The organism is Paracoccus angustae, assembly GCF_042648745.1.
GTDB classification, from domain to species: Bacteria; Pseudomonadota; Alphaproteobacteria; order Rhodobacterales; family Rhodobacteraceae; genus Paracoccus; species Paracoccus angustae.
Genome location: NZ_JBHRXY010000019.1, coordinates 1 through 53589, shown reverse-complemented (window position 1 = coordinate 53589; position 53589 = coordinate 1). Strand labels below are relative to the sequence as shown.

54 protein-coding genes are annotated in these 53589 nt (G+C 62.9%); 21 read left to right on the top strand and 33 right to left on the bottom strand.

Going from position 1 to position 53589, the window contains the following annotated elements:
* On the bottom strand, window positions 1–562 hold a 562-nt coding region (locus ACFOM8_RS16875), incomplete at its 3' end, for a recombinase family protein (protein WP_377763252.1).
* A gap of 246 nt (window positions 563–808) precedes the next feature.
* On the opposite strand from ACFOM8_RS16875, the gene ACFOM8_RS16870 reads away from it, so the two are divergent.
* Window positions 809–988, top strand: a complete 180-nt coding sequence (locus ACFOM8_RS16870; RefSeq protein ID WP_167624263.1) for an AI-2E family transporter — start codon at window positions 809–811, stop codon at window positions 986–988.
* A gap of 73 nt (window positions 989–1061) precedes the next feature.
* Here ACFOM8_RS16870 and ACFOM8_RS16865 read toward each other — a convergent pair whose 3' ends face one another.
* The 17 genes from ACFOM8_RS16865 to ACFOM8_RS16785 form a co-directional block, all read right to left on the bottom strand.
* A complete protein-coding gene (locus tag ACFOM8_RS16865; protein ID WP_377763250.1) occupies window positions 1062–2033 on the bottom strand; it encodes a DUF481 domain-containing protein in 972 nt (323 codons plus the stop codon).
* 369 nt (window positions 2034–2402) lie between these two features.
* A complete protein-coding gene (locus tag ACFOM8_RS16860) occupies window positions 2403–3470 on the bottom strand; it encodes an FUSC family protein (RefSeq protein WP_377763249.1) in 1068 nt (355 codons plus the stop codon).
* A 96-nt stretch (window positions 3471–3566) separates the two neighbouring features.
* Window positions 3567–4529 (bottom strand): HlyD family secretion protein, encoded by a 963-nt coding sequence (locus ACFOM8_RS16855; RefSeq protein WP_377763248.1) that lies wholly within the window; start codon window positions 4527–4529, stop codon window positions 3567–3569.
* A gap of 347 nt (window positions 4530–4876) precedes the next feature.
* Window positions 4877–5839, bottom strand: a complete 963-nt coding sequence (locus ACFOM8_RS16850; protein ID WP_377763246.1) for an Lnb N-terminal periplasmic domain-containing protein — start codon at window positions 5837–5839, stop codon at window positions 4877–4879.
* A 1-nt stretch (window position 5840) separates the two neighbouring features.
* Window positions 5841–6932, bottom strand: coding sequence for an alpha/beta hydrolase (locus ACFOM8_RS16845; RefSeq protein ID WP_377763245.1), 1092 nt, complete (start codon window positions 6930–6932; stop codon window positions 5841–5843).
* A gap of 222 nt (window positions 6933–7154) precedes the next feature.
* The gene (locus ACFOM8_RS16840) at window positions 7155–7727 is read right to left on the bottom strand and encodes an HdeD family acid-resistance protein (protein WP_136651377.1); all 573 of its coding nucleotides are present in this window, start codon (window positions 7725–7727) and stop codon (window positions 7155–7157) included.
* Between the two features lie 41 nt (window positions 7728–7768).
* Entirely contained in the window at window positions 7769–8812 is a 1044-nt protein-coding gene (locus ACFOM8_RS16835; RefSeq protein ID WP_136651378.1) for an HlyD family secretion protein, read from the bottom strand.
* Window positions 8809–10443 carry an MFS transporter gene (locus ACFOM8_RS16830; protein WP_136651379.1) on the bottom strand — a complete coding sequence of 545 codons (1635 nt, stop codon included), beginning with the start codon at window positions 10441–10443 and terminating at the stop codon, window positions 8809–8811. Before ACFOM8_RS16830 ends, ACFOM8_RS16835 begins: the two co-directional genes overlap by 4 nt.
* Window positions 10440–10868, bottom strand: coding sequence for a MarR family winged helix-turn-helix transcriptional regulator (locus ACFOM8_RS16825; protein WP_377763242.1), 429 nt, complete (start codon window positions 10866–10868; stop codon window positions 10440–10442). The genes ACFOM8_RS16830 and ACFOM8_RS16825 overlap by 4 nt, the downstream gene beginning before the upstream one ends.
* Window positions 10869–11308: 440 nt before the next feature.
* Window positions 11309–11947: a hypothetical protein gene (locus tag ACFOM8_RS16820; RefSeq protein ID WP_377763241.1), complete on the bottom strand. Its 639-nt coding sequence runs from the start codon at window positions 11945–11947 to the stop codon at window positions 11309–11311.
* A 338-nt stretch (window positions 11948–12285) separates the two neighbouring features.
* Entirely contained in the window at window positions 12286–13674 is a 1389-nt protein-coding gene (locus tag ACFOM8_RS16815) for an efflux transporter outer membrane subunit (RefSeq protein WP_167624009.1), read from the bottom strand.
* A gap of 91 nt (window positions 13675–13765) precedes the next feature.
* Entirely contained in the window at window positions 13766–16876 is a 3111-nt protein-coding gene (locus ACFOM8_RS16810) for an efflux RND transporter permease subunit (RefSeq protein ID WP_167624010.1), read from the bottom strand.
* A 9-nt stretch (window positions 16877–16885) separates the two neighbouring features.
* Window positions 16886–18070, bottom strand: coding sequence for an efflux RND transporter periplasmic adaptor subunit (locus ACFOM8_RS16805; protein WP_167624011.1), 1185 nt, complete (start codon window positions 18068–18070; stop codon window positions 16886–16888).
* Window positions 18071–18093: 23 nt separating this feature from the next.
* A complete protein-coding gene (locus ACFOM8_RS16800) occupies window positions 18094–18645 on the bottom strand; it encodes a TetR/AcrR family transcriptional regulator (RefSeq protein WP_240544835.1) in 552 nt (183 codons plus the stop codon).
* Between the two features lie 131 nt (window positions 18646–18776).
* Window positions 18777–19370: a TetR/AcrR family transcriptional regulator gene (locus ACFOM8_RS16795; protein ID WP_167624013.1), complete on the bottom strand. Its 594-nt coding sequence runs from the start codon at window positions 19368–19370 to the stop codon at window positions 18777–18779.
* Between the two features lie 95 nt (window positions 19371–19465).
* The gene (locus tag ACFOM8_RS16790; RefSeq protein ID WP_377763238.1) at window positions 19466–19795 is read right to left on the bottom strand and encodes a helix-turn-helix domain-containing protein; all 330 of its coding nucleotides are present in this window, start codon (window positions 19793–19795) and stop codon (window positions 19466–19468) included.
* Entirely contained in the window at window positions 19792–20799 is a 1008-nt protein-coding gene (locus ACFOM8_RS16785; protein ID WP_377763237.1) for an IS30 family transposase, read from the bottom strand. The genes ACFOM8_RS16790 and ACFOM8_RS16785 overlap by 4 nt, the downstream gene beginning before the upstream one ends.
* A gap of 253 nt (window positions 20800–21052) precedes the next feature.
* Here ACFOM8_RS16785 and ACFOM8_RS16780 point away from each other — a divergent pair, with 253 nt between their 5' ends.
* Entirely contained in the window at window positions 21053–22216 is a 1164-nt protein-coding gene (locus ACFOM8_RS16780; RefSeq protein WP_377763235.1) for an OmpP1/FadL family transporter, read from the top strand.
* A 269-nt stretch (window positions 22217–22485) separates the two neighbouring features.
* Here the strand turns inward: ACFOM8_RS16780 and ACFOM8_RS16775 are convergent, their stop codons facing one another.
* Together ACFOM8_RS16775 and ACFOM8_RS16770 are read right to left on the bottom strand one after the other, a co-directional pair.
* Window positions 22486–22707, bottom strand: a complete 222-nt coding sequence (locus ACFOM8_RS16775; RefSeq protein ID WP_377763234.1) for a DUF3072 domain-containing protein — start codon at window positions 22705–22707, stop codon at window positions 22486–22488.
* Window positions 22708–23209: 502 nt separating this feature from the next.
* Window positions 23210–23434 (bottom strand): DUF1127 domain-containing protein, encoded by a 225-nt coding sequence (locus ACFOM8_RS16770; protein ID WP_377763232.1) that lies wholly within the window; start codon window positions 23432–23434, stop codon window positions 23210–23212.
* Between the two features lie 676 nt (window positions 23435–24110).
* Between ACFOM8_RS16770 and recD2 the strand changes: the two genes are divergently transcribed.
* The gene (gene recD2, locus ACFOM8_RS16765) at window positions 24111–26309 is read left to right on the top strand and encodes an SF1B family DNA helicase RecD2 (RefSeq protein ID WP_377763231.1); all 2199 of its coding nucleotides are present in this window, start codon (window positions 24111–24113) and stop codon (window positions 26307–26309) included.
* Between the two features lie 121 nt (window positions 26310–26430).
* Here recD2 and ACFOM8_RS16760 read toward each other — a convergent pair whose 3' ends face one another.
* From ACFOM8_RS16760 to ACFOM8_RS16735, 6 genes are all read right to left on the bottom strand, one after another.
* Window positions 26431–26664, bottom strand: coding sequence for a hypothetical protein (locus ACFOM8_RS16760; RefSeq protein ID WP_377763229.1), 234 nt, complete (start codon window positions 26662–26664; stop codon window positions 26431–26433).
* Between the two features lie 357 nt (window positions 26665–27021).
* Window positions 27022–28239 (bottom strand): DUF1173 family protein, encoded by a 1218-nt coding sequence (locus ACFOM8_RS16755; RefSeq protein ID WP_377763228.1) that lies wholly within the window; start codon window positions 28237–28239, stop codon window positions 27022–27024.
* Entirely contained in the window at window positions 28229–28759 is a 531-nt protein-coding gene (locus ACFOM8_RS16750) for a thermonuclease family protein (protein WP_377763226.1), read from the bottom strand. The genes ACFOM8_RS16755 and ACFOM8_RS16750 overlap by 11 nt, the downstream gene beginning before the upstream one ends.
* On the bottom strand, window positions 28756–29103 hold the full coding sequence (locus tag ACFOM8_RS16745) for a hypothetical protein (protein WP_306609280.1): 348 nt from the start codon (window positions 29101–29103) through the stop codon (window positions 28756–28758). Before ACFOM8_RS16745 ends, ACFOM8_RS16750 begins: the two co-directional genes overlap by 4 nt.
* The gene (repC, locus tag ACFOM8_RS16740) at window positions 29100–30347 is read right to left on the bottom strand and encodes a replication initiation protein RepC (protein WP_377763225.1); all 1248 of its coding nucleotides are present in this window, start codon (window positions 30345–30347) and stop codon (window positions 29100–29102) included. The genes ACFOM8_RS16745 and repC overlap by 4 nt, the downstream gene beginning before the upstream one ends.
* 261 nt (window positions 30348–30608) lie before the next feature.
* The gene (locus tag ACFOM8_RS16735) at window positions 30609–31178 is read right to left on the bottom strand and encodes a hypothetical protein (protein ID WP_377763224.1); all 570 of its coding nucleotides are present in this window, start codon (window positions 31176–31178) and stop codon (window positions 30609–30611) included.
* 412 nt (window positions 31179–31590) lie between these two features.
* Here ACFOM8_RS16735 and ACFOM8_RS16730 point away from each other — a divergent pair, with 412 nt between their 5' ends.
* The 17 genes from ACFOM8_RS16730 to ACFOM8_RS16650 all read left to right on the top strand — a co-directional run bounded on the left by ACFOM8_RS16730 (window position 31591) and on the right by ACFOM8_RS16650 (window position 48283).
* Window positions 31591–33255 (top strand): RcgA family putative transporter, encoded by a 1665-nt coding sequence (locus tag ACFOM8_RS16730; protein WP_377763223.1) that lies wholly within the window; start codon window positions 31591–31593, stop codon window positions 33253–33255.
* Complete coding sequence (locus ACFOM8_RS16725; protein ID WP_377763222.1) at window positions 33252–34280, top strand: alpha/beta hydrolase family protein; 1029 nt, start codon at window positions 33252–33254, stop codon at window positions 34278–34280. The genes ACFOM8_RS16730 and ACFOM8_RS16725 overlap by 4 nt, the downstream gene beginning before the upstream one ends.
* Before the next feature lie 495 nt (window positions 34281–34775).
* Complete coding sequence (locus ACFOM8_RS16720) at window positions 34776–35147, top strand: hypothetical protein (protein ID WP_377763221.1); 372 nt, start codon at window positions 34776–34778, stop codon at window positions 35145–35147.
* A 280-nt stretch (window positions 35148–35427) separates the two neighbouring features.
* A complete protein-coding gene (locus tag ACFOM8_RS16715) occupies window positions 35428–35958 on the top strand; it encodes a lytic transglycosylase domain-containing protein (protein WP_449301501.1) in 531 nt (176 codons plus the stop codon).
* A gap of 14 nt (window positions 35959–35972) precedes the next feature.
* Window positions 35973–36278 carry a TrbC/VirB2 family protein gene (locus tag ACFOM8_RS16710; protein ID WP_377763219.1) on the top strand — a complete coding sequence of 102 codons (306 nt, stop codon included), beginning with the start codon at window positions 35973–35975 and terminating at the stop codon, window positions 36276–36278.
* Complete coding sequence (locus ACFOM8_RS16705) at window positions 36278–36553, top strand: VirB3 family type IV secretion system protein (protein ID WP_377763218.1); 276 nt, start codon at window positions 36278–36280, stop codon at window positions 36551–36553. Before ACFOM8_RS16710 ends, ACFOM8_RS16705 begins: the two co-directional genes overlap by 1 nt.
* A 70-nt stretch (window positions 36554–36623) precedes the next feature.
* Window positions 36624–38897, top strand: coding sequence for a VirB4 family type IV secretion/conjugal transfer ATPase (locus ACFOM8_RS16700; RefSeq protein ID WP_377763217.1), 2274 nt, complete (start codon window positions 36624–36626; stop codon window positions 38895–38897).
* The gene (locus ACFOM8_RS16695; RefSeq protein WP_377763215.1) at window positions 38890–39012 is read left to right on the top strand and encodes a lipoprotein; all 123 of its coding nucleotides are present in this window, start codon (window positions 38890–38892) and stop codon (window positions 39010–39012) included. The genes ACFOM8_RS16700 and ACFOM8_RS16695 overlap by 8 nt, the downstream gene beginning before the upstream one ends.
* A gap of 11 nt (window positions 39013–39023) precedes the next feature.
* Window positions 39024–40175, top strand: a complete 1152-nt coding sequence (locus tag ACFOM8_RS16690; protein WP_377763214.1) for a transglycosylase SLT domain-containing protein — start codon at window positions 39024–39026, stop codon at window positions 40173–40175.
* Window positions 40172–40963 carry a type IV secretion system protein gene (locus tag ACFOM8_RS16685; RefSeq protein WP_377763212.1) on the top strand — a complete coding sequence of 264 codons (792 nt, stop codon included), beginning with the start codon at window positions 40172–40174 and terminating at the stop codon, window positions 40961–40963. The genes ACFOM8_RS16690 and ACFOM8_RS16685 overlap by 4 nt, the downstream gene beginning before the upstream one ends.
* A gap of 2 nt (window positions 40964–40965) precedes the next feature.
* Entirely contained in the window at window positions 40966–41502 is a 537-nt protein-coding gene (locus ACFOM8_RS16680) for a hypothetical protein (RefSeq protein WP_377763211.1), read from the top strand.
* Complete coding sequence (locus tag ACFOM8_RS16675) at window positions 41502–42542, top strand: type IV secretion system protein (RefSeq protein ID WP_265501430.1); 1041 nt, start codon at window positions 41502–41504, stop codon at window positions 42540–42542. The genes ACFOM8_RS16680 and ACFOM8_RS16675 overlap by 1 nt, the downstream gene beginning before the upstream one ends.
* Before the next feature lie 24 nt (window positions 42543–42566).
* Window positions 42567–43253 (top strand): virB8 family protein, encoded by a 687-nt coding sequence (locus tag ACFOM8_RS16670; RefSeq protein WP_265501429.1) that lies wholly within the window; start codon window positions 42567–42569, stop codon window positions 43251–43253.
* The gene (locus tag ACFOM8_RS16665) at window positions 43250–43981 is read left to right on the top strand and encodes a TrbG/VirB9 family P-type conjugative transfer protein (RefSeq protein WP_265501428.1); all 732 of its coding nucleotides are present in this window, start codon (window positions 43250–43252) and stop codon (window positions 43979–43981) included. Before ACFOM8_RS16670 ends, ACFOM8_RS16665 begins: the two co-directional genes overlap by 4 nt.
* The gene (locus ACFOM8_RS16660) at window positions 43981–45360 is read left to right on the top strand and encodes a TrbI/VirB10 family protein (protein WP_377763209.1); all 1380 of its coding nucleotides are present in this window, start codon (window positions 43981–43983) and stop codon (window positions 45358–45360) included. Before ACFOM8_RS16665 ends, ACFOM8_RS16660 begins: the two co-directional genes overlap by 1 nt.
* Entirely contained in the window at window positions 45357–46355 is a 999-nt protein-coding gene (locus ACFOM8_RS16655; protein WP_377763207.1) for an ATPase, T2SS/T4P/T4SS family, read from the top strand. Before ACFOM8_RS16660 ends, ACFOM8_RS16655 begins: the two co-directional genes overlap by 4 nt.
* The gene (locus ACFOM8_RS16650; protein ID WP_377763205.1) at window positions 46352–48283 is read left to right on the top strand and encodes a type IV secretory system conjugative DNA transfer family protein; all 1932 of its coding nucleotides are present in this window, start codon (window positions 46352–46354) and stop codon (window positions 48281–48283) included. The genes ACFOM8_RS16655 and ACFOM8_RS16650 overlap by 4 nt, the downstream gene beginning before the upstream one ends.
* A 63-nt stretch (window positions 48284–48346) precedes the next feature.
* On the opposite strand, the gene ACFOM8_RS16645 is transcribed toward ACFOM8_RS16650, so the two are convergent.
* The 6 genes from ACFOM8_RS16645 to ACFOM8_RS16620 form a co-directional block, all read right to left on the bottom strand.
* Window positions 48347–48664: a type II toxin-antitoxin system RelE/ParE family toxin gene (locus ACFOM8_RS16645; protein WP_265501426.1), complete on the bottom strand. Its 318-nt coding sequence runs from the start codon at window positions 48662–48664 to the stop codon at window positions 48347–48349.
* Complete coding sequence (locus ACFOM8_RS16640; protein ID WP_377763203.1) at window positions 48643–48936, bottom strand: type II toxin-antitoxin system ParD family antitoxin; 294 nt, start codon at window positions 48934–48936, stop codon at window positions 48643–48645. Before ACFOM8_RS16640 ends, ACFOM8_RS16645 begins: the two co-directional genes overlap by 22 nt.
* A 126-nt stretch (window positions 48937–49062) precedes the next feature.
* Window positions 49063–50958 (bottom strand): relaxase/mobilization nuclease domain-containing protein, encoded by a 1896-nt coding sequence (locus tag ACFOM8_RS16635; RefSeq protein WP_377763202.1) that lies wholly within the window; start codon window positions 50956–50958, stop codon window positions 49063–49065.
* Complete coding sequence (locus ACFOM8_RS16630; protein ID WP_377763200.1) at window positions 50939–51325, bottom strand: hypothetical protein; 387 nt, start codon at window positions 51323–51325, stop codon at window positions 50939–50941. Before ACFOM8_RS16630 ends, ACFOM8_RS16635 begins: the two co-directional genes overlap by 20 nt.
* 723 nt (window positions 51326–52048) lie before the next feature.
* Window positions 52049–52330, bottom strand: coding sequence for a hypothetical protein (locus ACFOM8_RS16625; RefSeq protein WP_306609326.1), 282 nt, complete (start codon window positions 52328–52330; stop codon window positions 52049–52051).
* A 140-nt stretch (window positions 52331–52470) separates the two neighbouring features.
* A complete protein-coding gene (locus ACFOM8_RS16620; protein WP_306609328.1) occupies window positions 52471–52677 on the bottom strand; it encodes a cold-shock protein in 207 nt (68 codons plus the stop codon).
* Window positions 52678–52993: 316 nt separating this feature from the next.
* Between ACFOM8_RS16620 and ACFOM8_RS16615 the strand changes: the two genes are divergently transcribed.
* Window positions 52994–53314, top strand: coding sequence for a DUF1330 domain-containing protein (locus ACFOM8_RS16615; RefSeq protein WP_306609330.1), 321 nt, complete (start codon window positions 52994–52996; stop codon window positions 53312–53314).
* A gap of 74 nt (window positions 53315–53388) precedes the next feature.
* Here the strand turns inward: ACFOM8_RS16615 and ACFOM8_RS16610 are convergent.
* On the bottom strand, window positions 53389–53589 hold a 201-nt coding region (locus ACFOM8_RS16610; protein WP_377763198.1), incomplete at its 5' end, for a DUF3768 domain-containing protein.

Here is a 53589-nt window from a genome sequence, read left to right as displayed (position 1 = left end):
GCCTCAGACCGCTACCGCCGACCGGTCGGATGATCGTGGAACAGCTGGTCGGATGTTGCTGGAATAAGCGGTCGGATACGGTGGAATACGCATCCTGATAAAGCCGGACGGCAAGGTCGCGCTTGTCCTTGTCGAGCACCTGAGGACGCCCGCCTTTCCGGCCGCGGGCACGTGCCGCCGTTAGACCGGCTTGGGTGCGCTCGCGGATCAAGTTTCGTTCGAACTCCGCCAAGGCGCCGAACAGGTGGAAGGTGAGCTTGCCGGAAGTGGTGTTGGTGTCGATCGACTCTTGCAGGCTCAGCAATCCAACTTTCTGCTCTTCAAGCCAGGTCATCCAGCCGATGAGGTCGCGCAGCGACCGGCCGAGGCGGTCGAGCCGCCAGACCACCAGGGTGTCACCGGCACGCAGCTGCTCTTTGACCTTTTCAAGACCGGGCCGGGAAGCCACCGCCCCGGAGGCTGTATCGGCAATGACCCTCTCGCAGCCCGCCGCCAACAGCGCATCCCTTTGGAGATCGAGGTTCTGTTCGATGGTGGAGACCCGCGCGTAGCCGATCTTCATGGCCGAGGGCCAAGTTTTGTAAAGAAAGTCGTCATAATGGGAGATAAACTTACTTAGTTTTTCTTACCGAGTAGATTTACTCAGAAATGGCAGGTTCTGCAACCTACGCCACGACCTGGACCCAATGGCAAGTAAACCTCCCTTTTCTTTACTTCGTTCATGACTGAAGACAATGAAGCATCTTCGCATGTTCCAGCCAGGCGATGGAGTTCTTCCACTACACGGCGCTGAGAGGCCAAAAGTACCATCGATAACCTGCTGCGGCCGCAGCTGGTTGGCAAGGACCTGCGCCTGCCGGATTATCTGATCCTGGTCTCGACGGTTGGAGGACTGGCCCTGTTCGGGATGAACGGCTTTGTCATCGGCCCTTTGATTGCAGCCCTGTTCGTGGCGGTATGGCTGCTGTTTGTGGAGGAGCAGAGCTGACAGGGAGCGTCCTTTAACCAAGAAAGGCGATCTTTCGATCGCCTTTCCCAGAGAGACATCTGATTGAGGGAAATCAGAAGCCGTAGACGACCGACACGCCCAGGGTGTTGTCCGTGCGGATGTCACGGTTCTCCTGGTATTCGGTGGTGTAGCTGACACGGGTCGCCAACTGCTCGGACATCTGGAAGTTCACGCCGAACTGGTTGGTGATCACGTCATCCGAGTCTTCCGACGACAGGTAGTCTGTATCGTTGGTGATGAACACCGTGTCGTTGAAGCGGTGGTACAGGCGCGACGAGACGATGTAGCCGACGCCGCTGTCCGAGGAGTCATTCACGTCGACGCGGTCATAGCCGCCTGCGTCATTGCGGACCAAGTCGAAGCCCGCTTTCTGGGCACCCGTCTGGGTGTAGCGATAACCGACACCGGCCTGAACGCGCCATGCGGTCTGCTCGGTGTTGATCACACGATAGCCCGGACCCACGCCGATGAAGCCGTCCCGGGCAAAGTCGCTCAGATCCTCACGAACATCTTCCGGATCATCTTCGCCAAGGCGATCGCCATTGGCCAGGCCGTCGATGCTGAAGCGGCCCAGAACGAAGGCATAGAGGCGATCGTTGAAGTAGTAGGCACCATCATAGATGGTCGACACCTCTTCCTTGTCCTTGTCGCCGTCTTCATCCTCGCCGAATTCGAGCAGCATGCCGATCGACTGCTGCCAGGGGCCGGCGTTGTTCGACAGACGGCCGGCCAGCGAGAAGTCCTGGCTCTCGGAGTTTCCGGTGCTGCCGGCATAGGTCAGGGCCAAGGAGCCGAACAGGCCTTCGCGACGATCCGGGTTGCCAAAGCGTGCATCGTCGTTGTCACGGTCGAAATCGTCCACGACGGCATCCTCGACGTCGATGATGCGGTCGTTGATCGCGCTGATGCCGGTGGCGTCAGCACCTGCCGCAATCTCGGTTTGGGCAAAGGCCGTTGTTACCAGGGTGGCGAAGATAGCAGCGCTGCTCAGCAGTATGTTTTTATTGTTCATCTTTTCACTCATGCAAATCGGAGACAGAAAAATCCCCGATTGTGTTCCGCACCGCCATAACCCACCACTGCCAAAGCAGTTGCGAGCACAACATGTGCTAAGAGAATTTTACTTTGGAATGTCAGATAAGAACAACAGCATGAGGCAAGGTAATGGAAACGATCGGCGATACTCAGCCGATCCACGTCTTTGGCTCTTTGCTCCTGTGATCGGGATGGTCCAAACGGCGAAGAGGCAAGGATGGCCTCTTGGTGAAGGCGCGGAACGACCTGTGGGAGCCAGTTCTTTACGCACTCCCGAGTTCACCGCCGGTTCATCTTTCTTTGCTGAAGACTTCTGAACCAGTGAGCAGAGGCACCTGAATCCAGCTCACCTTGGCTGTCACATCAGCTCCTTGCCCCATTTCCAGCGTTGAATGGCAGGATGCGGGCTGTGGTCGTCGGGGTCTTGGATGGGCGCAAGGAACACACGATCCAGCAGCGCAATAAGAAGCGCGGCTCCAAGCGAGCCGAGGAGCGTCAGCACAATACGCCCGATCACGGCTGTGCTCGGCGAGCCCGAGGTCAGCACTGTTGCCACGACGCCGATCGCGACGGAGGTCGCGAACTGGTAGACCGAGGCCGATCGAGGGCCGTTGATCATCCTCTCTCCGAACAGAAAGGTGACCACGAATACAAGGCAGAGCAGAAGTGCAAAGCTTCCCGAGACGGTCATAACCATAAGGACTGCAACGGCCGCTCCGGCGCCATAGAACGTCGCCAGGCTCCGCTCGACCGCCTCCGCAAAGGCTTCTTGGCGGGTCGGGAAGATGAGCGGGAAAATGGCCGAGATTGCCAGGATGATGTCTGATGGGGGCAACACGGCATAAAACCAAAAGCAAAGCCCGAAGACGACCAAGGCCCTGATCAATGATCCTGCCCCGTGGTGACCTGCGGCCGGTCGCGGCGCGTCCACGTGAACCTCGCGTGTCGCTGAAGGGACGACAAGATAGAGGAGCGGGTTGATCACCAGGGCCACCCCGCAGCCGAGCAGGAGGCCGTCGCGGAAGACGTTGAGCAATGCCGGCGTCTTCATGCCGGCGATCGACATCATCATGGCGGCCACGAGGATCAGCATGCCGACGCCGCTGCCGGTGCGGCGGGTCAGGTAGAAGGCCACGAAGAACAGCAGCAACATGACCAGCATGAGCAATGCCGGAGTGGGCCGCACCACTGCCACCAGAGCGGCCATGACCCAGATCACCAGCCCGAACATGATGGGAGCAGCGATGATCCTGAAGCTGAACGCCTTGCGTTGGCCGGCGAGCAGGCCGAAGGGCAGAACGGCGACCATGGTGCCGAGCGCCGGGTTGAGCCAGGCCATGGCAGCGAAGCTCGCCACCACGCAAAGCCCCAGGCGAAGGGCGAACCAGGGATCATCCTCACGTCGAGGGCGCGGGGGGACATACATCGCACCCTCCTCAGTAGAAGGCGCTGATGTGGCTACCAAGCCGCTGGAAGAAGGCCGCAACGCCCGTCACCCAGTGACTGCCGCCCTCAGGATGGATCAGGATGCCGACCTTGCCTCCCAGCCGCGCCCCCGTGGCCAAGCCTCCATGCCGCCGTCAAGCACGATACGGACGGGCATCTTGCGGGCAGGCTCAAACCACTGCGAGGCTGGCGTGTTGACTGGCAGGCCGCCCGCCTCGGAGCGCCCCGGGTTGATGCCCCAGGCGATGGATTCGACGTGCCCGTCGAACACTCGCCCCGGCACGGCGTCGAAGGTCATCGTCACGCGATCCCCGGAGACCACGTTGACGAGCTGGTTCTCGCGCAGGTCAGCGGTGATCCAGACCGCGTCGGAGTTGATGAATGTGATACCGGCCGCACCCGCATTGATGAACTGCCCGGCAGTCATGTGCAGATTGGTCACCACTCCCCGGGAGGGGGCAACCACCGTGGTGCCCAGAAGGTCATACTCCGCCTGCTCCAAGGCCAGTTCGGCGCTGCGGATCTGGGGATTGCTGGCATCCGAGGAGCCAAGTTGCTGGCGCGCGCCCTCGGCATTGGCTTCTGCGGCGGCCAGAGCAGCCTCTGCCGTGTCGAGGGCTGCCTGCGCTTGATCCCGCGCTGCAGCAGTGGTGATGCCACGCTCAAAAAGCGACGCAGTGCGTGTAGCTGTGGCGCGCGCGTCTTCGGCGGCCACCCGCGCCTGCGCGACCTGTGCCTGGACTGCTTCAAGCTGCGCGGAGGAGGCAGCGACGCCCTGAACAGCCTGCGCGAGACTGGCGCGTGCCGTCTCCACTGCAATCTCGAAAGGTCGGGGATCAATCCTGAAGAGCACCGCTCCGGCCTCAAGGATTGCATTGTCCTCCGTTTCGACAGCGATGACGCGGCCCGACACACGCGGCGAGATCTGCGCCACGTTGGCCGATACAATGCCGCGTGACGAGCCGGGCGCATGGTGATCTGAAGCGACGGTCCAGTAGAGGATGCCGCCGATCAGCATCAGTACGACAAGCAGCACCACGACAGCCGGGCTCCGGCGGCGCGGTTCCGTGGGTGGTACGGTCGCGGGTTCGGCAGGCGAGGGAAGGGGCGGCGGAGAAGACGGCATGGGCTGACCTGACTTGGTATTGGTATTGAGGTTGCGGACACCGAACGGGACCGGTCTTGGTTTTGTTCAACCCAGGGTTCATGCTTGGGCGGCCCTCTGCCCGACGACCGGGTTCCGAGAAGGCATCGCCTTGCGCCTCCGCCCTCCTTGGCCTCTTGAGTGCTGCACGTCATGCTGATGGCGCAACGTTGTCTGGGTGAGCAATGGTTTGGCCGAAAAAGCTGGATCGGGACCACCCGTGACCGAGGGCCTGAGCCTGCTTATCTCCGAATGCCGGTGGAATAGTTGTCGGACGGGCTCAGCAGAACTGCACGGGATGTAATCCGCGCATCTTCAAGGGTCTCGTCGAGAGGCTTCGTCGTGTCGATGGCACCAAGATCGAACAGATAGGCGGGGAGATACCCTGATGCCAGAACCCTCCAGTCGAAAGGAAGACCTGGATCGACGAGCCGTGCCAGACGAAAGATAACGGTCGTGCAGTTTGCCGTGATGGTGTTGTAGAACTCCGGTTCGGCGGCAAGCTGGTTGCCTCGTTCCAGATACGTCACCAGCAGAAGCCTTGCCTGTTCGGGCTTGAGCCGCAACGGGAACAGGGAAACGTCCTCACCCCGGAAGTTCGTGCGCAGCTTCACGATATCACGCTCCTCCGCTGCGATCAGGACCAGCTCGAACGTCTTGAAGAACCCACCGATCGAGGAAAACTCCTCGTCAGCCTCCCGACGGATCTCGGCGGAAAAGGCAAGATGCCGACCATCGGAAAATCCGAAACTGATCAGCACATGGGCGATTGCCGGGCTTGACCAGACCGATGTCAGAAGATCGACGGAGGTTATCGCGTTCAAAGAGTAGGTTTCGGACTTCCACTGCTCTGTCGCGGTGTTTTCATCCTCCCAGATGAAATCCCGGATGTTATGCACGATAACGGTATCGCCCTGGAACTCCGCGGTCACGCCTCGGGCAATATCTGGCGCCCAAGCCAGATCCTGCTGCGGGGGGATGCGGGACCACCAGAGCGTCGCAGTAGCCAGGCAGAGGATGAACGCCATCCAGCCGTGTCGCAAGTTACGTCTGGCAAGAACGCCAAGCATGCCGGTCAGGGCGACGGCGCCAATACAGGCGATCAGGGCGAAACGTTCGAACTGGAACAAGAACGCCGCAAGGGTCCAGGCCAGAAACAAGGTGAGGGCGATGCCGAGAAGCGCGGCGCCGATCTTGCGCTGCATTCTATTGTCCCAAGGCCGCGTCAACGACCCGCAAAGGTGCCGAAAGGATTTGTCCGGTCGAGCTCAGGACAAGGGCACCGGCCTCGGTGAATGTGCTCCCCTGCCGCATCTCCCTGCCCAGTGTAGGGAAAGCCGATGCCAGCTGAATGTATCTGTCGTGATTGAGGCGGCTGCTGGCATCGACAGCCGATATGTCGATCAAGACCACGTTGTTCTGCTGTGCCGCGGCCTGGACGGCAGGATCAGTGATATCCAGTGCGCCCACGCGCGTGCGCTGTCCTGCGATCGCAGACAATCCAAGCGCACGATCGTCCGGCGAAACCATGACAACCATCGGGATTTCCATTTTTCCGATGACAGCCAGCTGTTGGCGGAACACATCCACATCGATATCGGGGGCCGCCAGCACGACCTCCAGATGGGACAACGCCTCATCCTTTCCGGCAATTCTCATCTGGCGCAAAGTCTCCACCACGAGCCAGCCGCCCATGGAATGGCCAAAGACCGTCACAGGCTTCCCACCAGAGGTCTCGCCAAGCCCCGTCAGAAGTTCGGCCAGGGCATCGCGGGAATAGGTCACCGACTCCCGGTCGCTGGCGTAGCCCAGCAGCGATGCACTCGATGGCCAGGAGAAAAGCACCGGCGCTTCGGAGATCTGAGCATCGGCCGCCATCTGCGCCGTGCGGAACAGGGCTTCGGGGAAGTTGTAGTTATAGCCATGGACGAAAACGCCCGTGCCGTTCTCGCTCGCAGCATTCACGCGATGGATGAAGGCCTCCTCATCAAGGCGCGTATGGGATGCGACTGCGAAGTCGGTTTTTGGGTTTGTCTGGCCCTTCGGCCATTCGATCTCGCCGGAAACGTGGTTAGGCGGAATGGAGACGGTGAACTCGGCGAAATGGGGTTGCGGGGAGCGCAGGCTCGTGAAGCCATCTGCCGGAAGTTGTGCCGTGTTCCGAGTGGTCGCCACGAATATCTGCTCGGTTTTACCATGGGGCGCTGATGCGGCAACGGGCCAGATGGTGCGCGCGTCCGGTCGCGCTGCACAGCCGGCCAAGGCGCAGCAGAAAAGAAGAAGCGAAGGTCTGATCATTCTGGTCTCGTAGCTGGGAGGAAGTGGCAGTGTGCGGCGCCAAGCAGGTAGGTATTGGGGCAAGTTTCTGCGGCGGCAACAGAGAGTTGGGGAGTGTCCCGAGCATAACCTGCAGCCGGCGGATGATTGGTTCGAGAACCTCGCTGCCTGGTCGGGTTTGCACCGGGCAGAAGCAGGGCAGCCGTCCAGTGCAAACCCGACCCTGTCCCTGCCAACCGCCGCTTAGGCTCTGGCGCGTAGCGCAATACCGAGCGCGATATAGGACCAGCCCTGCATCACCAGTTCGATGCCCAGGAAGAGGCCGATCAGCCAGAGGCTGTTGACGGGCCAGCCGGTCGCGATGACAAGTCCGAGCAGAAGGGTAACGATGCCTCCTCCAAGCAGCCATCCCCATCCCCGATCCGGGCGCGCCTTGATTCCCATCCAGATTCTTACGATGCCGCTTGCCAGAAGGGATGCCCCGATCAGCAACGTCAGGAAGCTGGAGGCCAATAGCGGATTGGCAATCGTCGCCAAGCCAGCAACCAGGTAAAGAGTCCCACCCGCAAGCCAGAGCAGGAAATGCTTCCAGCCCTGACCTCGAAATGCCGCGATGATATGCGTAAGCGCACCGACGATCATCAGTGCCCCGATCATTATCATCGAGGCCATAGTGAACAGAACCGCCTGTGCCACCGCAAACCCGCCGGCAACCAGCAGCGCCACTCCAAGCGCGACCAGCCATCCCCAGTTCTGTCTCGCTTGAGCGAGGGCTTCGCTCAGACCGCCGGTGGCCTTGCCATTTGTATCGTGCATGCTTTCGTCCTTTCCGTTTCGACCATTTCCCTTGTCAGCCCTCACGACTGACTCGCCTTTGTGTCGACCGTCACGGTGACCGAAAGGCCGGGCGCCAGATATTCGCTCATCTCCTGCCTCGGATCGATCGAGATGCGCACCGGCAGGCGCTGCACGATCTTGGTGAAGTTCCCGGTTGTATTTGATCCCGCCAGCAGGCTGAACTCGGAGGCTGTCGCGGGCGAGAATGCCTCGACCTTGCCGTTGAAATGGCGGCCCTGCAGCGCATCGACGGTGAAATCCACCCGCTGTCCAAGCCGCATTCCATGCATTCCGGTTTCGGGGAAGTTGGCGACGATCCAGACCTCCTGCCCGATAAGCGGAACCAAGGCCGTGCCGGCCGTTACATATTGCCCCAGCCGGGCAGAGACCTGACCCAGCCGTCCCGCCTCGGGTGCGTGAAGTTCGGTATTGGCAAGATCAAGATGCGCCAGTTCCACCGTCGCCTCGGCGCTGGCGATATCGGCGTGGCGGGCGTCCACCTCGGTGCGGGCGCTTTCGATGTTCTGGACCTGGATCTCCAACTGCGCCTCGGCCTGCTGAACAGCGGCGGCGGCTTGCTGGCGGGCGAGTTGCGCCTGTTCGCGGGCCGTGTCGCTTGACACGCCGCGTGACGACAACTCCTCGGCGCGGCGGTCGTCGGCCTCCGCCAGGGCAAGGCCCGCGCGGGCGGATGCCAAGGCTGCTTCGTTCGCGCGTCGGACGGCTTCGGCCGAACGGACATTCTGCTCGCTTACGGCCAGTGCAGCACGCGCGGTTTCCAGACCGGCCTGGGCCTGTGCGAGCTTCTGGCGATAGATGCGGTCGTCGATCCGGGCGATGGGATCGCCCTGCTTCACCTCCTGGAAGTCGTGGACATAGACCTCGCTCACATAACCGGACAGTTGTGGCGCGATTGAGGTGACGCGGCCCCGGATATAGGCATTCTCGGTCGTCGGTTCCGCAGAACGGAATGGCGGCAGGTGCCAGGCAAAAAGCACCAGCAGAACGCCGGAAATGCCGATGGCCATGGCGATGGTGGTGGGAAGGATATGGGTCTTGTTCATGTCTGGGGCCCGGCATCAGAGGAGGAAGGGGAGGAGGTCGCACGGGCGGCCATCCAGTCGCGCGTCACATGGAGGACGAGAAAGAACAGCCCTGCGGACGCAATCAGGAAGATAAGGAAATAAAGGTCGTTGTAGGCCATCACGAAGGCCTGCCTCGATGCTTCTTGTGCAATCTGCGCGACAGCTTGGGCGCGCTGCGATGCCGCATCGGCGATCTGCGGAGCCAGTGCAGCCATACGCTGCGCGATTTCGGCTGCCAGCAAGGGAGCCGCTGTGGTGATCTGTTCGTTAAGAGCCTGCAGATGGAAGGCCTGCCGCCAGTTGACCAGCGTGGTGAAGATCCCGCCGCCGATCACCCCGCCAATGCTCTGGGTGGAAAGGAACACGATCACGAAGGACAGAAGGTAGTTCGGTCCCTTCTTCAAGGCCGCCATCAACCCCGCCATCATCGCGGGCGGCATGAACAGCATCCCGGCAAAGCCGATCATCGCCTGGCTGACGAGCATCTGTTCCGGCCGCGTGTCCAGCGTGGATTGCGAATCCATCCAGGCGCCCGCGGCGATCAGCATCAGCGCAACGAAATGGAACTGCGGCTCGCGTCCGGGCTTGATCCAGGCGACACAGGCCAGGCCCCCGAACATACTGGCCAAGCAGATTACTGCAAAAAGCCCGGTCATCTGTTCGGGCGCTACCCCCAGCACCTGAAACATGCGCGGTGCGCCGGCGCTTTGTTCCGACAAGAGCAGCCGGAACAGCAGCAGCGTCCCGGTCAGGTGCAGCATGGCCGGGGTTGCCAGCCAGCGGATGTCCAGCAGCGGCGCCTTGCGGTGAAGCTCGATAACCACTGCCGCCGCCAAGGCCGCGACCGAGGCTGCCAGCAGGACGCCGATCCAGGGCGTGGCCGTCCACCAGTGAATCGGTCCCATGATGGCGCCCACGGTAATGCCGCCAAAGCCAAAGCTGATCAGCGCGAAGCTGACCAGATCCATTGGCTTGATGACCTTCTCATGGGGCACGGGCGTCAGCCGCAGCCGATAGACCAGCATCAACGAGATCAGGGCGAGGCCCAGGACCAGCAGATGGATCCGCAAAAGACCGCCATCACCGATCAGCGACGGCGAGATGACCCGCGCCAATGAGGGTCCGAGCATCATCAGGCTCAGCGCCAGCGGCAGGCCAAGGCGCATCTTCCATGCGGGCGGCAGCGGTTCGAGAAAATAAAGGAAGGCTAGCGTTGAAAGCGGGGCCGAGGTGACTCCGGCCAGGAACTGCATCACCACGGCCGAACGCATATCCTCGATCCAGACCGAACCAAAGGCCACGACGACATAGCAGACGATGCCCACCTCGGCGAAGCGGCGCAGGCCGAATTGGGTGCGAATCTTGATCAGCATCAGCGGCAGCGATGAGCGCGGGATCAGATAGGCGGCCATCAGCCAGCTTGCATCCGTGGCCGAGATGCCCAGATCGCCGGCGAACTGCTGGACGTTGGCCGAAACAAAACCCTGTCCCAGTCCCTGCGCCATGGCCAGCACCACGCCTGCGAGCATATAGCCCAATACGAGAGCAAGGGGCTTGGCAGGCGGCTGCGCCGGCGGAACAGCCGAGGTCCGATCCTCGGCTGCGCTCATTTGTCGTTCATCCGTGCAGCGTTGTCGGCCAGCCGCTCCAACACGCTGTGAAGCTGCGCCTGCTCCTCGGGGCTGATCCCTTCAAGGAGTTGGTCACGGATCCGGTCCATGTATCGGTTAAGGGGAAGCGCCTTGGCGCGCGGGGTCAGGAACAGCGCCCGCTTGCGGGCGTCGCTGCCAAGGCCGCGCCGCTCGATGAGCCCTTCGGCTTCAAGCAGGTCCAGTTGGCGTTTCAGGCTGGGTGCGGCCATATCCAGTGCAGCGGCAAGCTCGGCCTGGGTAGCGCCATCTTGACGCATCAGGACCGACAGAACCCGGGCGCGTGAGAAGGAGAGGCCCAACTCGCGCACCTCGTCGTCGTAATTGCGCCGCAACTCTTTCAGAAGCCGGAACAAGGTCAGAACGAGGGGGGTGCTGTCGGTCATCAGGAAGAACTTTTATCACGATAATTAGATAGCGCGCTATCTAGCAAGCATAGTAAATACTTGCAAGGGGGAACCGTCTGGTTCGCCTGCGGGTACGGGTTGAAGCGCGAGACAGCATCCCGGTGACGGCACGCCAAGGTTCGGTCGCACGAGCAAATCCTGGCAACGCAATTTTCGACGTCGACTGATCACCGGCGTGATGGCGATAATCTTCGGAAAGCAGGTCGGCTCCCTGCAGAGCAGGGCGCACTCTTGCCCCCAAGCCAGAGCCTGATCGATTCCTCTGGAACCGATCCGCCCAGTGCCGGAACTGAACAGTTTCCATCACAGACTGTAGACGTCACCAAAACTTCACCAAGATCGTTCAGCGTCTGCCTGCACCCGTACAGGATCCAAAACAGGAGATAGGTGAATATCTCGCACCGGGCGTTCGGTTTTCGTTACCGTGGCCTCCAAGTCGGACTGACATGTGGCATTGTTTGGGGCACTTCTACCATTTGCGCCACATAAACCCCTGCCTGTGCCAGCATGATATAGGCTACAAGTTCCAAGACCTCCTCGATCCGGCCTGCCCTCATGGCCGTGACTGGATCCACCGCGATGCCCCAAGGCGCAAGCTTGCGGTCGAGACCATCCATTGCCTTGGCAATCGCGATCAGAGCCGCGCCAGTGGCCACGAGCCAAGCCCAGTTCGCCCCTCGCAGCAATCCGCGCCAGCAGCGAGGTAGGCTGATGCGTGCAAGCCTCCAGGCGCAGACGAGGATCAGCAAGACCACTGCAAGGCCCAAGGCTTTTTCCCACAACGGCGAGGAGCCAGTATAAAGCCGGAGCTGCAGCACGCCTTCTGAGGTGACGCGCTTGTCGACGTCGAGTTCGCGGAGCGCCATCAGGATCAGGATGACGGGCACGTGCCATTCACTTCCGGTCAGGTTCCGATGGCCGTTCCACCAGAAAGCGGCGGCAGCGATAAGGATGACGACTGACATAGCCTCAACCGAGTGGCCTTCCTTGAAGATCTCCGACACGGCATCGTGCATCAGCAGATCGATGCCTAGGCCGGCCAGGGTGATGCCTAGCATAAGCGAAAGGGTACGGGCGGGCCGGACAGGCCTTCCATGTGACATGATAAAACTTTCCTTTATGCACCGGGCGAAGGTCATGTTCTGACACTGCCTGTCGATGCGACACTCCGTGCGATGATGCTTAGGGCTTACTGGCGCACGGCACTGGGACGTTCCTGGTGGTGAGGAAAATCACCCAAAACAGCACGAAAAATAGCCGGCCGTTTCTTACCTCACCACCGTGAACATCGCAGCCCAGTTCGCCCCTTCCCAGGACTCCCTGCCGGGCTACAGCCGGAGTGTCCGGCCACCGCTCCGAGCACAGGGAACGGGAATATCTCCGATTTGGCGAAGGATTACGAACCGTTTGCGATACCAACCCCGCCTGAGGCCGCCACGCTGAGCGCAATGAAGTTCAGCGCCTGCTGCCGCACGGCGTTGGCAAGCTGTTGGCGGGCTTCCAAAAGGGTCCGTTCCGCATCCAGCACCGGGAAGAACGCGGCATCGCCCAACTCATAGGCGGTCCGGGTCAGATCCACCGCTTCGGAGGCATTGGCGACAAGGCGGGATTGCGCATCCACGGCGCGTGCGTCGCGGTTGTATCCCGCCAAGGCGTTCTCGACCTCTTCGACGGCGTTCAGGACCGAGGCGAGCCAGGCAAGCCGCGCCTGTTCGGCCCGCGCCTCGGCGGCCGAGAGGTTGGCCTGGTTGGCGGCGTTGAACAGCGGGACGGAAAGCTGCGGCCCGAAGCTCCAGGTCTTGAGGCTGCCGGCCCGGCCCAGATCGACGGGGGTCACCGTGCCGCTCAGCGTCAGTTGCGGATAGAAGGCCGCCTTGGCCTGTCCGACATCGGCAACTGCCGCGGCAAGCTGGCGTTCGGCCACGCGGACATCGGGACGGGCACGGACCACATCGGCCGGCACCCCGACACTGGCACGATACCGCGCGCGGGGCTGTCTGCCGCCGCGGCGGGTCCGGGCGGCAATGTCGGTGCTGGGCGTTGCCGTAAGCGTGGCCAGGCGATTGACAGACTGATCAAAGCCCAGTTCCAATGTAGGCAGGGCGGCTTCGGCCTGGGTGACAAGCTGCTCGGCCTGCAATACTTCGATCCGCGATACGCTTCCCAGCACATCCTGTTGGCGGGTCATTTCCAGCGTGCGGCGGCGGCTTTCCAGGCTTTGGCGGGTCAGGCTGGTCGCCTGCTGGAAGTATCGCGCATCGACATAGGCCTGGGCGATGGCACTGGCCACGGTCAGGCGCGCGACCTCGGCCGACAGGTAGGCCGCATCAAGGCGAGCGCCGGCCCCGCGCCGCGCCGCACGGTTGGCACCGAAAAGGTCGATCAGCCACGAAACGCCAAGCGTGCCCGAGCTTTGGTCGATGATCGGCCCATTGCCGTCGGTATCCCCGCGCGAGGCTGCGGCCTGCGCGGCGACTTGTGGCAGGTCGTTCGCGCCAACCAGCCGGGCATTGGCCTGCGCTTCTCGGATGACCGACAGGGCGGTCAGGACATCGAGATTGCGCGCCAGCCCGGCGGCGACAAGACTGTCCAGATTGCTGTCCTGGAACGCGGCCCACCAGGCATGGGCACCGGCGCGTCGGGCAGGCGAGTCGGCTGCAAAGCGTTCCGGCAGGTCCGCTTCAAAGGCCTGCTGGGACGGCAGCTGGCCACAGGCGGACAGCGCCAGCGTGGCACCCACGGATCCCAGAAGGGCGCGGCGCGAGAAGGTAAGGGATTTCGACATTGAATCGAACTTTCTGCATAGCCAAAGATGGCCGTCACGAATGAAGACGGGCGGGATCAAGGCCCCTGCCCGCAAAAGACCGGCATCACGCTTAGACCGCGGCAGCCTCGGTGCCTTTCCGGCGCATCCGGCTGAACAGGCCCAGCACGAAGACAAAGAACACCGGGACGAAGAACACCGCCAGGATCGTGGCCGAGATCATGCCGCCGATCACGCCGGTGCCGATGGCGTTCTGGGACGCCGCCGAAGCACCCGTGGCGATGGCCAGCGGCACGACGCCCAAAGTGAAGGCCAGCGAGGTCATCAGGATCGGACGGAAGCGCAGCTTGGCCGCCTTTACGGCCGCATCGATCAGGCTCATGCCTTCCTCGCGCAGATCCTTGGCGAATTCCACGATCAGGATGGCGTTCTTAGAGGAAAGCCCGATGATGGCAATAAGGCCGACCTTGAAATAAACGTCGTTCGGCATATCGCGCAGCATCACCGCCGCAATGCATCCGATGATCCCCAGGGGCACGACCAGCATCACCGACAGCGGGATAGCCCAGCTTTCATACAGCCCGGACAGCAACAGGAAGACAAACAGGATCGACATCGCGAACAGGATTGTCGAGGTGTTGCCTGAATTGATCTCCTCAAGCGTCTGGCCGGTCCATTCATAGGCAAAGCCTTCCGGCAGCGCCGCCGCCAGCCGTTCCATCTCGGCCACGGCCGCGCCCGACGAGAAGCCGGGCAAGGCATTCCCGGCAATCCGCACCGAAGGATAGCCGTTATAGCCCACCACCTGGCTTGGACCCTGGTTCCATTCCACCGTCGCAAAGGACGAGAACGGGACCATTCCGCCGTTCGAATTGCGCACCGTCAGGTTCAGGACGTTCTCGGCCTGCATCCGGCTTTCTTCCTGCGCCTGCACGATCACGCGCTGCATCCGGCCCTGGTTCGGGAAGTCGTTGACATAGGACGAGCCCAGGTTCGCGGACAGGGTCTGGTTGATATCCGCAAAGGCCACACCAAAAGTCTGGGCCTTGTCGCGGTCGATCAGGACGTTCACCTGGGCCGCCGCCGGCATACCTTCCACCCTCAGCCCAGTAACGACACCTCCTGCTTGGGCCTCTGCAATCAGTTGCTGGGCCGCCGCGTTCAAGGCTTGCTGGCCATTGCCGCCACGATCCTGCAGGCGGAAGCTGAACCCGCCCGAGGTGCCAAAGCCGGGAATAGGCGGGGGCGACAGCGAATAGATCTGCGCGTCCTTGGTCGCGAACAAGGCCATGTTGGCCTCATTGGCGATCTGGGTGGCACTCTGGTCGCGCTCGGACCAGTCCGTGAAGGTGATAAAGGCAAGCCCCGCATTCGGCCCCTGACCCGAGAACGAGAAGCCCCGGATGCCGACGACGTTCTCGACCGCGGGGTTCTGGCCGTAATGGTTCTCGATCACCTCGATGGCCGCGTCGGTCCGCTGCGAACTGGCGGTCGGGGGCGTCTGGATGTCCGAGATGATGAAGCCCTGGTCCTCGTCGGGCAGAAAGCCCGTGGGCAGTGAACTGAAGCCAATACCCGTCAGCACGACAATGCCCAGATAGACCAGCATCACCAGGCCGGTCCGCCGTGTCAGCATCGCCACCGCCCGGCCATAGCGTTCGGTGGCCGCATCGAACTTGCGGTTGAACCAGCCGAAGAAGCCCTTCTTCTCGTGATGGCCCTTGATTGGCTTGAGGAAGGTCGCGCAAAGCGCGGGCGTCAGCGTCAGCGCCAGGAAGGCCGAGAACAGAATGGATACCACCATCGTCAGCGCGAACTGGCGATAGATGATGCCGGTCGATCCGGGGAAGAAGGCCATCGGGATGAACACGGCCGCCAGCACCAGCGTGATGCCGATGATCGCGCCCGAGATTTCGCCCATGGCCTTTTGCGTGGCCTCCTTTGGCGGCAGCCCTTCGGTGGCCATGATCCGCTCGACGTTTTCGATGACGACGATGGCGTCGTCCACCAGGATGCCGATAGCCAGCACCATCGCGAACATCGTCAGCACGTTGATCGAGAAGCCCGCCACGAGCATGACCGCAATGGTGCCTGCCAGTGCAATCGGCACGACGATCGTCGGGATGAGCGTATAGCGGAAGTTCTGCAGGAACAGGAACATCACCACGAAGACCAGGATCACGGCCTCGATCAGGGTGTGGATCACCTTCTCGATGGATTTTTCCACGAAAGGCGCCGTGTCATAGGGGATCGCATATTCGATGCCCTCGGGGAAAAAGCCCGACAGTTCCTCCATCGTGTGTCGCACAGCCTCGGACGTGGCAAGCGCGTTGCCGGTAGAGGACAGCTGGATCCCCACCGCAGCCGTCGGCTGGCCGTTCAGGCGCGAGGCGAAGTTGTAGGTGTCGGCGCCGACCTCGATCTCGGCGACGTCGCGAAGCCGCACGGTCGATCCGTCCGGGTTGGCGCGCAGCACGATATTGCCAAATTCCTCGGGTTGGGTCAGCTGGCCCCTGACCAGGACGGTCGCTGTCAGTTGCTGGTTCACCGGGTTCGGGTCCGCGCCGATCTGGCCTGCCGCCACCTGGGCATTCTGGGCGCGGATCGCCGCCGACACGTCAGCCGGCGACAGGTTGAGGCCGGTCAGCTTGTCGGGATCGATCCAGATCCGCAGTGCTTCCTCGGATGCAAAGACCTGGGCGCGACCGACGCCGTCGATGCGGCGGATTTCGCCCACGACGTTGCGGTTGATGTAATCGCCAAGCGCCACATCGTTCATCGACCCATCCGACGAGGTCAAGGAGACCATCATCAGAAAGCCTGCTCCGGCCTCCTCGACGGTAACACCCTGGTCGACGACCGTCTGCGGCAGCACGGGTTCGACCCGGCTGACGGCATTCTGGATATCCACCTGCGCCGTGCCGACATCCGTCCCCGGTTCAAAGGTCGCCGTGATCGAGATCGCGCCTGACACGTCCGAGGTCGATTCAAAGTACTGGATGCCCTGGATGCCGTTCAGCTCCTCCTCGATCGGCTGGGCGACGGACTGGTACATCTCGTTGGGCGAGGCGCCGGTATAGAAGGTCGAGATCTGGATTTGCGGGGGCGCGACCTGGGGATATTGGGCGATCGGCATCTGGGGCAGGGCAATCAGCCCGGCGATGACAATAAAGATCGAGATCACCCAGGCCAGGACCGGGCGAAGAATGAAGAACTGTGCCATGCTGCGTTCTCAGCCCTTGTGATTGGCGGTCTGCGCGGCAGGCCGGGCGGATTGCGTGGCGGCTGCCTCAGGTTTTGCATTGACGGGTTCCGCGACGACCTTCGCATCCGGGTACAGCTTCTGCGCCCCTTCGACGACAACACGATCCCCGGGCTGCAGGCCATCTTCGACCAACCATTCGTTCTTGAAGGTCAGGCCCAGGGACACGTCCCGGCGTTCGACGGTGTCCTCGCCCTTCAGGACGTAAACAAAGGCCTGGCCGTTGGTGTCGCGCTGAACCGCCATCTGCGGGATGCTGAGCGCGTTTTCGCGGACAGCCTGTTCAAGCCGCGCACGGACATAAAGGCCCGGCAACAGCATCCCGTCCGCATTGGGGAACTCGGCCCGCAGCGTGATCTGCCCCGTCGAGCTGTCGACGCTGGCTTCCGAAAAAAGCAACTTGCCCATATGCGGGTATGCCGACCCGTCATCGAAGAACAGCTGGACCTGCGCCTCGTCGGGCGCGGTCATCATCAGCTCTCCGGCTGCCCGTGCGCGTTGCAGGGCGAACAATTGCGCGGATGACTGGGTCACGTCCACATAGACCGGGTCAAGCTGCTGGATCGTGGCCAGGATGTCGGTCTGCGCGGTGACCAGGGCACCTTCGGTCACCAGGGCGCGCCCGACGACGCCGTCGATTGGGGCGGTCACGTCGGTATAGCCCAGGTTCAGCTGCGCTTCCTGGAGGCTGGCATTGGCGATGGCAACGTCCGCATCGGCCTGGGCCAGGGTGGTGGTGGCGTTTTCAAGATCCACTCCTGCGGTTACGCGGCGTTCGCGCAGCGCCTCGGTGCGGGCAAGCTGGTCCTGGGCGTTCTGCCGGGTCGCCTCGGCCCGCGCCAGGGTGGCCTCGGCACTGGCAACGCGCACCGCATAGGGCGCGGGGTCGATCTTGTAGAGAACATCGCCGGCCTTCACGACAGAGCCTTGCGTGAAGATCCGCTCGACGACGATGCCACCGACACGGGGCCGCACCTCGGCGGTGCGGGTCGCAGCAACGCGTCCGGGCAGCTCGTTCACCACGGGCAAGGGTTGCGGTGTCATGGTCAGGACGCTGACGGGCGTGGGCGGCATATCCTGCGCACTTGCGCGCAAAGCCACCGGCTGGGCCAGCAGCGCAACAAGAAGCCCGGTCAGGACTCGAGATCTGTGCATGGTCGGTCTTTCGGAAAGAAGGATTACTTGTTGGAATGGGTAGTGGCCGCAGCGGACGATCCCTTGTCGGCCTCAAGGGACTTCATGAGCCCGTCGAGGAGTTCTTGGCGGGTGATCTCATCGAAACGGTGAAGCCCAAAACATTCGAGAAAGAACAGGCCATGGACCGCAAGCAGAAGCTGCAGCATCTTTCCCTGGTCCTCGGCATCTGCCGCGACGCGGCGGGCATCCTCGGCAAGGGATGCACGCATCAGTTCACGGCATTCAGCGTGCTCACCCATGCTGGCGCTGATCAGCATCGTGATCGCCACGTCGTCATCCGAAGGCCCTTCGCGCCCCATGTCGATCATCGCGCGCAACCAGGCGTTCGGCTGCCCGGCATGAGCCTGCAGGGCATCGCCAAAACGCTCGCGATACTGGCCGATCTTGTGACGAGTGAAGGCCGCCAGCAGCCCGGCCTTGCTTCCGCAGTCATAAACAACACTGGACTTGCTGATGCCGACTTCCTTGGCCAGGGCATCGATGCTGAGACCACTTACCCCCTCGCGGCGCGCAACGCTTTCCACGCCATCCATAAGGGCGTCCCTGTCGATCGTGCGCTTTCGGCCCATGAGTCCCTCGGATGATAGTCGAACGTTCGTATAGAATAAACCGCGGCAGGGTCAAGCGACTTGGTCATGAATCGCATCTGGATTAGAAGGGCTGCCTAAATGAGCGCCAGATTGCCGCGAAGCGCTTGCAGCCTTGACGAGGAAACCTCGATGATGCTGTTGGCGGACATCGCCTGGTCGTTGGCCCACGAACAAATAGTGTTTCCCAAGGCATGCGAGACTACAGTGCCGAGCAGTTCTGCATCTCGGCGCGCCTCCTTTCCCATTCTGGTTACAAGCAGGTCCGCAATCTGGTTGCCGAACTGTTTCAGAACCCCATCAAGGATCCGCTGCAGTTCCGGTGACGTTCCCAGTAGCTCGCCAATCACTTGCGGGGTGCTGTGATCCACGACGATGTTGGCTAGATGCTGGTACAGCGCCTGGAGAAGATCGGCGAGGAGTGAGCCCGACGAGGCCCGAAACCATGCCGCCGCCTGGTCGTCGAAGCCGGTTGAAGGTCCGATGATCGCTGCACCCTTGTTCGGGTAATAGTTAAAGAAGGTCCGCTGGCTGATGCCCGCCGCAGCCGCGATCATTTCGGTTGTCATGTCATCGTAGCCGTAGCGTAGTGCCAGCTTCAGGGCCGCCCACTGGATCTTGCGCGAGGTTTGCAGCCGTCTGCGACTCTCTAGCGTTGACTTGATGGCCATGGAGCACCCCAGAAGCATTTGAGTCCAGCGAACGGCCTACTTCAGCCCAAGCTTTGAACCGCCCCGGGTTTACCGGAGAGTTCGTGGTTCAATGATTAGGCTGCTTTTTCGTCAGCGTTCAAGATCGCCGCCGGGCCGTCAGTCCCGAACCGCTTCAGCAACCGGTGAACCTGTCTGCGGCTCAGCGCCAGAACATCGGCCGCGGTCACAGCTGACATCTGGCCTTGCACCACTTGGCTCAGAACCTCGACGCGGTTCAGTTCTCGTTCGCTCATCATCACCCATCCCATGTCCCGGCTCCCACGGATCGACACGATGTTTATCCAGGGAGTGTGACATTCCTGAATTGCAGAGGTGAGACATTTTAACTTTGCCGTGCAGGCTCCATTCTGAATGCACCAGTCCTGCGGGGCAGGGTTCGTCATGGTGCCTCCAGTCGTATCAGTTCATCTCGAAACGCTTCGATGGGTGTCCGGTAGCCCAGGCACTTCCGGGGCGTGGCGTTCAGGCGCTGACACATCATTCTCATCGAACGAGGCGTCAGCTGCAACACAGCGGTATCCCGGGGCAGGTAGCGACGGAGCCGCCTGTTCATGTTCTCGACCGAGCCTTTTTGCCAAGGCGCCTGCGGATCGCAGAACCACGCCTTCGTGCCCATGCCACTCTCCAGCTCGCGCCAGGCCACGAACTCCAGGCCGCGGTCAAAGGTGATCGAGCGCCGCGCCTCGGCGGGCAGGGGCGACATCTCGTGGATCAGGCGGTTCATGAGGGGCTTGGACTTTCGATCGTTGTTGCGCAGCAGAACGGTGTAGCGGGTCTTCCGCTCGACCAGCGTGGCCACATTGGCATCGCCCTGCGCGCGCTCGAAGATCATCAAATCACCCTCCCAGTTACCGAACTGGCTGCGATCGTTGATCTCGGGCGGCCGCTTGTGAATACTTGTTTCCACAGGAAAAACCCGGTTGCGAGGGGTGCGGGCATAGCGTGGTTTCCGCTTTCGGCGGCGTTCGGGCAGGAGGCGGGCCAGTTGCGCTGACTGGCCTTCGGCAGAGTAGACATACTGGTAGATCGTCTCATGACAGAGCCTGTGCGGAGCCCCAGGTTCGATCCTGAGCCGGCCTGCAATCTGTTCGGGAGACCAGCCTTCCTGAAGGCAGCGGATCACTTCGGCGCGCAAGTCCGGGAGGCGCTCGAGCTTACGGCGGCGGGAACGCCTGCGGTCAGCCTGGGACTGAGCCGTCACATGCCAGTAGCCATCAGCCTGCGGGACATCCTTGTCATGCCACCAGTTGCGCTTGACTTCGCGGGTGATGGTCGAGCGATCACGGCCGAGCATCGCCGCAATCTTCGTCTTTGGCACCTTGGCCTGCAGCAGCCGCGCTATCACGCGGCGTTCGTCCAGCGTCAGGTTGGTGAAAGGGCGCCTCATCACATGCTCCTGAATAGCTTCAGGAAACTATCGAGTGATGCATTCCAGAATGGAATGTGCCCAGGCTATACATCCGGTGGTAATAATCAGGATTATGGAACACATGGCTCGAAGAAGGCTACTTTAGCGTCGATAGCCTGCCGATAGGTCGGGACGTTTCTTACCCATAGGCGCCTCATCCTATGCTATCCTTTTTCAGCAGCAAGTTGCAAACGCTGACGTGATGATACCCGAGCTTTGACGCGAGGCCTTCATGAAGACCGCATGTATCGGCACAGCCGTCTGGCTCCTTTGCGGAACAACCCTTCAAGCTGGCGGTGTCGAGCGGAGCAGCCAGTTCATCGGTCCTCTTTTCGAGGCAGGCAACTATCTCGAGCTGAGTTATGGCCATGTCTCGCCCGCCATCACAGGAACAGACCTGCCGCTTGGCCTCTATTCCGGTGGTGAGCGCACTGGCGATGTTGCGTCTTCCTACGACAACTTCGGCTTTGCCTATAAGCATCAGTTCAATGATCTCTGGTCAGCCGCCATCATCCTGGACCAGCCATTCGGGGCCGATATCGCTTATCCAGCCAGTGGTTCGTTCAATCTCGGCGGAACCGGCGTTGTCATCAACAACACCGATCTGACCGGTATTATTCGCTTTGCTGTTCCGGAAAGCGGCTTCGGAGTTCACGCGGGTCTCCGCGGAGCGCGCACGGATGGACGCGTGACCTTGGCGGGGGCAGCGTTCGGTCCCATCAGCGGCTACCGTGTCGATGTGGACAGAGATATCGCTTATGGGTGGCTGGCCGGGGTGTCGTGGGAAAGACCGGACATCGCCGCTCGTGTGTCCCTGACCTATAATGCGGTGATAGAGCATGACTTCGACATCTCTGAGACCGGTCCTCTTGTGGATCCCGATGGACCCGGCCCCGCGCCGGCCTTGCCGCTTCTGGACGGACGTTCCAGCTTAACGGTCAAGACGCCGAAATCCTGGAACCTCGAGTTCCAGACCGGCATCGATCCTGACACCCTTATCTTCGGCTCCATCCGGTGGGTGGATTGGTCTGACTTCCGCGTGGATCCTGAGAAGCTCTTTCAGGTGACCGGGAGCGGCCTTGTGGATCTTGACGACACCACCACCTTCACCATCGGCGTGGGCCGTACATTCACCAAGACCTGGTCTGGCGTGGCCAGCTTCACCTACGAGAAGTCCGGCAATGACCTTGTCTCGCCGCTGGCTCCGGCCAACGGCCGGAAGGGCGTCAGTCTGGCGGCCATCTACACGCAAGACAGGATCAGGATCACGACCGGCATCAGTTATACCAAGCTGGGGGATACCCGACCCGAGACCGGCACGCCTGACACAGCCCGTGCCGAGATCGACGGCAGCCACGCATGGGGCGTCGGCATACGGGTCGGCTACAGTTTCTGAGGGCAGAGCGTACTGGGCATCTCCGAAATCTTAGTCCTTTGCGCCGTGGCCTGCCGCGCTCTCGTAATGACTGGGCGTTCGCCCAGCGTCAGATTGGCAAAAGCGCACTGCACCAGATCATCCGGAGCCACACCAGAACCGTGTTGCGTGATACATTCGGAAAAAGGGTGCCGCGCCCCAGGAGCATCGGCACCGCATTGCCCTACAAAACCATAGTTGCCGGAACTCATGACCTTTGGGATGTCGCTCCCCTTCTCGACAGCGAAGCCCTACTGGTCCAGGCCCAGCTTGGCTTTCAGCGCATCGATGCGTTTCGAAGCCGCCGCCTTGCTGATGGTGTCGTCAAAGGCGTCGGGATCCTCGGCCTGTTCGCTCAACGTCTTGAGATAGGACGCCTGGGCGCCGGTCATGGGGTCTTCGCCGCTGACCCAGCTGTCGGGATCTTTCTCGGCATTGTCGGTCGGGTGGGATTTCGGGTTTTCATCGGCCATGGGGCACTGCCTTTCTCAGGATGCTGCAAGGAAACACGCGCCTCATGTTCTGGTTCCGTTCTTGTCCATCCAGAAGCCCGAAGGACATGAGCAGCAAGGCGAGGCTGATGAAGGTGTCTCTGGTAAAGCTGACCTCATAATCAGCCAGAGAAGAACCGATCAGGTGATGAGGATAAGACCAACCCTCTTTGTGGACGCCGTGTATGCCGGTCGGTTCGGAGGCATTGCTCCAGCATGGGTGTCCATCATGAAAAAGCGGCAGCACCCAGGGAGGAGGGGGTGCTGCCGCGGAACGCAGGCCCAGGGAGGGGCCGCGTATGGGTGCGGCAAGGCCAGGGAGGAGGAGAGGCCGTTGCCGCCAACGATCGGACCCTTAGGAGGAGGAGAGGTCCGTCGCATCGGGTGCCGCAAATGGAGCGGCTATGTGGAGGCGGCATCCTCTGGCAGAAGAATGCCACTAGTCCCGGCCCGGGGGAGGAGGAGGGGCGGGATGGTCTATATCTTACTTCGAACCCCAGGCGGCTTCGTGAGCCAGGCGGGTGATCATCGCGCGGCTGATGCCCAGGTCCGCCAGGTCGCGGTTGGTCAGGGCGTTCAGTTCACGCACGGTCTGGCGATAGATCACGCGGCGGGCGCGGTTTTCCTGCATGTGCTGGATCGCAGCCATCAAACGGCCAGCGATGCCAGAGGTGGCAGCGGCGTTGTGGGTCTGGGCGATAGCAGCCATGGCGGGTTTCCTTTTCAGCGTCTTTGTTCTTGCAACTGCGCTTGGCCCGGATTGGCCTTGCGCCCTTTCGATGGTCGAAAGATGGCGCTAACGCTGCAGATGCACAACCGATCCTTCGGGGATGCTGCCATGCAGCATCTGCAAGGGAAGGACTGAAGCTGCGGACATCCCTCCCGCGGCCGATGGCGTGGGGCCTGTAGGATACATCCGTTCAGGATCGTTTGTGCTTCAAGAGCAGGCGTTGCTTGCCCATTCTCTTTGCTGGATGCCGATGATCAAAACACGCCCTGCAGCAATCAGCTTTGAAGGGACGACTTGACGTGTTTCAAGAGGAACACGCCTGACGAAACTGTCAGGTGGGCAGCTGCCTTAAGGGAAACACCTGAGGTCTTCATCGGAAAGGGCTCCCGGAAGGCTGACCCTGGTTGTGCCCTCCCCTTTGACAGCGGGAGGATATGGAGGGTGGGGTGCGGATTGCGGATGTCTGATCCGTTCGCCCGCAACAGTTCGGAACTTGGATCAGGACCTGGCTGGCATATATCTGCTGGCACAACATGGTCGAAGATGCGGAAAGATGTCGAATGCGCTGCTCCGGCAAGGCCCGCGATGAAGACCAGACGCAGTGCAACGTCGGGTCAGGCCACGGCGCCGCGCTCTTGTTTGGTGAGGATTGTGGATGGCGCAGGTGATGACCCCGGATACCCACAATCCGACCGAGGTTCTGGCCGGTCCGGTCGAGCGGGTCACCTTCCACAGTCCCGAGAGCGGCTTTTGCGTGCTCAGGGTCAAGGCGCGCGGGCACCGGGACCTGGTCACCGTGGTGGGCCATGCCGCGATGATCTCGGCGGGCGAATGGATCACTGCCTCGGGTGTCTGGCTCAACGACCGCACCCATGGCCTGCAGTTCAAGGCGCAGTTTCTCAAGGCCTCGGCGCCCTCGTCCGTGGAGGGCATCGAGAAGTATCTCGGCTCCGGCATGATCCGGGGGATCGGTCCGGTTTATGCCCGGCGGCTGGTGAAGGCCTTCGGCACCGATGTCTTCGATGTCATCGAGGCCGAGCCCGAGCGCCTGCGCGACGTGGGCGGCATCGGCCCTGTCCGGGCCGCCAGGATCACCGCCGGCTGGGCGGACCAGAAGGTCATCCGCGAGATCATGGTCTTTCTCCATGGGCATGGCGTGGGAACGGCACGCGCGGTACGGATCTTCAAGACCTACGGCACGGATGCCGTGCAGGTGATGAGCGAGAACCCCTATCGCCTGGCTCGCGACATCCGCGGCATCGGCTTTCGCACGGCAGACACCATCGCCGAAAAGCTCGGGATCGAGAAGACCGCCGCCATCCGCATCCGGGCAGGCGTGTCCTTTGCCCTGAGCGAGGCCATGGGCGACGGCCATTGCGGACTGCCGCGCGCCGAGTTGACCGGCCTTGCCGAGACGCTGCTGGACGTGCCCCCTGCCCTTATCGAGAACGCCATCGGCGACGAGCTTGCGGAAGGTTCTGTCACCGCGGACCGAGTGGGCGAGGCGGACTGCATCTTCCTGACCGGGCTTTATGGGGCCGAGCGCGCCATTGCCGGCCACCTCGGGCGCCTCGGCACCGGCCCCCTGCCCTGGCCCGTCATCGATACCGATCGTGCCCTGCCCTGGATCGAGGAGAAGACCGGCCTCATCCTGGCCCCGAGCCAGGCCGAGGCGATCCGCCTGGCGCTCAAATCCAAGGTCACGGTAATCACCGGCGGACCCGGTGTGGGCAAGACCACCATCGTGAACGCCATCCTGCGCATCCTCGCGGCCAAGGGTGTGAAGCTCCTGCTCGCAGCGCCCACCGGCCGCGCTGCCAAGCGGATGACCGAGACCACCGGGCTGGAGGCCCGGACCATCCACCGCCTGCTGGAGTTCGATCCCAAGGCCTTCGCCTTCAAGCGCAACGAGGACAGCCCACTCGACTGCGAGCTGCTGGTGGTCGACGAAAGCTCAATGGTCGACGTGCCGCTCATGCAGTCGCTCATGAAGGCCGTGCCCACAACCGCAGCACTTCTGATGGTAGGCGACATCGACCAGCTGCCCTCGGTCGGCCCCGGCCAGGTGCTGGCCGACATCATCGGCTCGGGCGCTGTGCCGGTGGTGCGCCTGACCGAGGTCTTCCGCCAAGCCGCACAAAGCAAGATCATCACCACCGCGCATGCGATCAATGCCGGTCGGATGCCGGAGCTCGCGCACCCGGACACGGCTTCGGACTTCTACTTCGTGCCGGCTGGCGATCCCGAGGAGGCCGTGGCCCGCATTGTGGAACTGGTCAGCCGGCGCATCCCGCGGCGGTTCGGCCTCGATCCGATCAAGGACATCCAGGTCCTGTGTCCCATGAACCGGGGCGGTGTCGGCGCCCGCTCGCTCAACATCGAGCTGCAGAAGGCATTGAACCCCGCCGGCGACAAGAAGATCGAGCGCTTCGGCTGGACCTTTGCGCCGGGCGACAAGGTCATGCAGGTCGAGAACGACTATGACAAGGACGTCTACAACGGTGATATCGGCACCATCGCCGATGTCGATGCGGATGAAGGCGAACTGGCGGTCCGCTTTGACGATCGCACGGTTGTCTTCGCCTTTGGCGAACTCGACACCCTGGTGCCGGCCTATGCCGCCACCATCCACAAGAGCCAGGGATCAGAGTACCCCGCCGTGGTCATCCCGGTGATGACCCAGCATTACACCATGCTGCAGCGCAACCTCCTTTATACGGGCGTGACCCGTGGCCGGAAGCTGGTGGTACTGGTCGGTCAAAAGCGCGCCGTGGCGATCGCGGTCAAGAATGCCGCGGGACGCCGCCGCTGGTCGAAGCTCGACGAGTGGCTGACTGCTGGTCAGGCGCGCTGACGGTATCCTGGGCCTTCAGCTTGTCAACGAACCGATCCCCTGCACAAGGAGCGTACAAGTTCGCTGCGAGCCGAGAGGGCGGCGTATCTTCATCACAAGGCCGCTAGGCCCTTTGCCACCCTCAGTCCCGCTCGCGTCCATGGGGGTCGATCAGCCAACCGCTCGCGGCAGGAACGATGGCGGCAAGATCGCCATACTGCTCGACGAACTCACGGTCGGCCTCCGCTTGGCGCGCCCTGTGCAGATCGGGCGACAGCTGGCCGCGGGCGCCGCAGCGCCATTCATCAGGTGCCTTGCCGCAAGTGGGGCATCCAACCGCCAGGGCCGGATGTTGATGCGCGGTGAAGTTGGGCATGGACGTGTCCTCCCTATGTCATGGAGATGGCGTGCAGCAATGGTATGAGGCCTGCTGCCGAGGGCTTTGCCGCAACAACGGAGGGCTTCGGCGCAAGGCCACGCCTGGAACCGGTCCCGGTCGTCGCCCGGATTACCGTCCGAGGAAGCGCTGCGGCCTGTTTCTAGCATCATGGCCAAGAGTCTGCGCCTGGGCTCCCGGCAGGTCCAATGACAAATCGGAATCAATCCGCCAGCAGGGATTCGTCTCGCTGATGAGTAACGCAGGCTGCTTGGCCTGCAGGCCGTTCGACACGCGACAGAACTACCCGGCCACCAAGCAGGCGGAGCGTGATCAATGTTTGCCCAAGGGCGTGGATCAGATCCGTGTGCCATGGTCCACGCGCCGCGGGAGCTCCGGCATGTCGAAAACCCCCGCCGGCCAGTGCCAGGCCGGATAAAGACCCTCTGCCGCGATCCGACGCAGATCCTCCTCGCGATCCGCCGACATGTCCGGTGCCGGCACATAGAGCGCGATCGGTCCGTCGCCATCGAGCAGAACGGCGGTGGCAATGGGCGCATCCGCCGGCAGGTTGTAGGGCAGGCAGCGGACAAAATCCCGCTCGGCGAGGGCTTCGAGCAGCGCATGATCCCGCTCGCCCGCAAAGGGGATCCACCGGCCATCGACCGCCATCAGGGCAATCTCCCGGATCTCGGCATAACTGCCTTTCAGGGCAAAGGTCGCGATGGCCATCAGGTGACTGTTTGGCGTGGCCTCGACGAGCCGCACCTTTCGGGCGGCAGCTCTGTCGAACCGCTTGGCCGTGTCGCTGTCGACGAAAACGGAAAAGTCCGGCAGATGCTTGAAGCGGAGCTTGCGGCCGTATTGCGCGGGCTCCTGACCCTTGAGCTCGGCCACCAGCAGGCCAAGCCCCGTGGGCTTGCCCGCCACAGGCTGCAGCCTGTGGAGAAAGCGCCGCCGTTCGCTTGCCAGGCGCTCCTTGTCCTCTAGGACGTAGGGAGGCGGAACAAAGAGGATGTCCGACAGCGGCCCAGACCGGGTTCGGGCGCGGGCCAACACAAGGCAGAGCTCGCGGTGCACGATCCACCAGCTGCGCCGTCCGTAAGCCTTGCGCCATGTCGTCAGTCCCGCAGCGTCCCAAAGATAGTGCAAGAGGGCAAGGAGCCGCAGCCTGCGCGGGCTGGCGGTCACCGACACGGTATCCGCTTCACTCTCTTCGCTCGACGACGACGGCCTGCTGCCGCGCAGGGACAGCGAAAAGCCGAGCCTGAGCATCGTATCGCCTGCCTCGTCCGTGACGATGGCCTGTCCGGAGAGTGGCCCAAGCCCCGAGAGCTCCGGGGGTGGATCGAAGGACGGGCAGGCAAGGTCATGCGTATGTCCGGTGCCGGGCATGCGCTTGAGGTGAAACACACCATTGATCAGGGCCACATACATGGGCGGTTCAGCCTCGCAGCACTGGCACAGCGGCCTGGCATGACCGTCATGCGCCCGGGCGAGGATCCCTTGCAGCTCGGGCGCATCGTCGCAAAAGCGGACATGCCCCAGCCGGTAGCATCTGCCCTCAGCGTTCATCGTCCGCTCCCTCCCGGTGCGGCCGGTCCCCTGCCCTGCGCCAGTCCGCCGGCCGCATGAAGCTGCCGCGCCACATGCCTGCCCCCCTGGCCTCCGCCTCACGCGCGGCCGCCCTGTACCGGCCCTGCTCATCGCCCGCGGGAATGGCCCATCCCTCGCGGACCAGCCACGCGGCCAGATCGGTGCCGCCTGTGGAGCAGCGTGCCAGATCGCGGCCGTAGCGGTCCGGACCCGCGACATGGCAGGATACCGGCTGCCGAGCGATGCGCGCCGCTAGGGCTTGTCTGGCAGCCCCGCCGCAGGGCCATGTCTCCCCGGCGGCGTCATAGCAGGTCTGGTCCCGTTCGGGGGCGTCTATGCCGAGGATGCGGATCCGCCACCCGCCGATAACAAGCGTGTCGCCATCGATCACCCGCGCAGGGCCTGTCACACGAGTCGCAGGGGTCATTTGCTCCTGCCCAGCCAGCACGAGCATTGCCGCCACGAGGACAAGCAGGGCGAGCCAAGCCGCTTTGCTCATTTCGGCCTCCCGTCTGACGGCGGCTGCGGATCGACCCCGAGACGCGCCCGGAGGTCAAGCGCTGTCGCACGCTGCACGAAGGTCTCGCGCGCGGCGGAAACGGCGCGGCCCCGCGCGAGGCTATCCTGCCATGCCTGATCCAGGCACTGGAAATGCTGGGTCAATGCCGAGAAGTACCGCTCGAAATCAGCCGCCACCAGATCGACATAGGCTTCGATATCCGCGTCTCGCTCCGGAACCCAGGGCTCCTCGGGTGGAACGCAGACCGGAGCCTGCGCCTTTGCGGCAGGAGTGATCAAAAGCATCGACAGCAGGGCGGCGGTGATGAAGCGATGATGCGTCACAACGCCTCCTCCCGGCGCCGGCGTTCGCTGAGGCCGATCAGACTGCCCATCATGTTCAGGTGACCCTGCAGCCAGGCCCGCGTCATGCCCCGCAGATAGCCGCCGGGGCTGATGATCGGCGCCACGGGATCGTCTCGGCGCGCGTCAAGGATCAGCATGGCCACCGTTGCGCCGTCCTCGCCCATGGCCGTGCAGGCATCGGACCAGGCGGAGGAGTGAATGCTCAGTTCCAGCACACGCCGCTCCGCCGTCCAGATGAAGTCATGAAACCTCAGGCGCTCGGGATCAGCCCGCCCGGACAGGTAGAACTGCATCTCGGGTGAGGCGAGCCGGAACAGCCGCTCAGGGCCGAGTTTGATAAGCCATTCGCGTCCGGCAGCGTTCGGCCCACCCTTACGCCTGTCCTCGGCGTCTGTTGTGCTGCTCACCCGTCTCGGGCGAGAAGGGTGGCCGAGCGTCGGCTCCACCGCAAACCGTCTGCCCTCGGTGCGGGCATCACAAGACAAGGAAAAATCTTCGCTTGTATCTTGTAAATGGGACCGCTCGTTTTCGAGCGGTTGATCGACTGATTTCCGGAGCGTTGCGAGCAGATCGAGGGCGGCTCGCGTCAGGGTATCCGCTTCCCTTTCGTGCGCGGCAAGCGCATCCAGCGTCATGGCATGCAGCCGGTCGGCGCGAGGCCAGGCAGCCCAGGCATCCTCCATGGCTTGGACGCGGGCATCCTGGGAGGCAACGTCGCGGAGCTGCTCCAGAGCCCGGCGGAGACAGCGCCAATGAGTACTGCGTTGACCCCGAAGATAGATGGCCTTGTGCCGTGCTGTGGTCAGCTGCGCATCGAGAGCAAGCAAATCGGAAAACCGGTCAATGACACCACTGAAGAACAATCCGGTTCCGGCTTGGCGGGATCGGCTGCCATTTGCGGCTGTCCTTCGCTCGAGAAGCCCTGCCTGTTCGAGCCGTGCCGTGTGCGCACGCAGCCGTGCCTCGGAGAGAGCAAGCATCTTTGCCAGTTCGGACGCAGCAGCATAAACGCTTGGCTCTCGGTCGGGCTCTACCCAATCTGTCGGCCGGGTCATGGCAGCCAGCCGGGTCCACGTATGGGCCGCTGCCCGGCCAACGCCGAGATGCGGGGCGACCCGCTCCACAAGGTGAATGAAAGCGTCGCGCTGCCATCCAAATGGTAGGATTGGGTAGGTTGGGAGATCGTGATGGGAATGGGCCTTTGCTGTGAACGTTCGTGCCATTTGCTCCTCGGGAACTGGGAGCACGGGAGCCGCAGCCAAAACGCATTCGTTCGCACGGATGCGTTTTCACGCTTGATTTTTGGGACGGATTCAATCACGATCGCTCCTAACAAGTAGAGCTGATACAGGTCTGCAAACCTGTGTTATTGAACCTCCCCTCGTGCGGACCCCGCGCGGGGGTTTTCTATGTCTCAGTGATCGTTTGTATGACCTCGTTGTCCCTTCTTTTCGTCGTGGACTGCTCAACGGCCGGTACAGGCATCAGTAGCTCACCCACTCCATGGAATATGCACCGGTGTAATCCTGCATGCGCAGCACGACGGCCCGAAAGCTTGGACCGTACTCACTTAACAGCGTGCTCCCGGTTCTGGCCCGAACTGTGGGGTCCAGCCATGCAGGCCAGTCCTCCTCGTCAACGCTTTGCCGCACAAGGCGACCAGACGCATCGTAGGTGCCTCGCACAGTATCCAGATACATGTCCCGCCCTCCACTGCCGCTCGTCACGGACTTGGCAAGATACCAGACCTCGATCGCGTCACGGTATGCCGCGACGTCCGGCGACAAGGTCCCCGCGCCGTCAGCCGGCAGGTCGGGACTGCTCCCCATGGGACATCGCCAGAGTTGCAACGGCGGCTCGATGGGCCAGGGGGTGATGCGACGGATGACCTCGGCTTTGGCGGCCGAGCATTCGGCCGATGCCGGAAAGCCGCCAGCCATGCAGAGCAAGATGGCGCAATCGATAGGATAGGCGAGGGCAGAAGAGGGGGTGAGTGCCGGGACTGCGACAATCAGCCCGGCCGTGACGATGTTGCGTATGTGCCAGCAATCCATATCATTGAACCTATCTGCACTGCAGATCGGTATTATGATTACTCCCCTTGTCCCTACGTGGCAACCGGCGATTGCGAGTACGTCCGCGGGCGGATGGCCCTCGAAGGATCGAAGAAAAAGTTTTCGGGAACAGAAATCTGGGAAAACTCACCCGTGTTCCAGCGATAAAGCGCACGGGTTGTCTGACCCTCGACAACCGTTTTCGTGAGGACCGCTTCCCGTTTTGTCGTCTGATCCTGATGCATCATCTATCCCTCCACCCAGTGGGCAATCTCTCGGCCCGCAAAAGAGGGGCTTGTGTCAGGTCTCGTTCACGCTCGAACTGACAAAACCCTTTCTGCACCCCCGGTAGCTGTGCTTCCATAAGGAAAGAAGTCACGAGAGGATATGAAATCAGGCGAAACGAAACGAAATGGAACCCGCCACTCCTTTCAAAAAGAACAATAAGTTTTTTCTGCCACCCCCAAAAGACGGGAGTGACTTCAAGGAACTCTTCGCCCGAATAGCTGCCGTCGGTGCGGGTCGGCCAGCGGACAACGATGGGTTTCCCGCTGGCCCATGGACGCCCGAGCTTCTTGCAGAAGCAATCTCACAGATCGAGGGAAATCGGGATGGGGTGGATCTGAGAACGGTGCAGCTTTGGTTTCAGGAGAACGACAAGGGCATCAGCCCTAGCAACATCCGATGGCTGGCGAGAATTCTAGGATGTGATGATCCGGTCGCGACCGGCGATTGGCAGGTAGAACTCAGCACGGCGCAATCACGGCTGACAGCCAGGAGACGGAAGCAGACCGGCGGCGATGGGCTCAGTGCCTTGGAGAACACAGATACGGCTCCATCTGCGTCCTCCCGTAACGAGGCAGCCCCGCCGCCAGAGACATCAAGCGAGAACATCCCTGCTGGATCGTTTCGACGCTTCAGCCTGGCAAGTCGATCCGAGGCACTCTTCAGTCGCCGATCCTTGCTGGATTTGCCGGCAACGGTGTTTGCGGGCGCCGTGGCACTGGGCTTCCTGTCGTACGTTGTCGATATTCATAGCGTTATCTATGACCAACCGAACGAAGGGACCAAGCAGGTGGGGTTTCTGTGGGCGCCGAATTGGACAATTCTCTTCCTGGTGATCCTTCCCCTGTATCTCATGTTCGCGGGTGAATTAATCGCCTACTGGAAAGAAGAAGGGCGCGTGAAGTTTACACGGGGACGAAAAGACCAGTGTACCCGTGACTGGATGCGCCGCATTGAAGATTATTCATATCCATACTGGGCAAGTCTTCTTGTTTGTTTGCTCATTGCCTCTGTAGCGCAATGGATCAACGAGTGCTTGGTCCCGCTGCTGACGAGCGATCCGGGCAACTTTGGTGTGGACTGGGGCCGTATAGCAATTCTTCGTCCAGACATTATATCGGTTCCAGAGGCAATCGTCTTCACTGGCGCTGCATACCTCTATATGGGTATATGCTTCTTTATTTTCTTCGCAGGCCTGATTTTACTCTTCACGCTGGCTCATGATTTATCAAAGATCGGACAGACGTCAGAACTCTGGTCAACTGCCGACAATCAGAAAGAACTTCTTGAGGCCTGCACCAGAGTGATGCTTGGCATATACCGATGCACCATTTTAGGGCTTCTCATTGCAATCTGCATGAAGCTTCAAAACATGTTCATGTTGTCGCGGGCAGAGACCATCGTCACGTGGTTTGTTGACGACCTGATGTCGGCCGTGATCGGACAACAAGCAAGCACTGATCGCCTCTCCTACAGTAGACCCACACTTTATAGCAGCCTTCTCGTCGCATTGACGACGTGTGCAGTCTTCCTGCATGGAGCCGCTCGAGTTCGCTCGATTTTTGCCAAGGCAAAAGCGCTCAATAATGCTGACGCTTCACATGAAAAGCGGCAAGGTGATACCTTCGGCCAGCCTGGTGTGCGTTTGGGAATGATGTTTGGGGTTGTGGGGCTGCTTGTAGCTACCTACCTGCTCATCGATGTCTTCACCGGCTTTTCCATCTTGCTAAGCCTCGGCGGGCTTCTCGCGATATACAGTTTGATCAATCCAGCTTTTCGGCTGGGAAGATGAGCGAGAGGACGATCCCCATGTACCACAGCTGGCTTGATCGTTGGGATGAACGCCGAGCGCAGCGCGGAGAGGAAGGAAAGAAGGCAACGGACTTTGTCCTTGCTTCCGAATTGGCCTTCCCAAGGGCCGGCAGCGTCGCCAGTGTTGCAGACTTTTGTGACCTTGCCGATCAAGCCGTTGCAGACCCTTCGTACTTCGATGAACCGATTGGACCTGATATATCCATCGAAGCTCGAAATGGATGGATCAGTTTCCCCTCAGATATCGCCACGGAGACTAACGAGAACAATACGGCGTTCGCTAAGATTACAACCGGCAGGTCTTTGGATCAGGCGTTGGTCGTGTTCCATCATTGGAATGCACGATCCCGGAATGATCTGCTAGCAAGGTTTTTTTCTCGGCAAGGTGTAACGGTTGTTGAGATCGCCCTGCCCTATCACCTCGAACGCAAGCGTCCGGCCTCCTTTCATGCCGACTATATGCTTAGTGCCAATCTCGGCAGAACGATCCGGTCCGTAAAGCAAGCAGTACTGGATGGCAGGAAGCTCATACGATGGCTCAGGGCCGAGGGTTACAAGGGGATATCCGTACTCGGAATAAGTTTAGGCTCTTGGGTAGCAGGACTGATCGCAGCGCACGATATCACCGTCAAGAAAGCTGCGTTGTTTTTGACGGCAGGAAGTCTTGCCGATATGGTTTGGACCGGTCGTGCAACACAATCGATCCGGGAGAGCTTGGAGTCCAAGATCAATTTACGTGATCTAAACAGGGCTTGGGGTCCATTGAACCTGGAGAACTACACCGACAAGCTAGCTCGGCCAGATTTGGACATTTTGATTGTTCTGGCCTTGAGAGACAAGGTTGTGTTACCTGAACTGTCGAAGCGGTTTGTCGACCGGCTGAAAGACGCCGGAGCCACGCTGGATATCCTGGAAGCAAACTGCGGCCATTATTCTTTATCAATCCCCCCTTATGTTATTTTATCCGGATTGAAATTAAGGGCATTACTCCGTCGGTACCCCTGAAGGATTTGGACTTTCGTTTTCTTGCATAGGTCCTCTCCGTCATCGCGAGCCCGGTGAGAGGGTGGCAATGATCACCAGCGCTAAGATGCGCAACGACGCCTGGTTGTTCGTCGATATGTCTGCTGGGGCAGGCTTGGCAGCAGACACCTTCGTCGGGACCGTCATGGTTCGTGGTGGCTAAACTGGCTGGAAGCCGCTGCTGGCAGCATGCGCGGGTAGAGTCACCGGCGGACGCGAAATGGGCAGTCTCAGGTTGCCTCGAACAGTTTCGTTCTGGCGAAATCTCCCCGGCATCAAGCTGCTCAAATATCAGCTAAAGTTGAGCGGAAGACGATCACATCGATCGAGTTGCCATAGCTTGAAGAGTCTTGGCCAACACGGATAACAAAGACTCGGCAGCCGGGGTGGAAACCAATATTTTACCTACTTGCCTTGTGAATACGTATTTTGATAGTCTGACGTGGACGCGTCAGACTGCATTGTGGAGCGCGTCGCATGACCAACCAAGTCCAGGTTAGCAACGAGGTGCTCACCCTTGACATGTGCAGAGAGAAACTTCTGGACGGCTGGGAGCTTCACGTCGTCTGTGCCGAAGATCCTGTCCCAGCACAAAACACGGTTCGGGGCTCGTGGTACCTGGTGGCCTTTGAGCCGGAAACAGGTCGTTTCGGTGTGGTCGTCACGCAGAGGGACCTATACCGCGAACGGCGACGGGCTGAGCAATCTGGTCGTAAGCTTGATCCGTCAGATTACGCGTACAAAGAAATCAAGACCACCACCGGATTGTTCAACGCCCAGATGGATTTGGGCATCACCGCCACAGTCATTCCTGGAGCCAAAGGCATCACCATGGTCGCGCGGCTCTAGCTCAGGCAATCAAGGCGCCTCAAGGGCGTCCGCGTTTCAGAATAGATATCGTCCAGACCGCGGGAATTTTGCTTCTGTTCTCGTCACGGATCCTGCGACCTCCGTCAAACGCGGGCAACACAGGTCTCTCAGGACAGCGATCCTCATCAGTCTGATCGGACTTGTCTCGCCTGCCGCAGCCGACGTCATCCGCTTTGATGCAAGCGGAAGGCAGATCGATATCCCGGGTTCCAGTTCTGTACAGCGCTTCGATGCTGATGGCCGTCGCATCAACCTGCATATGCGAGAAGGGGAAGCCCTCGAAAAGGGAGCGGCCAACTCCGGCAGTACCATGATGCTCTTGGCTCCGCAGGATGCATCGCGATCTGCCCTGCCTGCCTCTGCCAGTCGCTCATCCGGCATTGCTGCCACACGAGCCGTGGCGCTCCGCTACCAGCACCACCCTGCCCTGACGCAGAATGATATTCCGCCCCGGGAGTGGGCCGCTCTGTTTCAGGCCCTGGTCTGGCAGGAGTCGCGCTTCAACCCGCGCGCCCGGAGTTCCAAGGGTGCCATAGGCTACGCCCAACTGATGCCGGGTACGGCCGCCAAGCTCGGCGTGAACCCGCACGATCCCATGCAGAACCTTGATGGCGGCGCCCGCTACCTGCTCCTGCAATTGCAGGTGTTCCGCTCGCCCTTGCTGGCGCTTGCCGCCTACAATGCCGGGCCGGGAGCCGTCGAACGCTATCGCGGCGTCCCGCCCTATCGGGAAACCCGTGACTACGTGATCCGCGTGCTGGCGGAACGCGACCGCCTCCTCCGAAACTAGGAAAGGCCACCCTCATGGTTTCGATGCGTTTCCTGATGTTCTTCCTCCTCGCCGCGCTCCTGGTGACCGCTGTAGCCGGCGACGCCCTGGCGCAATCGGGCGTGGACTTCTCGAAAGCCGACACGGTCGGCAACGACTTCGTCGCCTGGATCCGCGGCAACATCGCCACCGTGTTCTTCACGGTGGCCATTGTTCTGGCCGGCTTCGCGGCCGCCTTCAACAAGATCAGCTGGATGTGGGTACTGATGATTGCCGTCGGTGCCCTCCTGGTCTTCGGTGCCCCAGGCTTTGTCGCGGACCTGAAGGCGGTCTTCAGCTGATGGAACGCCATGCTGTCATTCTCGGGCTGTCGCGTCAGGCCAAGCTTCTGGGCCTGCCGATGCCCTACACGATGGCGGTCGGCGCGCTTGTCATGCTGCCCTTCATCTGGGTCAAGGCCGCTTCCTGGCTGCTGACCGCACCCCTCTGGTACGGCCTTGCCCGCCTGATCACCGCGATCAACCCGAACGGCCACAAGGCCCTGTCGGTGGTGATGAGGAAGACCCCGCCGCCCCTCTCCCGCAGGAAACGGAGGGCGGGCCGCCATTATGTTTAGCGCCCGATCTCTCCCGGTCAGCGAACGCGCGCGGCGCCATGTGCCGAGATCGCCGCAGGTCTATGCGGAGATGCCCTATGCGCTGGAGATCGACGATCACACGGTGCGTACCCGCGAGAACGCGCTGATGATGAGCCTGGAGATCGGCGGCATCGACGGGATCACCGCCTCCGACCGAGACATCCTCGATCTGGCCCGCAGCTTCGCGGCCATCCTCGACGGGCTTGATGACCGGTTCAGCTTCTACATCCACCGGCTGATGCGGCCCGCCGCGCTCAGCCTGAAGCCCCTTTATGGCGAGGGCTTCGCGCAGGACGTGGAGACAGCATGGCGCGACCATCTGTCCGGCCGCGCCTTGCGCGAGTTCATGCTGGTGCTGACGGTGGTGCGCAACAAGCGGGTGCCGCTCAGGGTGCCGCTTTTTGCAAAGGCCGCCGGGCGGCTTCTCGACCGCAACACCGCCGAACGCCTGGGCGAGCTCCGCGAGGTCGTCTCGATCCTGGAAACCAGCCTGCCGCTCAAGGCCCATCGCCTCAGGATCAGCGACGGCACGCTTCTCGGCTTTTACGCGGCCATCAGCACCGGGTTTTACCGGCCCGAGTATCGCGGGCTGCACACGCTGATCGCCGAGGATGTTTCGCTCCTGTCCGTCCGCTTCAAGGGACCGGTGGCCGAGTTCCGCGACGGCTTTGACGGACCCCGCCATGCGGCCGTCCTGTCGGTCTGGCGCAATGCCCAGCAGACCTGGCCGGGCATGCTCGATGCCCTTGATGCCGGCACCGACACGGTGATCTCGCATTCCTATACGCCCGTTGCCATGACCAAGGTCAGCGAACTGGCCAAGCGCCGCATCCAGCAGATGGAAGCCGCGGGCGATCTGGTCGGCTCCGTTGCCGCCGACCTGCACGAGACCTATGACGATGTGGAGTCGGGCCGCTGCGGCTTCGGCGAGCACCAGATGACGATCACGGTCTTTGCCGAGAGCCGCGCCGCGCTGGAGGCGAAGGTATCGCAGGTCCGCAGCGTGGCCGAGCAGGCCAAGGTCAAGCTCGTGCGCTGCAATGACACGATGGCTGCCACCTACTTCGCGGCCCATCCCGGAAACCGGGACTACGAGATCTGGAACCCGCTCACCAAGTCGATCAACTTCGCCGACATGGCGTCCTTCCACATGGCGAGCGCGGGCACCCGGGCCGAGGCCCTGCCTTGGCGCACGCCGGTCACGGTGTTCCAGACGGCAACGGGTGCGGCACATCGCTTCAGCTTCCATGCGCCGGGCGATCCCAAGGCGGAGCCCACCATCGGACACACGCTGTTTCTTGGTCCCTCGGGCAGCGGCAAGTCCTCGCTAATGGCGTTTCTGGCCGCGCAGGCACAGCGAACGGGCGCCCGGATGATCCTCTTTGACAAGGACCAGGCACTGCGCATGGCGATCACAGTGCTCGGGGGCCGGTATGCGGCCATTCGCGCGGGTCAGCCCACCGGGCTCAATCCGCTTCTGACGGAGCGCGGCCCACGCGGCGAGGCCTGGCTTCTGGACTGGCTGGCCCGGCTGGTCGAGCGCGACGGCCCCCGGCTCACGCCGCAGCAGGCCGAGGCGCTGAAAGGCGCCGTGCGCCAGAACGGCCAGGCACCGGAGGCGCTCAGGACATTTGCCCATTTCGGGGACCTCATCGGGGATGTGGGTGATGGCCGCGAACTCGCGATGAAGCTTGCCGAATGGGCACCCGAGGGGCGCTACGCCTGGGTCTTCGGGGAGGCCGATCAGCCGGTGATCGATCTCACCGCGGCCGTGACGGGGATCGACCTGACCGAGATCCTGTCCATGGCGACGGAACGCACGGCGGTGCTGTCCTACATCTTCCGGCGCCTTGAGCTTCTCTTCGAGGAGAAGCGCCCGACCCTTCTGGTGATCGACGAGGCGTCCACGGTCTTTGACGACACGTTCTTCGCCCGCTGGCTGCCGAAGTGGCTGGTCACCGTGCGCAAGCTCAATGTCGTGGTCGTGCTGCTCACGCAGTTTCCGTCCCAGATCCGCGACAGCCACTCCGGCTCGATCATCCAGGCCATGCCAAACCAGATGATCTTTCCCAACCGGGCTGCCGATGTCGCGGACTACGAGGGCTTCGCCTTCACCGACAACGAACTGCACTTCATCCTGACGGGACGCACGGCCGAGCGCCAGGCGCTGTGGCGCCACGGTGACGACTCCACGATCCTCAACGTCGATCTCGCGCCGCTCGGCTCCCTCCTGACAGCGCTTGGTGGGGGCGAGGCTGGCCACCGAGCCTTCGGCGCCGACTATGCCGCGCGGCCCCACTTCTGGAGAACCCACGATGCGTAAGCTCCTGATACTCGCGGGCCTGACCGCCCTGCTTGCGGGCTGCGGCGACCCGCCGATCCGCAAGACCAACTGCTGGTCGGGCATGGCCTTCCTGGCCACAAGTCCCTGCAATTAGGAGGACGTGCGATGCAGGCCTGCGTTTCCGCTCCCGCCTGCATCCTGATCGCCCTTGTGGTAATCCCCGCAGGCGTGGCGGGACAAGGCGTGCCGGTGATCGACGCCAGAAAGGTTGCCCTCGAGGTGCTCGGTCTGCGCGAGGAGGCGGCCCGGACAGGGGAGCTGCAAGCCAAGAACGAGGAACGGCTGAGGCAGATCGGCGCGCGGGGCGATCAGCTGGCAGCGGCGCAGGAGACGCTCGATCTTCTGTCCGAGACTTCCCGCTTCGTGCCGGGCCTCGAAGCCGCAGGGCTCTCAGGCGATGGTGCCTTCACGGGTACTGCGGAAATCTACGCCATCCCCGACAACAACCCTTATGCTGCCCGCATCATGGGTGATGCGCCCCTCACGATCGAGCAGATGATCGCGGACACCGCGCAGGCGCATGCCGGCCACCCGGCCCTGGCGCGGGCGGGGATCGATGCGGTCGAGTTCCGCTGCTGGCTGCAGGCGCTCGTCAAGCAGGAGTCGAACTTCTCCATCGCCGCCCGCAGCCACGTCGGTGCCTTCGGGCTGACCCAGATCATGCCGGGCACTTTTACCGAGCTGGGCATTCCCGACGATGGCAGCCGCCAGGATCCCCGCACCCAGCTTGATGGCGGCGCGCGCTATCTCCTGAAGGGGCTCGGCATGTTCGGGAGCATGCCGCTGGCGCTCGCCGCCTACAATGCCGGACCCGGCGCAGTTCAGAAACACGGAGGCATTCCGCCTTTCCGGGAGACGCAGAACTACGTCGTCAAGATCACTGGTTACTACAACCGCTACGCGGCCCGGATGGGTGGGGACGCCCACGCCATCGGGACACTGGACCCGCGCGATATGGCGATTGCCGAGGCATCCAACGTCTCGGACGCGGCCGGGGGCTATGCTGCGGTCAGCCTGAACACCATGGCGGGCTCCATGGCCCGGCTGCAGGACATCCTGCGGCAGGTCGAGACGACCCGGTCCGCGAAGGCCGCCATGGACCTGAACACCTATGCCCGCGCCGAGGTGGCGCGCATGGCGGTGATCCTGACCCGGCTGCAGGCAGTGGAGCGCAAGGTCGAGGCCGCCCGCACCGCGCTGCTCCTCGAGGCCTATGCGCGGGACGAGGATTACCTGAACATGAGGATCGACGGATGAGACGGATCTCGAAAGCACTCGCACTCGGCGCCCTGTCCGGCGTCCTGGCCCTGCCCGCCGGCGGACAAGGCGTGCCCACCATTGACGCAACAAGCCTGGCCAAGCTCGCCGAACAGCTGACCGAGGCAAAGCTGCAGTTGAAGGAGCAGATCGCCCAGAACCTCAAGCTCGACGAGCAGACGACACAGCTTCTCCAGCAGATCGTGCTGCTGCAGGACCAGATCCGCGCCTTGCGCGATGGGCTCACCCTGGCCGACCTCGGCGTCGATCCCGAGAGCTTCCTCCGTGACATCCTGCCCGGGTTCTCGGACCTGACCACCTCGGTCGAGGCCGCGCGCAAGGGCGACTGGACCCGTGTGCTGGCCTCGGGCGACATCTTGGGCAGCGGGCGCACCGTCACGGGTCATGTGGACGGCACCTTCGCGACCGCGGGCCTTACGCGAGAGCGCGTCGACATACTGGCCGGGAGCGAGGATCACGCAGCGGCCAGGATCGGGCAGTCCGCAAACGTCAATGCCTTCATGAGCGTGGCCGCGGAAAGCTCGGCACAGGCGGCGACGGACAGCCTGACGCGGCTCGATGGTCTCGTGCAGACCATCCCTGACACGGCCGGGCTGAAGGAAGCCATCGATCTCAACACGCGGGTCACCGCCGAGCTTGGCATTGCGCTTGCCAATGTCTGGTCGATGGAGGCGATCCAGACGGTCGGTCAGGGTAACATGGGCGTCATGGACGCGGCAACCGCGGCCGACGAGGAAAGGTACCTGCGCATGAAGCTGGAGGACTGACCATGAGACGGACGGCATTGCTGAGCGGGCTGGTGATCCTGGGCATTGGCACGATGGGCCTGGCGCAAACCTCCGGAGCGCCTCCTGACCTCCCCGAGCCGGAACTGCAGGAACTCTTGGACCAACAGGCCGAAATGAGCGAGGCGGAACGGAAAGCCGAGGAGGATTTCCTGAACCTCGACCTGTCATCCGATGTTGACGTGTCGAGTGTCGAACGGGTGCCAAGCGCAGATCAGAACCAACCGAACCGGACCTGCGAGCCTACACCGGAGATGAATGCCAATCTGCGCCGATCCAATAAGCCTGGCGATCGCGCCTACCGAGACATTGCGGTTTATCTTTCAACGACGAATGTCATCGCAACACAGGACTGCACCTGTGCCGGAAAAATCATCCCACACGAGACGGTGGTCAGGTTCGAGGTTCGGTTGCGCAAGGAATTGGACGTGGATGTCCTTACGCCTGACCACACCCGCGGCCTCTACGAAGCCTACGAACGACAGATCAAGATCGTCGACGCCATGTGTGGAGAATACTGATGGCCTTGGTGGAAACCATTCTCGGCGACCTGGACGCAGCAGTCCTCGACGTTGGCGAGACATACTTCACGTCGACTGCCGATGCTCTCGACCCCATGCTGACGATCGTGACCACGCTCCTGATCGCCTTGGTCGGGGTCAACATGGCGCTTGGGGCTTATCGGCTGTCCATGCGCGATGCTTGGCAGGTCGTGTCAAGGATCGTGCTGGTCTTCCTGTTTGCCCGCTCCTGGGCGAACTTCGGCACGATCTATGATGCGCTCTCTTCAGGCGCGGGCAATCTTGCCCTTAGCTTCTTTCACGGCGGGGCAGCCACGCCCGAGGCGGCCATGGACAAGTTCGCGGTGCAGATGTCGGATGTGGCGGACGGGGCCGCGGCGGCTCAAAGTGCCATCGCCCGGGGCGTGATCGCCGGGTTCCTGTTCATCATCTTGTCGATCCTGATGGCGGCCTATGTGCTGATCGTCGGCTTCTCGAAGATCATGATCGCGTTCTTATTGGGTGTGGCACCGCTAGCGATGATTGCCACGCTGTTCGAGCGCACCAAGAGCCTCTTCGAAGCTTGGCTCACCTCGTTCGTAGGATACCTGCTTTACCCCATTGCGGCAGCTGCAGTGATTGGCGCGGTTGTCGCAATGGCCGAAGCGCAGTTCAGACCGCAAGCCGAGGTGCGGGATTTTTCCATGATCCTCGGTTTTATGTGCGTCGCCTTTGTGGGCATCTTCGCACTGCTGGCGATCCCGACTGCGGCGGCCAACATCACCGGCAACTTCAATCTGGCCAACTTCGCCCCCGAGGCGGTGCGGCTGGTCGGGCGTCCGGTGCTGCTTCCTGCAACTGCGGCCGGAGCCGGGATACGCAGGGGAGGAGAGGCGCTCAAGGCCCGTGGGGAGGCCCTTCTATCCGGGGTTGTCACGGGCAAGACGCCGATGCTTGCCGCCCGTGCTCGGGACCGAGCATGGGCCGAGAAGGGTGCCGATCTGCGCGCCAAGCTGCGCGGCATCAACATCATGCGGGGCAAGGGTGACAGCAGCCAATGAGGCATCCAAGTTCTGGAGAAGACCATGAAGGACGGCGAGGCTGACAGCAGGACGATCCTGGAAACCGAACTGATCTTCGGTGTCCGCCGGCGCGAGCGGTTGGCATGGGGTGTGGCCATCGGCGGGGTTTTGGTGGGCCTTGGCGGGGTCGCCGTCGCAGGGCTGACGCTGCCCCTGAAGGAAACACAGGCTTTCGTAACCATCGTGGACAAGGACACCGGTCTGGCTGAGCGCGCGGTGCGGATCGAGGCGGCCGGTGTCGAGCAGGGTGCCGCTGTCGAGCAGTCGCTCCTCTACAACTACGTCAAGAACCGCGAGACCTATGACGAGGCCGACAACGAGGCCCGCATCCTGCGCGTCTACCGCATGTCCGCGACCCGCGTGCAGGCGGCGCTGAAGGCACAATGGAACAAGACGAACCCAAACTATCCGCCGCTGATCTATGGCGCGAGCGGCAAGGTCGTCGTGGATGTGCTCTCGATCACGCCGGTCGCCGAGAACACCGCCCAGGTCCGCTTTACCAAGCGCCTCGAGAAGCCCGGCGAGCCGGACAGGATCGGCAAGTTCTATGCCACGGTCCGCTATGCCTTCGAGCCCACGACCGCGAGTGCGGTGGAACTCGTCTGGGAGAACCCCTTCGGCTTCACCGTCACTGATTACCGCATCACGGCGGAAAGCTTTGAGGCTCAGGATATGGAGGTCCGGCCATGATCCGCTCCGTCACCATCGTCGCGCTGCTCGCGCTGTCCCTGCCCGCCCTGGCCTATGCGGAAGCGCGCCCCCGCGCGGGTGGAAATGACAGCCGCCTGACCTATGCCACCTTTCAGGAGGGGCAGGTTTATACCATCAACACCCGGGTCCGGAACGTCACTCTGGTCGAACTTGGGGATGGCGAGACGATCCGCTCGATTGCCATCGGCGACAGCGAGGCCTTTCAAGTCGAGAAGCTTGAAGGCTCCAACGTCTTTACCGTCAAGCCCGTCCTCGACGGCGTCAGCACCAATCTGACGGTTGAGACCAACCGGCGCTTCTACTTCATCCATGCCGTGGAGTCCTCGCGGGCCACGCCCCACTGGTCGGTGAAGTTCACCGTGCCGGGCAGCGGCGGGTCTCGTTCCCGCGGGGCGGCCGCGGCAGCGGCAATCCCGGCTGAGGTGCCGATGACCTACCGCGTCCTGAGTCGCAGGGGTGCCGCGGAGTTCGCGCCGATCGGGATCTCGGATGACGGCAAGCGCACACTGTTCCAGATCCCGCCGGGCGCGCCGATCCCGTCGGTCTTCCGGGCCGATGCAAGGGGCCGGGAGTACAGCGTCAACACCAGTGTGAACGGCACCGTCATCACCGTCGGCGCGCGCTCGGAACGCTGGGTACTGCGCCATGGCGACGCCCATGTCTGCGTGGAGGGCACGAAGCCTGGTGCCGGGCAGAGGACGCGCTGATGGCAGAAGCCGATCCCCTGCAGGAACGGCTGCGCCGGATGCAGCCACCGGCAGCCAGGCCGCCCCTGTGGCGGCGCTTGGCGCTGCCTGCGGGGATGCTGGCGGCGGGACTTGCCGGGGGCGCCTATGTGGCGACGGTGGTCCCATCGGGAGATCCGGCTCCGTCTCCCCTGCCGACCTCGGAGGTTCGCGAGTTCCAAGACGACAGCGGACTTGACGGCTTCACGCTGACCGAGAACGAGCCAAACCCTGCGCAAGCGCTGCTGGACACGCGCACCGAGGTACGAACGGTTGCCGATCCGCAGGCCCCGGCTGATGCGGCGGCAGCGCGCGCGGCCCTGGAGCGGGCCAGGGCTGAACTCGCGGCGGTCCGGGCCGAGTTGGCCGCAGCCAGAGCCAACCCGGAAACCTCCGCCGCCGATCTCGAGGCATTGCGCGCGGAGCTGGACCAGCTGAAGGTCGACATGGCCGGCAAGGACCAGGCGCTCGATGAGCTGACCCGCGAGAACCTGCGCCTGCAATCCGATCTGGACCTTGCTGCCGAACTGGCCAACCAGACGCAGGTGCAGGCCGATCTGGAAGCGCAGCAGCTGGCAGAGCTTGAGCGGCGCCGAACCGAGATGGAAGCGCGCCGTGCCGAGGAAGAAGCCCTGCTGCAAGCCCGCACGCAGTCGGCGATGGTCGCTTATCGTGCCGGCGGCGGCAGCGGGACAGGGGAAGACAGCGGGGCGGGCGGCACCGACGAGCGGTCTGACGCCGCCGAGCGCTTCCGGCGCGCGGGCCGCTCCGAGGCCGTCCAGTCGGAGGTCATTTCCGAACCCTCGCGAACCGTGGTCCAGGGCACGCTCATCGAGGCCACGCTTGCCAACGCCATCTCCAGCCAGCTTGAAGGCAATGTCGCGGCCACGGTCAGCTATGACGTCTGGTCGATGGACATGGCCAATGTCCTGATCCCGCGCGGCTCGCGGCTGTTTGGCCGCTACAGCTCGTCCATCGAGAAAGGCCAGCGGCGGATCATGGTGGCCTGGGACCGGGTGGTGACGCCGGACGGGCAGTCGGTCGACCTTGCCGCCTACGGGACGGACCGCGTGGGCCGAGCAGGGGTGACGGGCCGGGTCAACACCCGCACACTGGCACGCTTTTCGGCGGCGGCAGCCGTGTCGATCATCGGCGCCGCCCCTGCGGTGCTCGCGGCCGCCGTCGAGGAGGGCAGCGACGACGGGATCGCCCGCGACACTGCGGAAAACATTGGCAGCAACGCCAGCGATGCGATCGGCGGGGTGATCAAGGACTACATCGACATCCCTGCCACGATCAGCGTCGATCAGGGCGCCGTGATCATGGTCATGGTGAACGCCGACCTGGAAATGCTCCCATGACGGAGGTGGGCCACCTGGAAACCCGGCTTGGCATCCTGCAGCCCTTGATCGGCGACGAGGCCACCATCGAGATCGCCATCAACGCCGACGGCCGGGTCTGGGTCGAGCGTGCAGGCGACAGTCATATGTCCTTGGCCGGGATCATCCTCCCGCCCGTGGAGGTCAGGGATCTGGCGGGTCTGATCGCCAACAAGCAGCGCCTGACCCTGACCGACAACCAGCCCGCGATCTCGACCACCGTGGAACTCGCCGGAGCAGCCCTGCGCTGCCAAGCCATCATCCCGCCCGCCTCGGCGGGGGGCACGGTGATCTCGGTTCGGGTGTTCCGCCGCAGGGAAGCCGGCACTGCCCCCCGGCCCTTCCACTTTTTGCGCGACCAGACCGTGTCGCTGGAAGCAGAGCGGCTGGAACTCTTGCGCGCGATCCGCCGGATGGCGCTCGAAGATGAGGATCCCGACACCTTCCTGCGGGCCTGCGTCGAGGCGCGCATGAACCTCGTGATCTCGGGGGGCACCTCCTCGGGCAAGACCGAACTGGCGCGGCGGCTCCTGTGGATGGTAAAAGACGAGCATCGCCTGGCCCTGATCGAGGATGCATCCGAACTGCTTCCCGGCCAGGAGAACACCGTCAGCCTGATCGCCGAACGGAATGAGGCCTCCGCGCGCTCGACCGACAGACTCCTGGAAATGACCCTGCGCCTGCGCCCCGACCGGATCATCCTGGGCGAACTCCGTGGAACCGAGGCGGTCACCTTCCTCGAGGCCATCAACACCGGTCACGAGGGCAGCGTCACCACCATCCATGCCACAAGCGCGCGCAAGGCCGTCAACCGGCTGGCCTTCCTGGTGATGCGCGCGGGCATGCCGCTGACGCTGTCGGAGATCCGCGACTATGTTCTCCAGTCCGTCGATGTCGTCGTGCAGACTGGCCGGATCGGCACCGGGCGGGGCATCCTGGAGACCTGGTTTCCGGGGCTCGAGGGGGAAAGGCCATGACCCGCCTGAGCGTTGCGGTCCCGGCCGGCCTCATTACCGGAGCCTTTGTTGGCCTGATGATCGGCGGCCTTTGGCTGCAGTGGCAATCGGGCACGAACCCCAACGCAGGGCATCCGTTCGTGCTCCTCACCGATTTCCCGGGTTTGCGGGCGGCGGGACGGGAGCCGTGGCGATCAGCCTACGGGATCGTGCTGGCGGGTGCGGTGCTGCTGGGAAGTGTCGGAGCCTTCCTGTCTGTCTCCCGACGGCTGACCACCTACGGCAAGGCGCATTTCCAAAGCCGCCGCGAAGTCCGGCGGAACGGGCTCGTGCAACCCCTGGGATCGGGTCTCGTGTTCGGCAAGTTCGGCAAGGCGCACAAGAGGGGCCGCTTTGTCTGCGGCAGCTACGACAAGTTCCCGCACGCCCTGGTCGCGGCGCCGACGCGCTCGGGCAAGGGCGTAGGCTATGTCATCCCGAACACGCTCCTTTTTCCAGGCTCCTGCGTCATCATGGACGTCAAGGGCGAGATCTTCGAAGCCACCTCCCGGCACCGGCAGGCCGGGGGAGACCGGGTGTTCCGCATCGCCCCCTTCGATTTCGACCATTCGACACACCGCTACAACCCGCTTGAGCGGATCGGCCGCATTGCGGACACCGATCAGCGCTTCACTGAGCTTTCGAAGCTTGCCAGCTATTTCCTGATCCCGAAGACCGAGAAGGGTGGCGCGTCGGACTTCATCGTGGGCGCGCGCCAGCTGTTCGTAGCCGCCGGGATGCTGGCCATCGAGCGTGGCACGGCCAGCATCGGTGCCATCGCCCGCCTTCTCTTCGATACTGCGAACAAGGAAATCGCCTTCCGCAGGCTTGCGGGCGAGACGCGCCACGCTCCCTCGGCCACGATCTTTCTGAACTTCTCGGGCTACTCGGACCGGACGCTGTCCTCCTATGTCTCGGTCCTCGACGGGGCGGGTCTGGGTTTGTGGCTGAACCCGCGCATCGACAAGGTCACGGCGGTCAACGACTTTTCCTGGAACGACATCCGCCGCAGCCCGCACGCGGTCTATATCGTCGCCAATTCCGACGACATCCCGACGCTTTCGCCCCTCTTGCGGCTGATGTTTGGCGAACTGATCGCTACGATGCGGGCGCGCATCCCCGATCCGAAGCTGGAGCCCTGGCCCGTGCAGATCATCCTCGACGAGTTCGACCAGCTTGGCCCCATGCCGATCATCGTGCAATCGCTGAAGCAGCTTGCCGGTCATGGCGCGCGGGTGTCGATCATCACCCAGTCGGTGCCGGGGCTGGAAAGCATCTACTCCGAGAACGAGCGGCTGTCGATCGAGGCGGCCGCCGGGATGAAGCTCTATATCGCGCCCAACGAGAAAAAGACCGCCGGCGAGGTGGCCGAGGCCCTGGGCAAGACCACCCGGCTGGCGCTGAGCGACAGCTACTCGCAGGACGGCAAGGGTTTGTTGAAGCGGTCGGTCTCGCGGCGCAACGAGGAGCGTCCGCTGATGACACCCGACGAGATCCGCAGGCTCGCCCCGGACAAGGTCATCCTGATCCCCGAGCGGCAGAACCCCATTCTGGCTGACCGGATCGTCTATTATGAGGACGCCCGGTTCAAAGCCCTTGTCGACGCCCAGAAGGGACCGCTGCCCTATCCCGATCCCCTGCGGGACGAACTCGACACCCTCCGGGCGGAAATGGCCGCGCTGCGCGATGCCCGGGTCGTCTATTCTTCGAGACGACCTCCCCATCCGGCAAGGGAGCCCGCGGCGTCAACCGGGCATCTGGCGCAGACGGTCCTGGAGGAGGCGGATGTCCCGGCGGGCTCCGATGTCGTAGACAATGACGTTGCTGCAGCAGTCCAGGCCGGGATGGACGATTTCGATCGCCAACTGCGGGAAACGAAGGCCGCTGCCGTTGAGATCGACTTGTCGTGAGCAAGGACACGATGCCGGTGTCCCCGGGGCTTCGATCCGGCTCGGGATTGGTGCCCCGCGGCGTCACCCGTCCGGGAACAGGATCGCCTCGATGTCCATGGCGCCGTTCACGACATGCAGGACCGTGATCCGCTCAGGGGTGACGCGATAGAAGATCAGATAGCGCCCATGCACCCGGCGCCGAATGCCGTGGCGCTCATGGCGGGGCACGATTGGCCACGCCAGCGGCATCTCCGCCAAGTCCATGCAGCACTGGTAAAGCTCCCGGATGAAGGTCACGGCGCGGGCAGGATTGTCGCGCGCGATATAATCGCCGATCCCCTCCAGGTCCGCCTCGGCCGTGGCGGTGATCTCGACGATCATTCCGTGCCGCGCGGCCATGCCTCGTATCTGGCTTCCAGCCGCGCCGCCACGTCCGCAGCTGGCCGCACCCGCCCTGCGTCGGCATCGGCCATGCCACGCGCCAGAGCCTGGTCCAGCACGGCCAGGCGCATCTCGCGCTCCTGGATCAGGCGGATGCCCTCGCGCACGACCTCACTTTTCGAGTTGTAGCGGCCGCTTTCGACAAGCTCCGCCACATAGCCTTCAAGCTTCGGTCCAAGTTCGGCACTCAGCATGTCCTGCTCCTTATGCTGGAACCAAAGTGGCAGCATTCATAACAGTTATCAACTCACACTTTTGATCCGCAACATCGGGTACTTTCTTGGCTCCCATGTCGTGGCGCCAGCGACAGCGTCGTCAGGCACGTCCCGACCGATCAAACGCCGCTTGCCGCCCTTTCAGAGATCCAGATCGTGATCCTTGCGGCGCAGCTCGTGCTGCGGTGTCTCACGGCTGTGTTCGCGCGCCAGGAGCCGTTCCCGGGCCAGCTCGGCCTGCCGCCGGGACAGCCCCATGCTTTCGTGGCTCTCGGCCGCCGCCACCAGGGCACGGGCAATCTCGCGCCGCTGCACCGGCTCGGGGAAGTCGGAGGCCAAGGCCCGATCATCGCCTGAAGCGATCTGCGCCATGATCGTCTCGCCGTAGCGCTCCTTCAGGTCGGTGGCAAAGCGCTCGGCATGATCCTCCCGCTCGAACTCCACCCGGCCGTGCCGGTGGTGCACCGTGGCCAGCGTCTCCAGGGTGCGGACCAGGCGGTCGTCGTCTTGCTGGTGCGCGGTCCTTTCGATCGCACCGATCCCCAGGGCCCCGTCCAGGATTGTCGTGGCCCGGGCATGGAAGCGGTCCAGAAGATCTGCGGCCTGCGCGCGCCCCTTGGCGTCCTCCAGATCGAGCCCTTGCGCGGCCGAGACGGCCTTGAGATCCGCCTTGACCCATTCCCGCTCCTGCCAGGCATTCGCGGCGCGATGCTCGAGCCGCCGCTCCATTGCGCCGCGCTCGATGCCCACCGCCTCGGCCGCCGCCACGACTGCCGCGCGGATCTCGCGGGTGGTCTCTCCACTCAGCACCCGTGTCGCGCTGCCCCGGGTAATGGCGTCCCCGTCCAGTTCGGTCCGGTAAAGCGTCGAGCGCGGCGGCTCCTGCACCAGCTCGGCCCCGCGCGCATCGCCCAGATCGCGCAGGATCGCCGTAGTGACCTTGGCCAGTTCGTGGCGCATCTTGCGCCGGTCCTTGGGTCCCAACGTGGCGATCTCGCCCTCGACCCGGTCGAGCCAGCCCGAGAAGACCCGGTCCAGATCCTGCCGGGTCCGCGGGCTATCCGTGTTCTGCACATCCATCATCTCACCCTCCAGGGTTTTCGAACTCACGATGCCGCCCGCCTCCAGGATCGCCGCGGCCCGCTCCATGCCCATCTTGACGTCCTCCAGCCGGGCGAGGCTGGCGATCCCGGCCAGCGTCCTGAGCGTGGCCGCACTGCGGGTGACCACTGCCAGCCCCTCCTCAAGCGCCGGGCCCTGCAGCGCCCGCTCGCGCACCGGACGATGCTCGCGCGCGGCGCCCTCGATCTCGGCGCGGCTCGGCCCATAGGTCAGGATGCCCCGCTCGAGCCGCGAGGAGGCATCAAGCTCCACCCCCATTCCGCCCGCGATCTCGACCAGGCGCTCCTTCATGATGGCGAGGTTGAAGGCATGGTCCTTCGCCATGAAGAACCAGGTGCCCTCCTCGAGCCCGCGGTTGTTCACCACGATATGCACATGCGGATGCGAGCGGTCGGTATGCAGCGCCGCCACATAGGCCCATTCATCCTGCATATGGGTGCCTGACTGGAACATCTCGAAGGCCCAGGCCTCGGCAATCCGCAAGGCCTTCTTGGGCGAGAGATCATAAGGAAAGGAGAGGAGCAGATGCGTGGTGTGGCCGTTCTTGGGCTCGCCCCGCCAGCCGTCCGACCACTCGAGCGCGATCGCGCGGCGCTGATCGGCCGTCAGCCCCTCCGCGTCGGGATCAAGCCCGATGGTGTTGCCGAACACGGCCTCGGACTTCGTGAAGAGATACCGGAGCTGCGCCTTGAGCCGACCCGGCGTCTGCGTGCCGCCGCGGGCGATCTTCTTCAGCACCGCGGCGTTCGAGCCCTGGCCGACCCGCCACAGATTGCGGGCTCGCGCCGAGAAGGACGACCCCCCTGCCCCGGACCGGCGTCCCCGCGCCTTGCCGAACCCGCTGTCCCGGGCCACGCGGCCGCCGGCGCGGCGCAGCCGGATCTCGCCGATCAGGTCATCCGCGAGGCTCGCCACGCTCGGCCTCCCTCCATTCGGCAAAGAGCCGGATGCCGCGCCGGCGCTGCTCGTCCACCACCGCCCGAAGGTAAGAGCGCATCTCCGGCAAGGCCTGCCGCAAGGCACCGAATGCCGCCCAGTGCTCATGAGCCGGATCGATCCGGCCCTGGCCCGCCGCCAGGGCGATCTCGTTCACGGCGACGCCGATCTCGTGCAGCTCGGCCCGGATCGCCTCCAGCCCGCTGGCCGTCGCCGGATCCGCCTCCAGCAGGCCCGAGGCGGAGCGCACCAGGGCGCGCAAGGCGTCTGAATTGGAACTGAGTCCCCGCTGGTCCTTCAGCGCCTCGAGGGCCTGCACTTCAGCAGGCGAAAGCCGTGCAGACACGGACTGGCCCCTGGTAGTGGCGGTCTCCCGGCTATGGGAAGGAGCGCTCGGGCGGGTCTTGCCGGCTGGATCGCTTGGTGTGCGCTGTGATGTAGGCGACCTCCGCCTACCGCTGGAGCGCGTCGTGCCTGCCGGGGTCTGGGTCGTGTCTCGAAGGGCCATGGGGCGCTCCTGTCCACTGGTGTAGACATTGCGCATTTCCTGCCATGCCTACCCCTCACATCTTCTCATATTTTGGCGGTTCTGTCACGGGTTTTGTCCCGCACAGAGAGGAGATCACCCCCACACCATCAGGAAGCGTCTGATAGCTTCTCAGGAGGTCGTCAGCCCGATGGCTTGGTCACCGCCGAGGCCGAGCCAAGCGACGCTTCTCGGCTTCGCCGCTCGACCTGACCGCACTGCTCTACCCCGGCGGGTCCCTGCTGAACAGAGGGCTCGGGCAATAGGTCACAGCGGGTGAGCCGCAGCCTCCAGGAGCCATTGCTAAAGAGCACTGCCCCCCTGCCCGAAAGAACAACTATCTCCTGAGGCCCGACGCAGACATAAAGGTCTTATCAGCCGAGCGGGTGTGTGTGGTTGGTTTCAGAGTGTTCCCGCCCGGCTGAGAGATCCCCCATCCGTGAGGCGTGGTGCCATCGGTGTCGGAGGCGGGAAAGATCTCCGGGACCCTTTCGTGAAGCACGGGCGCGCCTTCGCCTGGGTCCTTGTTATCGGGATCCGCTGTTACGTCCTGTTGTCCGACAGGGTGCTGGCCCGGCGGGGCGGTGGTGCCTTTCTGATCCGCGTCCGGATGAAGGGTGCGGCGCGCTTGCGGCCGGGTCCTTCAAGCTCCAGGATGAGCGTCTCCAATTCGCCGATCTGCTTTCTGATCCGATCGATCGTCTCCTCACGCTCTTGGCTGGACATTGGCAGCCGACCGATGTTGGCCCGACACAGCATCACGGCCGTGTTGGCCGCCGACAGGTTGGCCTGCAAGGCGCTGTAGGTGGTGATCCGGTAGCTCATGCCCGATCCTCTTATGCGCTATTTGCATAAGGCAGACCCGGTTAAGGAGCCGTTAAGAGGACCGGATGGTGCCGACCGATCTTGTGAAGAGGTCCGCACCCGCAGCACGTTTGCGGCAGGGCGGCGACCGCCTCGTCGTCTCAGACGGCCTGCAGATCGACCGCGCTTGTCTTGCCGTTGCGGCCGGTTTCCAGCTCAAAGGAGACTTTCTGCCCATCCCGCAGCGTGTCCAGTCCGGCGCGCTGAACGGCCGTGATATGGACAAACACATCCCCGCCTCCGGCCTCCGGCTCAATGAAGCCATATCCCTTGTCGGTGTTGAACCACTTGACTGTCCCGCGCGCCATTGTCCCTCTCCGCTGCACAACAAGACCTTGCTTGGCATAGCGCTCAGCCGCGCAGCAAGAGATTTCTGATCGGGGGCCGGCAGAGCAAACCTGCTGCGGCCACGTCCGAGGCGACGGCTCGGCCGGGCCCGGGGGACTGCACGCGTTGCACAGGCGACAGGCGGGACGGACCTGTCCCTATTCTGCGAGGACCCTATCTCCAAGCCGTCGTCGTCACACTGCGGGAACGGGTCATGGGGCAGTGTGCGATTGAGCATCTCGCCGGTCGCGTTGTGCTCGCGTCTTCCCTATGCTGGGCGCAAAGCAAGGAAGGGCCATGATCATGACGAAGGGCTATTGGGTCGCATTTGCCGATGTGACCGACCCGGAGGGCTACAAGGATTACATCGCAGAGAACGGCAAGGCCTTTCGCAAGTATGGCGGGCGTTTCCTGACGCGCGGCTCCAAGAGCGAGGTCTCGGAAGGCAACCCCCGCTCCCGCGTGGTGGTGATCGAGTTTCCGAGCCTTGATGCAGCCGTGGCCTGCTATGCCTCACCCGAATATGAGGAGGCCATGCGGCTCAGAGCGGGCAAGGCCATCATGGACCTGGCGATCGTGCCCGGATACGAAGGACAACAGCCGGACGAGACGGCCTGACCGGAGTGAACGGGAAGCAGCACGCCCTGTTAGATCTTCGGGCGGCCCCTCGTCTCGAAGCCGCCCATGCGAGATCAATATTCGTCGGGCAGACAGACGGTGAGGATGCGGATCGTCTGCTCCGGATCGCTTTCCACCTCCGGTCCCATCAGCCCGTCGGTGTCGTAAAGGTCGATCTTCCAGTAGATGCGCACGGTCTCGTCTCCGTGCGGCACATCCGGCATGCCGAAGCTGCGGACGCCATCGGTGCCATGATCGTCCATGACCGCCGCGTC

Excerpts from the sequence above, each read along its gene's own strand:
- ACFOM8_RS16865 (WP_377763250.1), bottom strand. The coding sequence starts at position 2,033 with ATGAGTGAAAAGATGAACAATAAAAACATACTGCTGAGCAGCGCTGCT.
- ACFOM8_RS16860 (WP_377763249.1), bottom strand. The coding sequence starts at position 3,470 with ATGTATGTCCCCCCGCGCCCTCGACGTGAGGATGATCCCTGGTTCGCC.
- ACFOM8_RS16850 (WP_377763246.1), bottom strand. The coding sequence starts at position 5,839 with ATGCAGCGCAAGATCGGCGCCGCGCTTCTCGGCATCGCCCTCACCTTG.
- ACFOM8_RS16845 (WP_377763245.1), bottom strand. The coding sequence starts at position 6,932 with ATGATCAGACCTTCGCTTCTTCTTTTCTGCTGCGCCTTGGCCGGCTGT.
- ACFOM8_RS16840 (WP_136651377.1), bottom strand. The coding sequence starts at position 7,727 with ATGCACGATACAAATGGCAAGGCCACCGGCGGTCTGAGCGAAGCCCTC.
- ACFOM8_RS16835 (WP_136651378.1), bottom strand. The coding sequence starts at position 8,812 with ATGAACAAGACCCATATCCTTCCCACCACCATCGCCATGGCCATCGGC.
- ACFOM8_RS16830 (WP_136651379.1), bottom strand. The coding sequence starts at position 10,443 with ATGAGCGCAGCCGAGGATCGGACCTCGGCTGTTCCGCCGGCGCAGCCG.
- ACFOM8_RS16825 (WP_377763242.1), bottom strand. The coding sequence starts at position 10,868 with ATGACCGACAGCACCCCCCTCGTTCTGACCTTGTTCCGGCTTCTGAAA.
- ACFOM8_RS16820 (WP_377763241.1), bottom strand. The coding sequence starts at position 11,947 with ATGCTAGGCATCACCCTGGCCGGCCTAGGCATCGATCTGCTGATGCAC.
- ACFOM8_RS16815 (WP_167624009.1), bottom strand. The coding sequence starts at position 13,674 with ATGTCGAAATCCCTTACCTTCTCGCGCCGCGCCCTTCTGGGATCCGTG.
- ACFOM8_RS16810 (WP_167624010.1), bottom strand. The coding sequence starts at position 16,876 with ATGGCACAGTTCTTCATTCTTCGCCCGGTCCTGGCCTGGGTGATCTCG.
- ACFOM8_RS16805 (WP_167624011.1), bottom strand. The coding sequence starts at position 18,070 with ATGCACAGATCTCGAGTCCTGACCGGGCTTCTTGTTGCGCTGCTGGCC.
- ACFOM8_RS16800 (WP_240544835.1), bottom strand. The coding sequence starts at position 18,645 with ATGGATGGCGTGGAAAGCGTTGCGCGCCGCGAGGGGGTAAGTGGTCTC.
- ACFOM8_RS16795 (WP_167624013.1), bottom strand. The coding sequence starts at position 19,370 with ATGGCCATCAAGTCAACGCTAGAGAGTCGCAGACGGCTGCAAACCTCG.
- ACFOM8_RS16790 (WP_377763238.1), bottom strand. The coding sequence starts at position 19,795 with ATGACGAACCCTGCCCCGCAGGACTGGTGCATTCAGAATGGAGCCTGC.
- ACFOM8_RS16785 (WP_377763237.1), bottom strand. The coding sequence starts at position 20,799 with ATGAGGCGCCCTTTCACCAACCTGACGCTGGACGAACGCCGCGTGATA.
- ACFOM8_RS16780 (WP_377763235.1), top strand. The coding sequence starts at position 21,053 with ATGAAGACCGCATGTATCGGCACAGCCGTCTGGCTCCTTTGCGGAACA.
- ACFOM8_RS16775 (WP_377763234.1), bottom strand. The coding sequence starts at position 22,707 with ATGGCCGATGAAAACCCGAAATCCCACCCGACCGACAATGCCGAGAAA.
- ACFOM8_RS16770 (WP_377763232.1), bottom strand. The coding sequence starts at position 23,434 with ATGGCTGCTATCGCCCAGACCCACAACGCCGCTGCCACCTCTGGCATC.
- recD2 (WP_377763231.1), top strand. The coding sequence starts at position 24,111 with ATGGCGCAGGTGATGACCCCGGATACCCACAATCCGACCGAGGTTCTG.
- ACFOM8_RS16760 (WP_377763229.1), bottom strand. The coding sequence starts at position 26,664 with ATGCCCAACTTCACCGCGCATCAACATCCGGCCCTGGCGGTTGGATGC.
- ACFOM8_RS16755 (WP_377763228.1), bottom strand. The coding sequence starts at position 28,239 with ATGAACGCTGAGGGCAGATGCTACCGGCTGGGGCATGTCCGCTTTTGC.
- ACFOM8_RS16750 (WP_377763226.1), bottom strand. The coding sequence starts at position 28,759 with ATGAGCAAAGCGGCTTGGCTCGCCCTGCTTGTCCTCGTGGCGGCAATG.
- repC (WP_377763225.1), bottom strand. The coding sequence starts at position 30,347 with ATGGCACGAACGTTCACAGCAAAGGCCCATTCCCATCACGATCTCCCA.
- ACFOM8_RS16735 (WP_377763224.1), bottom strand. The coding sequence starts at position 31,178 with ATGGATTGCTGGCACATACGCAACATCGTCACGGCCGGGCTGATTGTC.
- ACFOM8_RS16730 (WP_377763223.1), top strand. The coding sequence starts at position 31,591 with ATGGAACCCGCCACTCCTTTCAAAAAGAACAATAAGTTTTTTCTGCCA.
- ACFOM8_RS16725 (WP_377763222.1), top strand. The coding sequence starts at position 33,252 with ATGAGCGAGAGGACGATCCCCATGTACCACAGCTGGCTTGATCGTTGG.
- ACFOM8_RS16720 (WP_377763221.1), top strand. The coding sequence starts at position 34,776 with ATGACCAACCAAGTCCAGGTTAGCAACGAGGTGCTCACCCTTGACATG.
- ACFOM8_RS16715 (WP_449301501.1), top strand. The coding sequence starts at position 35,428 with ATGCGAGAAGGGGAAGCCCTCGAAAAGGGAGCGGCCAACTCCGGCAGT.
- ACFOM8_RS16710 (WP_377763219.1), top strand. The coding sequence starts at position 35,973 with ATGGTTTCGATGCGTTTCCTGATGTTCTTCCTCCTCGCCGCGCTCCTG.
- ACFOM8_RS16705 (WP_377763218.1), top strand. The coding sequence starts at position 36,278 with ATGGAACGCCATGCTGTCATTCTCGGGCTGTCGCGTCAGGCCAAGCTT.
- ACFOM8_RS16700 (WP_377763217.1), top strand. The coding sequence starts at position 36,624 with ATGCCCTATGCGCTGGAGATCGACGATCACACGGTGCGTACCCGCGAG.
- ACFOM8_RS16695 (WP_377763215.1), top strand. The coding sequence starts at position 38,890 with ATGCGTAAGCTCCTGATACTCGCGGGCCTGACCGCCCTGCTTGCGGGC.
- ACFOM8_RS16690 (WP_377763214.1), top strand. The coding sequence starts at position 39,024 with ATGCAGGCCTGCGTTTCCGCTCCCGCCTGCATCCTGATCGCCCTTGTG.
- ACFOM8_RS16685 (WP_377763212.1), top strand. The coding sequence starts at position 40,172 with ATGAGACGGATCTCGAAAGCACTCGCACTCGGCGCCCTGTCCGGCGTC.
- ACFOM8_RS16680 (WP_377763211.1), top strand. The coding sequence starts at position 40,966 with ATGAGACGGACGGCATTGCTGAGCGGGCTGGTGATCCTGGGCATTGGC.
- ACFOM8_RS16675 (WP_265501430.1), top strand. The coding sequence starts at position 41,502 with ATGGCCTTGGTGGAAACCATTCTCGGCGACCTGGACGCAGCAGTCCTC.
- ACFOM8_RS16670 (WP_265501429.1), top strand. The coding sequence starts at position 42,567 with ATGAAGGACGGCGAGGCTGACAGCAGGACGATCCTGGAAACCGAACTG.
- ACFOM8_RS16665 (WP_265501428.1), top strand. The coding sequence starts at position 43,250 with ATGATCCGCTCCGTCACCATCGTCGCGCTGCTCGCGCTGTCCCTGCCC.
- ACFOM8_RS16660 (WP_377763209.1), top strand. The coding sequence starts at position 43,981 with ATGGCAGAAGCCGATCCCCTGCAGGAACGGCTGCGCCGGATGCAGCCA.
- ACFOM8_RS16655 (WP_377763207.1), top strand. The coding sequence starts at position 45,357 with ATGACGGAGGTGGGCCACCTGGAAACCCGGCTTGGCATCCTGCAGCCC.
- ACFOM8_RS16650 (WP_377763205.1), top strand. The coding sequence starts at position 46,352 with ATGACCCGCCTGAGCGTTGCGGTCCCGGCCGGCCTCATTACCGGAGCC.
- ACFOM8_RS16645 (WP_265501426.1), bottom strand. The coding sequence starts at position 48,664 with ATGGCCGCGCGGCACGGAATGATCGTCGAGATCACCGCCACGGCCGAG.
- ACFOM8_RS16640 (WP_377763203.1), bottom strand. The coding sequence starts at position 48,936 with ATGCTGCCACTTTGGTTCCAGCATAAGGAGCAGGACATGCTGAGTGCC.
- ACFOM8_RS16625 (WP_306609326.1), bottom strand. The coding sequence starts at position 52,330 with ATGAGCTACCGGATCACCACCTACAGCGCCTTGCAGGCCAACCTGTCG.
- ACFOM8_RS16620 (WP_306609328.1), bottom strand. The coding sequence starts at position 52,677 with ATGGCGCGCGGGACAGTCAAGTGGTTCAACACCGACAAGGGATATGGC.
- ACFOM8_RS16615 (WP_306609330.1), top strand. The coding sequence starts at position 52,994 with ATGATCATGACGAAGGGCTATTGGGTCGCATTTGCCGATGTGACCGAC.